Source organism: Bhargavaea cecembensis (genome assembly GCF_000826125.2).
GTDB classification, from domain to species: Bacteria; Bacillota; Bacilli; order Bacillales_A; family Planococcaceae; genus Bhargavaea; species Bhargavaea cecembensis_B.
Genome location: NZ_LN651373.1, coordinates 1,223,790 through 1,273,086 on the forward strand (window position 1 = coordinate 1,223,790; position 49,297 = coordinate 1,273,086).

The following is a 49,297-nucleotide window of genomic DNA, read 5'->3' on the forward strand; positions in this document are numbered from 1 at the left end:
CAAGTCGGGCAAAGCGGACGTCCACGGCGCGCCGCTCGGCGAAGATGAGATGAAGCTCGTCAAAGAGTACTACAACTGGACCTTCGAAGAAGACTTCCATGTGCCCGATGAAGTGTATGACACATTCCGCGAAGCGGCGAAACGCCAGGGCGAAGATCCGGAAAAGGCATGGAACGAGCGGTTTGATTCCTACCGTGAGGCCTATCCGGAAGAGGCGGCGCAGCTTGAGGCGGCCATCGAAGGCCGGCTCCCCGAAGGATTCGAAAGCGGGCTTCCGGTCTATGAGGCGGGCAAATCCGTCGCCACGCGCTCGGCGTCCGGCGACATGATTAATGCCCTCGCCAAGACCGTTCCTTCGCTGTTCGGCGGCAGCGCCGACCTTGCCGGCTCGAACAAGACGGCGATCAAAGGGGCGTCCGACTTCCTTCCGGATGACTATGCCGGCCGCAACATCTGGTTCGGCGTCCGGGAATTCGCGATGGGCACGGCACTCAACGGGATGGCGCTTCACGGCGGCCTGCATGTCTTCGGCGGAACGTTCTTCGTGTTCAGCGACTATGTTCGCCCGGCGATCCGGCTTTCCGCGCTCATGGGCCTCCCGGTGACCTATGTCTTCACCCATGACAGCATCGCGGTCGGCGAAGACGGACCGACCCACGAACCCGTGGAACATCTTGCCTCGCTTCGGGCGATGCCGAATCTGTCGGTCGTCCGTCCTGCCGACGGCAACGAAACCGCGGCCGCATGGAAACTGGCCGTCACTTCGGAAAACACGCCGACGGTGCTCGTGCTGTCGCGCCAAAATCTCCCGGTGCTCGAGAAGTCTGCAGAGCTTGCCGACGATGGTGTGGCGCGCGGCGCCTACGTCGTCTCCCCGGCGGAAGGCGGAGAACCTGAAGGACTTCTGCTTGCGACTGGATCCGAAGTGGGCCTGGCCGTCGAAGCACAGAAGCTTCTTGCAGAAGACGGCATCCGGGTGAGCGTCGTGTCGATGCCATCCTGGGACCGCTTCGAAAAGCAGGACGCGGCCTACCGGGAACAAGTCCTTCCGGCGTCTGTCAAGAAGCGGCTTGCAATCGAAATGGGCGCTTCATTCGGCTGGCACAAGTATGCGGGCAGTGAAGGGGACGTACTGGCGATCGACACGTTCGGCGCGAGCGCCCCGGGCAACACCGTCATGGCCGAATACGGCTTCACTCCTGAAAATGTGGCAGCCCGTTTCAAGAAACTTCTCGGCTGATTCAACATAATACAGGAAGGCCCGGCGGGAGAGCGATTTTCCGGCCGGGTCTTTTTTGGATTCGACAAAACTAGTGGGGAACTTCTCCGCAACCTGACATGTTTTTCTGCATACCCCCTGTATGATGGTGAAAAAGAGGGGGCACGGTCATGCGGTCTTATACAATCTACGAAGTAAAAGGCAATCACCGGCCGTTTGTCATCGGCCGGGAGTCACTGCTCGAGGAATTGCTGGGAGCGAAAGCGGACGGAACGCCCGTCCACCGGGAAGACAGTCGGGAAATCCGGTTTCTTTGCAGACCGGTCTGCAGGGAAACGGTTTCCGAAGCGCTCATCAGCCGGCTGGACGGACGGTTTCCGGAAGTCGGACGGGAAGGGGCGGAGCTGCTGTTTCATCATCCCGTAAAAGGGACGATCCGGATCGGCTTCGGAACCTACAGCCTGAAGGTCGACTGCGACGGAACCCGAATGCTGGACCTGGATCTCTTCGCCGGGCTTGCGGGAATCAGCGGCCATTTCTTCGCCGTCCGTGAGGGAAGCAGGGAATGTGGATGGCTGAAACCCGTCCGCTACTGGGAAATCGGATTCGGCCCGGTCCGGGAATTATGCGGAAACAGTAGTCTCCCATAATTTTTTGTTGTATACTTTCCTTGGTGCATGACACGTGAAATCGACTGCACGAAGGAGGAACGACCATGGCGACTGCTTGGTGGATTGTCCTGATCATCGTCGCTTTGCTCGCCGGGGTGGCTCTCGGCTTTTTCATCGCTCGTAAATATATGATGAATTACCTGAAAGAGAACCCGCCGATCAATGAACAGATGATCCGGATGCTGATGATGCAGATGGGAATGAAACCGTCCCAGAAGAAGATCAATCAGATGATGTCCCAAATGAACCGGATGAACGACAAATGATCAAACGCGCTTCCCCGCATGGGAAAGCGCGTTTTGTCATTTGGAAGCAGTTTTCGGAGTCTTGGTGAGGGGATGGGCGGATTGTTGTTGAGGTTTTGGCGCATTCCTATGGGGCTTGTGGCGCCTGGGGTGTGAAAGGGGACGTCTAATTGCAATTCTAGCGGGCTAATTGCAATTTCCCTGTTCTAATTGCAAATCTGAGATTCTGATTGCAATTCTAGCGGTCTAATTGCAATTTCTCTGTTCTAATTGCAAATTGAAGATTCTCATTGCAAATTTACCGGTAAGATGGAGGGGCGGACTCAGATCATATTGGTATTTCAGCCTCCATATTGTAAATCTCCGCTCCATATTTCAATATTGTAAATCTATGCTCCATATTTCAAATCAGACGTCCATATTGTAAATCTCTGCTCCATGTTTCAAATCTGGCGTCCATATTGTAAATCCGCTCTCCATATTTCAAATCAGACGCCCATATTGTAAATCCGCTCCATACTTCAAATCAGACGCCCATATTGTAAATCTCTGCTCCATATTTCAAATCACACGCCCATATTGTAATCCCGCTCTCCATCATTCAAATCCACCCTCTCCAAACAAAAAAGCGTTCCCCGAGTACCGCCCACAAGCCGGTTCTCTGGAACGCACTGTCTGATTTCTCCGCCATAAAAGCGGTTCAGGAGGCGGGTACATTTTTGCCGGGAAGCAGTTCGTTCTCTTCCAGGAATTCCCTCACCGTTTTCTCGTACTCTGCCGGGTTTTCATTGTATGACTGGGCATGCCCGCCTTTTTCGAACAGGCGGATGGATTTCGGTTCGGGCGTCAAGGTGTAAAGTTCCCGGGTCATGTCAGGCAGGATGAAGTCATCTTCGAGGCTGTGGATAAACAGGACCGGCTTCCGGATGTCCGGGGCCGACAGCCTCGGCGAGACGAGGCTGAGCGTGTAGCCGTCGCGGACCCGCAGAAAGATGTTCGCGAGCCGGATGGCGAGCCGGGAGCGGAGCGGCGTGTCCCGCCTGAGGATGTACAGCACCTGTTCGGTGAAGTCGGAGAACGGGCAGTCCGCGATAAAGAAGTCCGCTTGCTCATCCGGCAACCCGGCGTAGAGGAGGGTGGTGGCCGCGCCCATTGACTCGCCGTGGACGCCGATGACCGCTTCCTCACCGGTGTATTTTCTCAGCTCGCCGACAACTGCCGAGAGATCGGTCTTCTCGTAGTGACCGAAACTGGTCGTCTTGCCTTCGGAATCGCCGTGGCGCCGGTGATCGTAGATGACCGAATTGAAGCCGAGCCGCTCGAACATGCGGGCATACTTCACTGAGTTGATCTTGTTCTCCGTCACCCCGTGGCTGATGACCACATAGTGATCCGTTTGGAGCGGTTCCAGCAATATGGCCTTGAGCCGGTAGCCGTTCGGCGAGTCCACCCAGCGTTCATGTTTCGCGACGGATTCGAACCAGCCTTCATCAAATCGCTTTGCGGTGATTTCGCGCTGACGGATGAAGTCATCTTCTTTTTTCTTCATGTACATGAGCCGGTTGGTCGCAATGAAGCCGGCGGCCGATCCGACGGCGGCGGACACCCCGGCCAGGATTCCGGTCGCCCAGACGAAACGATGCTTCTTTTTTGGACTCATGAGGTGTCCCTCCTTTGGCGTGGCCCTTAGTCCTGTTGTGAGTGATTTTGGTGCAAAGTATACATGCCGGACGTGATCGGCCGCGAGACGAATGCGGTCACTTCATCCACCGCCCGGCAGATTCTCTCGACCGAAATTCCTGTGCCGATCCCCATCCGCTCCAGCATGTAGACGACGTCTTCGGTTGCGACATTGCCGGTGGCGCCCGGTGCAAACGGACAGCCGCCGAGGCCTCCTGCGGACGTGTCGAACCGGTCGATGCCCGCCTGGAGCGATGCGAGGATATTGGCGAGGGCCATTTTGCGGGTGTCGTGGAAATGGGCCGTGAGCAGCACGTCCGGCAATTCCTCTTTCAGGCGGCTGAACAGCCGGTAGCTCTCCGCGGGATCTGCCATTCCGATCGTATCCGCCACGCTCAGCTCATCGACCCCGAGATCGGCAAACTGGCGGCACAGGGCCAACGTCTGGTCCGGGTCGACCGGTCCTTCGAACGGGCAGTGGAACGCAGTGGAGATGCAGGCCCGGACGAACAGGCCGTCTTCTTTCAGCTGCCGGATTTGCGGAGCGAGCCCTTCCATGCTTTCAGCGGTCGTCCGATTGATGTTCCGCTTGTTGAACGAATCGGTCACGCCGACGAAGACGGCGATGCTGTCGGCCCCGGAAGTTTTCGCGTTCTCGATTCCGCGTGCGTTCGGTGCAAGGACGAATTGCCGGCCCTCCCGCTTTACATTTTCCATGACGGACGCCGCATCCCCCATCTGCGGCACCCATTTAGGCGAGACGAATGAAGTCACTTCCATCTCCCGGACGCCGGCATCCTGAAGGGCGGCAATGAACCGCAGCTTCGCGTCCGTCGGCACTTCATTCTTTTCATTCTGAAGGCCGTCGCGCGGCCCGACCTCGATTATCGTTGCTGTTTTTGGTAAACTGAACATGGTGAATCCCCCTCCTTGATTTCATTGTAAAGAATGGGAGCGGGGCATGGCAAACTTGCAGGACACAGAAAGGGGTTTTGGGGAATGTCTAATGAAGTGGTGATTGTAAGCGCTGTCCGCACGGCAATCGGTTCTTTTCTCGGTGCGCTGAAAAATGTGCCGGCACCCGAGCTCGGCGGCATCGTCATCAAGGAAGCGCTGAAACGCGCGGGCGTCGAAGGGAAATCGGTCGATGAGGTCATCATGGGCAATGTGCTCCAGGCGGGCCTCGGGCAGAACCCGGCACGCCAGGCGGCGATGAAGGGCGGCCTGCCGGAAACCGTTCCGTCGATGACGATCAATAAAGTATGCGGCTCCGGCCTGAAAGCCGTCCACCTCGCTGCGCAGGCGATTAAAGCGGGTGACGCCGAAATCGTTGTCGCCGGCGGCATGGAGAACATGAGCCAGGCGCCTTATCTTGTCCAGGGGGCGCGGGAAGGGTTCAAGATGGGCGACCAGAAAATGGTCGACAGCATGATTTCGGACGGGCTCTGGTGCGCGTTCAACGACTATCACATGGGCATCACAGCCGAAAATCTGTGCGACCGCTACGGCATCAGCCGCGAGGAGCAGGATGAGTTCTCCGCACGGTCGCAGTCCCGCGCGGCGGCGGCCATCGAGGCGGGCAAGTTCACGGACGAGATCGTCCCTGTTGAAATCCCGCAGCGAAAAGGCGACCCGGTCGTCTTTGATACGGACGAGTACGTGAAAGCCGGAACGACGGCCGACAAGCTGGCCAAGCTCCGGCCGGCATTCAAGAAAGAGGGCAGCGTCACGGCGGGCAACGCCTCCGGCATCAACGACGGGGCGGCGGCATTCGTCGTCATGTCGAAGGACAAGGCCGAGGAACTCGGAATCCGCCCGCTGGCCGTCATCAATGCGAATGCTAATGCGGGGGTCGACCCGGCGGTCATGGGCATCGGACCGGTCCAGGCCGTCCGGAACGTCCTGGACAAAGCGGGGATGGAACTGGCGGACATGGACCTGGTCGAAGCGAATGAGGCGTTTGCGGCACAGTCGATCGCCGTCGACCGCGAACTCGGATTCGACCATGACAAGCTCAACGTCAACGGCGGGGCGATCGCACTCGGCCACCCGATCGGCGCAAGCGGGGCGAGGATCCTCGTTACGCTCCTACACGAGATGGAGCGCCGGGACGCCAAAACCGGCCTTGCGACCCTCTGCATCGGAGGCGGCCAGGGCGTGGCGACGATCGTCAGCAGGCCGTAAAACCGGAAAAAGAGAAGGTGAACGAAAATGGCAAAGCAGAAACGTGCGCGCCAGCCTGCCAAAAAGGCGGAAACCGATTCCCGCCCGACACTGGCGGACGGGCTCGGAGATGATACGCTGCAGAAACTGATGCAGGCCAAGAAAGATCTGGTCAGCACCGAACAAGCCGAAGAAGCGCGCAAAAAAGAGCAGGCGGCGAAAGCCCGCCGCGACCGCGAGAAGAACATGTCGTTCGCGGAACTGCTCGACAAATACGGGGACGGGGGAACCAAGTATTGACAGATCTTTCCCGTCCGAAGGAAAAAGCACCGGAACTGAAGCTCAGTCCCGGTGCTTTTCATATCGGCTGCTTTTCGTGAGGGCGGCGTAAGCCCGGATCGTCTCTTCATCCGGCATATCCCGGTAGGCGCGGATCGTTTCTTCGAGCTGGCGGTCGCTGCTGGCACCCGCCACTGCGGAAGAGACTTCCCCGTGGCCGAGGATGAAACCGAGGGCCGCGGCATGGAGGCTTCCCGGCAGCCGGGTGAACGCATCGGTGATTTCTTTCAGCTCAGCCTGCGAGTAAAATTCGAATCCGTCAGACTGCGCTGCCCGTTCGGCCGATTCTTCCGTCAGCAGTCCTTTGGCGAGCGGTCCTCTTGCCACGACAGAAGCCCCGTTCTCGCGGATCGCCCGGAACCATTCCTCGGGACGGCGGTCAAGCAGGCTGTACTGCATCATGACCGAGACGGCGCCGCTTTGGCCGAGGAACGGGTTGAATACGTTCGGCCGGATCGACGAGATGCCGTACTCGCGGATCAGGCCTTCGTTTTTTAGTTCATCGAACACATCAATCACGGCATCGAGGTCGTCATCGGACGTGCCGCCGTGCAGCTGATACAGATCGATGTAGTCGGTGCCAAGCCGGCGGAGGCTGCCGTGGACTGATTTTCGGATATGTTCTGGCGAAGGGTCCCATGTCCAGCCGTCTTCGCCGTCCTGCCAGCGGTTTCCGACTTTCGTCGCAAGCACGACGTCTTTCCGTTTCTTGCCGAGTGCCTTTCCGGTCAGTTCTTCATTCCGGCCCTTCCCGTAAAGATCGGCCGTATCAAAATAGGTGATCCCGGCATCGAGCGCCGCATCGATGATCCGGGAAGCGGCCGCCATGTCGTCAGGAAGCGACATGCAGCCGAGCCCGATTTCCGACACTTCGGGACCGGCGTTTCCGAGTTTCCGTTTCTTCAACACTATCCCCTCCCAAAACAATAGTATAATGATTCACTGGGACAACCAACAGAAAGGGATGGACTGCATGGAGAAATTCGAGGAAAAGACCGTCAGCACGGAAACGATCTACAAAGGGAAGATCATCACGGTCGAACTGGACGACGTGATCCTCCCGGACGGGAAACCGGCGAAGCGCGAACTGGTCCGCCATCCGGGTGCCGTCGCCGTCATCCCGATCACGGAAGACGGAAAGCTCGTCCTCGTGGAACAGTACCGCAAGGCGCTCGGCAGGGCGATGGTCGAAGTGCCGGCGGGGAAACTTGAACCCGGAGAAGCCCCGGAAATCACCGCGCGCCGCGAACTGGAAGAGGAGACCGGCTATGCATGCGGGGAACTCGTCCATGTCACGACTTTCGCCACCTCGCCCGGATTCGCCGATGAAACCATCCATGTGTTCGCGGCGAGGGAGCTCCGGAAAGTCGACAACCCCGCGGCGGGCGATGAAGATGAGTTCGTGGAAATCCATGAAGTTCCGCTCGGCGAAGCCGAAGAGATGCTGAGGGACGGCCGGATCTTTGATGCGAAGACCGCCTTTTCCATCCTTTGGGCAAAAGGGGAGTCGGCCGGCTGCTGACATGAGACCGGCAGCAAAGGCATAGCATGTACAAAACCACAGGAGGTGCATGCCGTGCCACGTACGCTCCCATTTTTGTATTTGCTTACGCTTCTCATCATCGGCTATACGGGCGGAACGGTGCTGTACAGGCTGTCCGGCCCCGGCATGGCGGAGGCGGCCGCCGTTTTTGCGGATGGCCGGACAAGCCTCGGGGGGACAGGCCTTCCATGGCGCGCCGCCGCCGCGTTCGCCGCACTGCATGTGCTGGCCCTCTTTTTCGCCTCCCATTCAGCGCTCCGGCATGCCGTGATGTTCCTGGCCGGAATCCGGTCGGTCTATTTCGGCCTGGCTTCGGCCGTCCTCATCAGCCAGGAAGGGGCGCTGAAGCTGTATGCGCTCTGGTGGTTCCCAGGGCAGCTGCTCCTGACCGTGCTTTATATCCTGTTCTGCATGAACCTCGCTCCTCCGTTCATGCTGAAGCGGCATTTCGGCAGAGACCGGAAAGCCGCCGCCGTCCGGATCGCCGTCATTTCCGCTTTTATCGCGGCAGGGGAAATGGGTCTCTTCTATTTCCTTGCCAATTGAAAATGATTATCATATAATAATCATTATAGGGAATTGCGCCGGACATCTTGTAACCGGCTGGCCGGATTTGGTATAATGGGAGCAGTCTGAGGAGGGCGTCTCATGGAGAGCAGGATTGATCGAATCAAAAAGCAGCTGCACAATGCGAACTATAAGTTGACGCCCCAGCGTGAGGCGACCGTCAGGGTCCTCCTCGAGCACGAAGAGGCCCATCTGAGTGCGGAGGACGTCTATCTTCTCGTGAAGGAGAAAGCGCCGGAAATCGGTTTGGCGACTGTCTACCGGACACTCGAGCTCTTGACGGAGCTCAAGGTCGTCGACAAGATCAATTTCGGGGACGGGGTATCGCGGTTCGACCTCAGGCAGGAAGGCGCGGCCCATTTCCATCACCACCTCGTCTGCATTGAATGCGGGGCGGTCGATGAGATCCAGGAAGATCTGCTCGGGGACGTGGAGCAGATCGTTGAAGACCGGTGGAACTTCAAGATCAAGGACCACCGGCTGACGTTCCACGGCATCTGCTGGCGTTGCAGCGATGAAGGCCAGGAAGAGGCGGAACGTACATAACGAATGTGGACAGGGATGGCGAAAGCTGTCTCTTTTTTCATCTTCGGGAAAACATCCGGACGGAAAAAGATTGCCGCAGGGACGGCGCCGTCCTTCCGTCCGGCAAAGGAGGCGGCCAGATTGAGAGAAGCGGATGACGCATTGATGGATTATCTCNTCGCCGCACTGCATGTGCTGGCCCTCTTTTTCGCCTCCCATTCAGCGCTCCGGCATGCCGTGATGTTCCTGGCCGGAATCCGGTCGGTCTATTTCGGCCTGGCTTCGGCCGTCCTCATCAGCCAGGAAGGGGCGCTGAAGCTGTATGCGCTCTGGTGGTTCCCAGGGCAGCTGCTCCTGACCGTGCTTTATATCCTGTTCTGCATGAACCTCGCTCCTCCGTTCATGCTGAAGCGGCATTTCGGCAGAGACCGGAAAGCCGCCGCCGTCCGGATCGCCGTCATTTCCGCTTTTATCGCGGCAGGGGAAATGGGTCTCTTCTATTTCCTTGCCAATTGAAAATGATTATCATATAATAATCATTATAGGGAATTGCGCCGGACATCTTGTAACCGGCTGGCCGGATTTGGTATAATGGGAGCAGTCTGAGGAGGGCGTCTCATGGAGAGCAGGATTGATCGAATCAAAAAGCAGCTGCACAATGCGAACTATAAGTTGACGCCCCAGCGTGAGGCGACCGTCAGGGTCCTCCTCGAGCACGAAGAGGCCCATCTGAGTGCGGAGGACGTCTATCTTCTCGTGAAGGAGAAAGCGCCGGAAATCGGTTTGGCGACTGTCTACCGGACACTCGAGCTCTTGACGGAGCTCAAGGTCGTCGACAAGATCAATTTCGGGGACGGGGTATCGCGGTTCGACCTCAGGCAGGAAGGCGCGGCCCATTTCCATCACCACCTCGTCTGCATTGAATGCGGGGCGGTCGATGAGATCCAGGAAGATCTGCTCGGGGACGTGGAGCAGATCGTTGAAGACCGGTGGAACTTCAAGATCAAGGACCACCGGCTGACGTTCCACGGCATCTGCTGGCGTTGCAGCGATGAAGGCCAGGAAGAGGCGGAACGTACATAACGAATGTGGACAGGGATGGCGAAAGCTGTCTCTTTTTTCATCTTCGGGAAAACATCCGGACGGAAAAAGATTGCCGCAGGGACGGCGCCGTCCTTCCGTCCGGCAAAGGAGGCGGCCAGATTGAGAGAAGCGGATGACGCATTGATGGATTATCTCCATTTTCTGAAAGTGGAACGGCAGCTTGCGGACAACACGATCGAATCATACAAGCGCGACCTGAAAGGATATCTCGGATATCTGGCGGAAGGCACGGAACTCCGGTCGCTCGATGAAGTGACGCGGCCTGACATCACCGACTATCTGAAAGTGCTGGAGTCGGAGGGGAAATCATCGAGGACAATCTCCCGGCATATTTCCTCCATCCGCTCGTTCCATCAGTTTCTCGTCAGGGAACAGATCACGACGGGGGATCCGACGGTTCAGCTGGATCTGCCGAAGCTCGAGATGAAACTGCCGCGCGTGCTGTCCGTCGCGGAAATCGATGCGCTGATCTCGGCGCCCGACCGCTCCAAGCCGACGGGTGTCCGGGACAGGGCGATGCTGGAGATTCTTTACGGAACGGGAATGCGCGTGAGCGAGTGCATCGGCATGAATACCGGGGATGTGCAGCTGACGATGGGGTTTGCCCGCGTGTTCGGCAAAGGGGGCAAGGAGCGGATCGTGCCGCTCGGCCGTTCTGCGCTCGATTCGGTGTCGGTTTATATCCGGGATGCCCGTCCGTCCCTCCTGAAAGGGGACCGGGCGCAGGATGCCCTGTTCGTGAATGCGAGGGGCGGCCGGCTTTCCCGCCAGGGGGTCTGGAAGCTGTTGAATGAACACGCGCGGACAGCCGCGATTTCAAAGGAACTCACCCCCCATATCCTCCGACACTCGTTCGCGACGCATCTCGTTGAGAACGGGGCGGACCTCCGGGCGATCCAGGAAATGCTCGGCCATGCCGACATTTCCACGACCCAGATCTACACCCACGTGAGCAAGAAACGCCTGAAGGATGTGTACAGCAAATACCATCCGCGCGCGTGATAGTAAAATCATGACAACAGACCTCATAGTTGTGGTACGATGGTTCAGTAAAAGGGTATAGACGAGCAAGGAGGTTTTCTGAAAATGACAGCGCAACCATTCAATCGAATTCATCTGATCGTGCTTGACTCGGTCGGGATCGGAGAGGCTCCGGACGCCGCGGACTTTGGTGATCTGGGTGCCGATACGCTCGGTCACATCGCCGAATCGACGGGCGGCCTCAAGATGCCGAACATGGCCGGGCTCGGCCTCGCCAACATCCGGCCGCTGGATGGCCTGGAGACGGCTTCGGAACCCGCCGGCTTCTACGGCAAGATGCAGGAGGCCTCCGTCGGCAAAGACACGATGACCGGCCACTGGGAAATGATGGGCCTGAATATCGACAAGCCGTTCAAGGTCTATCCGGAAGGCTTTCCGGAAGAACTCATCCGGGAGCTTGAAGAGAAGACGGGCCGGAAAGTGATCGGCAACAAGCCGGCGAGCGGGACGGTCATCATCGACGAGCTGGGACGGCTCCACATGGACACCGGCGACCTGATCGTCTACACGTCGGCGGATCCGGTCCTCCAGATCGCCGCGCATGAAGAAATCATTCCGCTTGATGAGCTGTACCGGATCTGCGAGATTGCGAGAGAAATCACGCTGCGTGAGGAGTTCCTCGTCGGACGCGTGATCGCCCGTCCGTTCGTCGGCAAGCCGGGCGACTTCACCCGCACGGTGAACCGCCACGACTACGCGCTGAAGCCGTTTGGACGCACGGTCATGAATGAGCTGAAAGACGCGGGCACCGACGTGATCGCCGTCGGGAAAATATCCGACATCTTCAACGGGGAAGGAATTACGGAAGCGGTGCGGACAACCGGCAACATGGACGGCGTGGACAAGCTGCTCGATGTCATGAACAAGGACTTCCGCGGGCTTTCGTTTACGAACCTCGTCGACTTTGACGCCCTCTACGGCCACCGGCGCGACCCGGAAGGCTACGGGCGGGCCTTGGCCGAGTTCGATGCGCGCCTTCCCGAATTGATGGGTGCCATGAAAGAGGACGATCTTCTCTTCATCACGGCCGACCACGGGAACGACCCGACCGCGCCGGGGACGGACCACACGAGGGAATACGTTCCGCTCATCGCCTGGTCTCCAAGGTTTTCCGGCGGCACGGAACTCCCCCTCCAGAAGACATTCGCTTCGGTCGGGGCGACCATCGCGGATAATTTCGGCGTCAAGCTTCCTGAATTCGGGGAGAGCTTCCTCGGACGACTCTCTTAAACCCGCTTCCGGACGGCAGGTCTGTCAGTTAATCAAAGAAAGCAGGCTGATTGGAAATGAGAATGGTGGATATCATAGCGAAAAAACGGGACGGCTTGAGCCTGTCTGATGAAGAGATCCGGTTCTTCATCGAAGGCATCACCGACGGCTCGGTCCCGGATTACCAGGCAAGTGCGCTCCTCATGTCCATTTTCTTCAAGGACATGGATGAACGGGAGCGGGCGATGCTCACGATGGCGATGGTGGATTCGGGCGACCGGATCGACCTCGCGGGCATCGACGGCACCCTTGTGGACAAGCATTCGACGGGTGGAGTCGGCGATACGACGACCCTTATCCTCGGTCCGCTTGTCGCCGCATGCGGCGTGCCGGTCGCCAAGATGAGCGGACGCGGCCTCGGGCATACCGGCGGCACGCTCGACAAGCTCGAGTCGATCGAAGGCTTCCATATCGAATTGACCGAAGCGCAGTTCAAAGACCAGGTGAACCGGCTGAAGCTGGCCGTCATCGGACAGAGCGGCAACCTGACCCCGGCGGACAAGAAACTGTATGCCCTCCGCGATGTGACGGCAACGGTCGACAGCATCCCGCTCATCGCCAGCTCCATCATGAGCANTTGGACGCACGGTCATGAATGAGCTGAAAGACGCGGGCACCGACGTGATCGCCGTCGGGAAAATATCCGACATCTTCAACGGGGAAGGAATTACGGAAGCGGTGCGGACAACCGGCAACATGGACGGCGTGGACAAGCTGCTCGATGTCATGAACAAGGACTTCCGCGGGCTTTCGTTTACGAACCTCGTCGACTTTGACGCCCTCTACGGCCACCGGCGCGACCCGGAAGGCTACGGGCGGGCCTTGGCCGAGTTCGATGCGCGCCTTCCCGAATTGATGGGTGCCATGAAAGAGGACGATCTTCTCTTCATCACGGCCGACCACGGGAACGACCCGACCGCGCCGGGGACGGACCACACGAGGGAATACGTTCCGCTCATCGCCTGGTCTCCAAGGTTTTCCGGCGGCACGGAACTCCCCCTCCAGAAGACATTCGCTTCGGTCGGGGCGACCATCGCGGATAATTTCGGCGTCAAGCTTCCTGAATTCGGGGAGAGCTTCCTCGGACGACTCTCTTAAACCCGCTTCCGGACGGCAGGTCTGTCAGTTAATCAAAGAAAGCAGGCTGATTGGAAATGAGAATGGTGGATATCATAGCGAAAAAACGGGACGGCTTGAGCCTGTCTGATGAAGAGATCCGGTTCTTCATCGAAGGCATCACCGACGGCTCGGTCCCGGATTACCAGGCAAGTGCGCTCCTCATGTCCATTTTCTTCAAGGACATGGATGAACGGGAGCGGGCGATGCTCACGATGGCGATGGTGGATTCGGGCGACCGGATCGACCTCGCGGGCATCGACGGCACCCTTGTGGACAAGCATTCGACGGGTGGAGTCGGCGATACGACGACCCTTATCCTCGGTCCGCTTGTCGCCGCATGCGGCGTGCCGGTCGCCAAGATGAGCGGACGCGGCCTCGGGCATACCGGCGGCACGCTCGACAAGCTCGAGTCGATCGAAGGCTTCCATATCGAATTGACCGAAGCGCAGTTCAAAGACCAGGTGAACCGGCTGAAGCTGGCCGTCATCGGACAGAGCGGCAACCTGACCCCGGCGGACAAGAAACTGTATGCCCTCCGCGATGTGACGGCAACGGTCGACAGCATCCCGCTCATCGCCAGCTCCATCATGAGCAAGAAAATCGCTGCGGGCGCGGATGCGATCGTCCTCGATGTCAAGACCGGCGAAGGCGCCTTCATGAAAACGGATGAAGATGCCCGCCTCCTCGCCGAAGCGATGGTCGGCATCGGCAATTCCGTCGGGCGCCGGACACTCGCCGTCATCTCCGACATGAGCCAGCCGCTCGGATTTGCGGTCGGGAACGCGCTTGAAGTGAAAGAAGCGATCGACACCCTGAAAGGGGAAGGACCCGAAGACCTCACCCGTCTCTGCATCGAACTCGGCAGCCGGATGATCGTTGCCGGAGGCAAGGCGGAAACGCAGGAACAGGCCGCGGACATGGTGAAAGGCGTCCTGTCCGACGGTTCCGCCCTCGGGCTGTTCAAAGCGTTCATCGAGGCACAGGGCGGCGATCCGGACATCGTCGATCATCCCGGCAAACTGCCCTCTGCAAAAACGGTCCTCAATGTGGACGCACCGGAGGACGGCTTTGTCCAAGCGATCGGGGCGGACGACATCGGCCTGGCCGCCATGCATCTTGGCGCCGGCCGTGCGACCAAAGACGAAGAAATCGACCTCGGCGTCGGCATCGTGCTGAAAAAGAAAGTCGGGGACGAAGTCCGAAAAGGCGAGCCATTGGCGGAAGTCCATACGAACGGACGCGGCACGGAGACCGCCATCGCCATGATCCGTGAACACATCAAAATCGGGCCGCAGCGCATCGCACCGCCGCCCCTCATCCACGCAGACATCCAATAAGTGCTGTGCGGAAGCCAAACCTGGCTCCCGCACAGTTTTTTTGTGGGGCGGTTTCAGGCGAGTGTTATCGGAGCGGGGCCGAGTGTAATCGGAGGACAGCCGAGTGTCATCGCAGAGGGAGCGAGTGTCATCGGAGCGACGCCGAGTGCTATCACATGCACAAGGGACAAAAAAACCCGCACATTCCCATGTATAAATCCCCCTTCCTCTGGACAGTCTCGAGAGACGGGCCGTCCGTCTATATTTGCCGGTTCTGCACTAGTTTTGTCGGGGGGCAAGGAGTCCGCCGACGAGGCGTGGAATAGACGGCTGAAAGGGGGCAGATCGAATGGAACAGATCATTGAAATATTGGAAGGCGGCATGGTGTCGGTGCGGCCGGAAGGGGAACTGGATCACCATGCGGCGGATGAAATCCGGCGGACGGTCAGCCAGCTGCTCTACGGCGGATCGATCAGCGGCATCATCTGGGACCTCAGCAATCTGCAGTTTATGGACAGTGCGGGCATCGGGCTGATACTCGGAAGGATGAGGGACCTGAGGGCGGTCGACGGGGAGACGGTCATCCTGAACCCGTCCGCGACGATGAGGAAAATGTTTGAAATGTCGGGGCTCGGCCCCCATCTTCTTGATGGAACGACGCAAGAGGCAAAGGACAGGCTGGGAGGGATCCTGCATGGAAAATGAAATGACGCTGACATTTTCGGCAATCAGTGAAAACGAGGCGCTTGCCCGGATGACGCTGACATTCTTTATCGCGCCGCTCGACCCGACGCTGGAGGAAATCTCCGAATACAAGACCATCATCTCCGAAGCGGCGACGAATGCGATCATCCACGGCTATTCGGAAGATCCGGCGGGCCAGGTGGAGATCCGCGCCCGGCTGGACGGACGGGAAGTGACGGTATCGATCACCGACCGCGGTGGCGGCATCGCCGACGTGGAGGAGGCCATGCAGCCGATGTTCACGACGAAGCCGGAGACCGAGCGTTCGGGGATGGGCTTTACGATCATGGAAAGTTTCGCCGACAGCCTAGAGGTCAAATCCGAGCCGGGTGAAGGAACGACCGTGACGTTCCGAAAAACGTTCGCCCCCGTGCCGGAAGCCTGCCGGACGACGGGGTGAATGATGGAAGAGCATGGGACTCAGCGAAAGCCGCCACTTCTGACACAGGAAAAGATGCGGGAGCTGATCAGCGCCGCACAGGCGGGAGACACGGAATCAAGGCGTGAGATGGTCGAAGGCAACACACGGCTTGTCTGGTCGATCGTCCAGCGCTTCTCCTCAAGGGGAGTCGAACTGGATGATCTGTACCAGATCGGGTGCATCGGCCTCTTAAAGGCGGTCGATAAATTCGACCTCAGCTTTGACGTGAAGTTCTCCACTTACGCCGTCCCGATGATCATCGGGGAGATCCAGCGGTTCCTCCGGGACGACGGCATGGTCAAGGTCAGCCGCTCCATCCGCGAACTCAACTTCAAGATCCGGCATGCCACCGACGACTTCATGAAACAGCATGAACGGTCGCCCACCGTATCGGAAATCTCAGAGATCATCGGGGTCCCGGCGGGCGAGGTGATCGTGGCGATGGATGCCATGCGCGACCCCGCCTCCCTGCAGGAGCAGCTGTATGAAGGGGAGGGAGATTCGGTCACGCTGATGGATCAGGTCCGCGACGAGCGGTCCGAGCGGGGCTTTGATCATATCCCACTGAAAGACATCATTTCCAGACTTGATCCGAGGGACCGGACGATCATCATCATGCGTTTCTATATGGACTGCACGCAGAGTGACATTGCGGAACGTCTCGGCATTTCCCAGGTTCAGGTGTCGAGGCTGGAAAAGAAGATCCTGGCCAGAATGAAAGCCTGGATGCGTCCGGATCTTGCACGGGAACCAGTGAAGATGAAAGGGGAAGGATGACGATCAACCGTCTATACGACAGCAGAGACCAGGCAAAAGAACAACTTGGTGCTCTTTTCGGCGATGGCGAAACGTATGACTTCGTCATGGCGGATCTCCATCTGAGGGAAGAGCCCGCCACGATGGTGTATATGAACGGGCTCGTGAGCGGCCAGGTCGTGACCGAACTTCTGACATCCATGCAGGCCGCGGACGACTGGGATACGCTCCACGACCTGATGGACCGCTCGAATTTCATTACCTTCTTCCCTTACCATGCGGCCGGCCCGGCAAAGGACGTCGATGACTTGATCGACTCGGTCCTGAGCGGGCAGGCCGCTTTTATCATGGATGACGGATCGGTGTTCCTCGCGGATGTCCGTGAATATCCGGGCCGCCAGCCGGAGGAGCCGGACAATGAAAAGGTCATCCGGGGGTCGAGGGACGGATTCACGGAAAACATTCTCCAGAATACGGCACTCATCAGAAGACGCCTCCGGGACCCGGCGCTCCGCTTCCAGATCCACCGGGTGTCCGAGCGAAGCCGCCTGGATGTGGCGATCGGCTATATCGAAGGCGTGGCGAACAGCGACCACGTCGACATGATCAAGGACCGTCTGGCCCAGATCAAGCATGACGGAATGACGATGACGGACAAGCAGCTTGAGGAGATGCTGTTCAAGCAGAAGTTCCACCCTGTGCCGTTCGTCCGGTTCACCGAACGGCCGGACATCTGTGCCGCCCATCTGCTGGAAGGGCATATCGCCATCGTCGTGGACACATCGCCGTCGGTTCTTCTCGTTCCGATTTCGATCTTCCATCATCTCCAGCATGCGGAAGAGTACCGGCAGGCCCCGCTCATCGGAAGCATGGTGAGACTGCTGCGGTTCACCGGCTTCCTGATCAGCATTTTCCTCCTGCCGCTCTGGTACATGCTCGTCAAGCACAGCGATCATCTGCCCGCAGCGCTTGATTTTCTCGGACCGAAAGAGCACGGATCGGTGCCTCTCCTCTTCCAGATCATCACGGCGGATGCCGGCATCGAGATCATGAGGCTTGCGGCCATTCATACGCCGACGCCCCTGACGACGGCCATGGGGCTGATCGCGGCCGTCATCATCGGCCAGATTGCGATCGACGTCGGGCTGTTCACCGCAGAGGTCGTCCTTTACGTTGCGCTGACAGCAGTGGTCACATTTGCGATCCCGTCCTATGAACTCAGCATCGCGGCGAAGATATTCCGTGCGCTGCTGCTCATCACGACTGCCCTCATGGGACCGTCCGGCTTCTTTGTCGGGACCGCCGTCCTGTTCTGGTATCTCTGTTCGGTGAAGCCGATGGGGGTTCCGTACCTCTGGCCGCTCGTCCCGTTCTTCCCGAATGCGCTCCGCCGGGTGGTCATCCGCTACCCGATGACGGAAAATGCAATCCGGCCGTTCATCACCGGTTCCCCTGAACGAAAGCGGTCCTGAAGGCACATTGCACGTTCCCACCCTTCATGGTAAAGTTTGTAGTAGACCAAGCCGGGGGGATGAGCAGGGTGCATCTATACGGAACTCAGAAGATCAACAGCAAGGGCCGCCTGGAGATCGGCGGGACCGATACCGTCGCGCTCGCCGGCATTTACGGGACACCGCTCATCGTGTATGACACGGAACTCATCCGGTCCCGGGCGCGCGCTTTCAAAGAGGCATTTGCGGAAGAAGGAGTGCCTGCACAGGTGGCATACGCCAGCAAGGCCTTCTCCTGTCTCGCAATCTACCGGCTCGCCGAAGAGGAGGGGCTGTCGCTCGATGTCGTTTCGGGCGGAGAGCTGTTCACGGCGATCCGTGCGGGCTTCCCCGCGGAGCGGATCCATTTCCACGGCAACAATAAAAGCCGGGAAGAGCTCCGGATGGCATTCGACGAAGGAGTCGGCTGCATCGTCGCAGACAACTTCCTCGAAATCGGCCTGATCGGGGAACTGGCGCGCAATCATTCGGAGCCGATGGATGTCCTCATCCGGGTGACTCCGGGGATCGAGGCGCACACCCACGACTACATCACGACAGGCCAGGAAGATTCGAAATTCGGGTTTGACCTGAACAACGGACAGGCGGACGAGGCGCTCCGGCTGCTGACCGGCATGCCGGGCGTCCGTGTGCTCGGGCTCCATTGCCATATCGGCTCCCAGATCTTCGACACCGAAGCGTTCGGGCTGGCGGCGGAGAGCCTGATCCGGAAAATGGATGCCTGGAAGAAGGAGAGCGGCTTTGTCTGCACCGTGCTCAATCTCGGCGGCGGCTTCGGAATCCGCTACACGGAGGACGACCATCCGCTTGAGCCCCAGGAATACGTCCGCAGCATGATCCGCACGGTCAAGCGGATGACGGAGGAAGCGGGGTATCCGCTTCCCGAGATCTGGATCGAGCCCGGGCGCTCGCTCGTCGGGGACGCGGGAACGACGCTTTATACGGCAGGCTCGACGAAGACGGTTCCGGACGTGCGCACTTATCTTGCCGTCGACGGCGGAATGAGCGATAATATCCGGCCCGCTCTGTACGGGGCCGAATATTCCGCCGCGCTCGCCAGCCGCATGGATGCGGCTCATGACGTCCGGTATACGATCGCCGGAAAGTGCTGCGAATCCGGGGACAAGCTCATCGAGGAAGCCTGCCTGCCCGAAACGGAAGAAGGCGACCTGATCGCCGTGTTCTGCACGGGGGCCTACGGCTACGCCATGGCCAGCAATTATAACCGCCTTCCGCGCCCTGCCGTCGTCTTTGCGGAAAATGGGGAGCATCGCCCGGTGATCCGCCGGGAGACGTATGAAGACCTCATCCGGCTGGACGCCGAACCTGCAAACGTGGGAAAGGAAGGAATCCGTTGAGGAAACAGAACATCATCCTGTTCCTTCTCCTTGTCATCATGGCGATCATCTGGGGAGCGATCTACTGGATTTTCATCGTGCCTGACGGGGGGGCGCCGGTTAACTGAGACCGGGAGAGAACACGAAAAAGAGGGATCGCATCATGTTATTGCGCTATAAGAAATCACTCGAAAAAATCGCGATGGGCCTTCTCTCCTTCATGCCGGAGGAAAAGGACCTGAAGAAGCTGAAGGAAACGATCCACAGATATGAGACGGATGACCGCTTCCAGCTTTTCCTCTGGAAACAGGGCGAGGATTTCATCGGCCTGATCGGTGTGGAGACGGAGGAAGACACCGTCACGGTCCATCACGTTTCCGTCAACCCGTCCCACAGGGGCGAAGGAGTCGGAAAAGCGATGGTCGGGAAACTTGCAGCGCTCCTGCCCGGGAAGACATTCAGACCGACCGAGGCAACACGTGCGTTTCTGGATAAATGCCTGGATCACACAGAAGGAGGGACAGACCGTCAATGACGGCTGTCCCTTCCTTTTTTCGGTCCGGCGGACATACCCGGCCGGCCCCTGAGCATATGTTTGTGAATGAGAGACGGGCTGTCCTTGCCTTCCAGTCCGCGGGCCGCCAGTTTCACCGACTTTTCCAGCAGCGGATCGGTCACCGCGATTTCAAACGGGACGAACGAGCGGCCGGCTTCAATCCGGCACGCGGCCTCGTCCAGAGAGCGGAGAAGCCGGTCCGCGTCGATCCCGTCGAAGAACGGGGAGTTGCCGGCAAGTGCTCCGGCAAGGTTCCTCCTTGCCTTCCCGACAGACTTCCCGGCACCCGCAAAATTCCCGCGGCGCCAATGATAAAGGCCGACCGCCGCCAGGATGTATCCGACAAGCGGATGGGACTTGTCTCTTGGAGCCACTTCGTTCCAGTAGTCTTCCAGAACTTCGTGACACTCAAAATAATCTTGATTCCCGTTGAAATACGCCATAAACTTTATAAAAAGCGGATGATGGAGTGCATGCATCCAAATCGCCCTCCCCGTAACTTTGACAGCAGGTGAACCGATTGTCCTATCTAGTGAAACTGGAGGCGTTCGAGGGGCCTCTCGATCTATTATTGCATTTAATCAACCGGCTGGAAATCGATATCTATGATATCCCGATGGCCGAGCTCACGCAGCAGTACATGGACCACATCCATACGATGAAGGTCCTCGAGCTGAATGAAATGAGCGAATATCTCGTCATGGCCGCCACGCTCCTCGCCATCAAAAGCAAAATGCTCCTGCCGGTCCATGAAGAAGAACTGCCGGACCCCGAGGACTTCCCGGAAGACGGACCCGATCCGCGGGATGAACTGGTCGAGCGGCTCGTCGAGTACCGGAAGTACAAGGAAGCGGCAGGCGTCCTGAAAGAGTACGAGGAAGCGCGCGGACGCTCCTATTCCCGGCCGCCGATGGAACCTCAGGGAGATGCGCCGGCACCGCTTCCCGACGAAGGCCTCAATGTCCATGACATGATCGCCGCCTTCCGGAAAATGATGGACCGGAAAAAACTGAGGGCTCCTCTCCGGACGAGAGTGGCCAGACAGGAGATTTCCATTTCCGAAACGATGGAGAAAGTGGTCGGCCGCCTCGGGCGCAGCGGCGGCAGGGCAAGCTTTGAATCTCTTTTTGAGACAGGCAGCCGCTCCGAGCTGGTCGTGACTTTCCTGTCGATCCTGGAGCTGATGAAACGAAACGAAGTGACCGTCGAGCAAGAGTCGAACTTTGATGAACTGATGGTCATCCTCAAGAAAGAAGTGGAGTAAATGAACAATGAAACCCGAATCACCGGATTGGTCGAGAGCCTGCTTTTCGTGGCGGGCGAAGACGGACTGACCGCCCGCCAGCTTGCAGAAGCAACGGAGACCGACCTGGAGGCGGTCCAGCGGGGGCTTGTCCTATTGGAGAAGGAGTACGGATCGGGCGGCCGCGGAATCATGCTGGCCGAACTCGCGGGGACATTCCGGCTCGTGACGAAGCCGGAACATTCCGATGCGATCAGGCGCCTTCTGGAAAACCCGACCGCCCAGTCGCTCACCCAGGCGTCGCTCGAAGTGCTCGCCATCATCGCCTACCGCCAGCCCATCACGCGGGTGGAAGTCGAAGAGATCCGCGGGGTGAAATCCGAGCGGCCCGTCCAGACGCTCGTATCCAGGGGCCTGGTCCGGGAAACCGGACGCGCCGAAGGCACCGGGCGCGCCATCCTCTACGGAACGACCGACGCCTTCCTCGACCATTTTGGGCTTGCCGCGCTGGAGGACCTCCCGAAACTGTCGGAAAGCGACACGGAAGAAGGCGAAGAGGAACTCGATCTGTTCATGACCTCCTTCACCGAAACGTTCGGCACCGACGAAGCGGGCGAGTGACAACTTCCATTTAAACCCTAAACAACTATCGACTAAAGGCGGTGGACCGTGCGCAAAGCACTGCTCACAGGTTTCATGCTGGTTGCCCTTGTCCTGAGCATGCCGGCTGCCACGGCGTCGGCGGCGAGGGCATATGCGGTGATTGACGCAGACAGCGGCCGTCTCCTAGAGGGGAGCCGCGAACAGGAACCGCTTCCGATTGCGAGCCTCACGAAGATCTGGACCGCCCTCACGTTCCTCGACGCGGAAGGGATGGAGGGGGAGGTCCCCGTGACACGGCGTGCGGCGGAGGCGGAGGGCTCTTCCATCTATGTGGAGGCCGGAGAGGAAGTGCCGGCGAAGGATCTCCTCTACGGACTCATGCTCCGCTCCGGCAACGATGCAGCCACGGCGCTGGCGGAATATGCGGGCGGGTCCGTCGAAGGATTCGTCGGGATGATGAACGAGAAAGCCGAAATTGCCGGACTCAAGAAAACGGAATTCACCAATCCGTCGGGCCTTCACGAAGACAGGCATTTATCAACCGCCTATGAAACGGCCTTGATGCTGAAGTACGCCATGGATAACCGGACATTCAGGGAGATTGCCTCCACTTCACATTACCGGTACGGGGAGAACGGCGTATGGGAGAACAAGCACCGGCTCGTGCGCGCGGAAGGGACGGCAGTGGCCGGCAAGACCGGTTTCACGAAACGGGCCGGCCGGACACTTGCCACCCAGTTCGAGAAAGAGGGGAAATCGGTCATCGTCGTGACGCTCGACGACGGAGACGACTGGAACACCCACCGGACCTTGTCCGAGCGTGCGTTCCGGAAGTACGAACAGGTGACTGCCGCCAGGCCCGGAACCTACGCACTGCTGCCCGGCCTGCGCGGAGAGCTCGGTGAGCCGATCAACGTCCTCGTCAGCGAGGAAGAGCAGGAGCGGCTCTCCCACGCGGCGGTCGTCCCGAGGAATGGGAAAGATGGGATCTGGCAAGTGCGCCTTGACGGAAAAGTCATTGCGACAGGCAAACTGAAGATCAAGAGAAAGTGACCGCATGGGGATGCGGTCTTCTTTTCATTTGTCTTCAACTGTGCAATAATTTTGGGCAGTAAACAGCGACTTGATGAGGTGAAGGAATGGAAAGACTACAAAAAGTGATCGCGGCGGCAGGCATCGCTTCCCGGCGGAAAGCGGAGGAGCTGATCTCGGCGGGGAAAGTGACCGTCAACGGCGAAACCGTGACAGAGCTCGGAACGAAAGTGGGCCGTTCAGATAAGATCGAAGTGGAAGGAATCCGGGTGGAACAAGAGGAGAAAGTGTACTACCTCCTCTATAAGCCACGGGCGGTCTTGTCCGCTTCTTCAGATGACAGGGGGAGAAAGACGGTCACCGACCTGTTTCCGGAAGTGAAGGAGCGGCTGTACCCGGTCGGCCGCCTCGATTATGACACGACGGGGATCCTCCTTCTCACGAATGACGGAGAGTTCGCTTACCAGATGACCCACCCGAAATTCAATATCGACAAGACGTACGTGGCTCGGGTGAAGGGAATCCCGACGAAAGAACAGCTCAAGCAGCTCGAAAAGGGGATTGTCCTGGAGGACGGCAAGACGGCACCGGCCCGCGCCAAGCTCATCAGCATGGACAAGAAAACCGGCAGATCCATCGTCTCCCTGACGATCCATGAAGGGAAAAACCGGCAAGTGAAGCGGATGTTCGAGGCAATCGGATGCCCCGTCCAGAAACTGAAGAGGGAATCATTCGGTTTCCTCGGCCTCCACGGCATGAACGCCGGCGACCGTCGTGAGCTGACCGCCCACGAAGTCAAGCAGCTCCGGGTCCTGGCCGAAACCGGAAAAATCGGCTGACAAACGGCTCCTGAACGTTCATAAACTCTTCATATGTCAAAGTTTTGACCCGTCATCGCTTTGTTATAATTAACTGTGGACTGAAGCCTGACTGATGAACATTGGAAGGTGGGTGACCTGCGAATGCCGCAACACAAGGAAAACAAGAAAAAAAAGCGGATGATCGTCCGGACAGCCATCCTCGTAGTGCTCGCAGCTGCAATCATATATACAATCGTTGCGAACGTGACGGCGACTGGCGATCTCGTGGAAGAAGGGGACAAGGCCCCTGATTTCACCCTCACCGATCTGGATGGGAATCCGCACAAGCTGTCCGATTACAAGGGGGAAGGGGTCTTCCTCAATTTCTGGGGGACCTGGTGCGGTCCGTGCAAGAGTGAAATGCCCCACATGGAAGAGCTTTACAAGGAATTCGAGGAAAAGGGCGTCCACGTCCTCGCGGTGAACATCGCGGAATCCGATTTCAAGGTTAAGGCTTTTGCGGATACGTACGGGCTGTCTTTCCCGATCGTCATCGACAAGACGAACAGCGTCCGGGACGCCTATAACATCCGGCCGCTTCCGACGACGTTCCTGGTGGGACCCGACGGCAAGGTGAAGAAAATCATCAAGCAGGAAATGACCGGGGACCAGATCAGAGAGTATATGGAAAGCATCATGCCAAGCTAAGGAGATCTGGTACTTATGAGTTCTATCAAATGCGAATGCGGCCATGTGAACCCCGAAGGAACGGATATATGCCAAAACTGCGGGCGGCCGCTATCAAAGGAAGAGAAAGGGAAAAAGCTTGCGGATATGCGCTACGACGGAGCGGCAATCCGGTCGATGACCCACAAACGCTCGATCGTTGATAAGATCTGGAACTTCTTCTCCAGCGTCAAGATCGGCGTCAGCATCATCATCGCCATCCTGGTCGCCGCTGCAATCGGAACGTTCCTTCCGCAGGTCTTCTATGTTCCGGCGGCCAACGAAGCACAGGCCGCCCAGTACTATGAGGAGCATTACGGCTGGTTCGGAAAGATCTACAATGCGCTCGGCCTGAGTGACCTGTACGGTTCCTGGTGGTTCATGGCGCTTGTCGGGCTGCTGGGCATTTCGCTCGTCGTCGTCAGCCTCGACCGGGGGATTCCGCTCTACAAGTCACTGAAGAACCAGCGCACAGCCCGGCACCCGAGCTTCATGAAGCGCCAGCGCCTGTTCGGCGAAGGCGACGGGTCCAATGCCGATGAAGTGATGGCCAAGGCGAAGGAAAAGCTGAAGGAACATCGCTATCACATCCGGGAAGAGGACGGGGCCCTGCTGGCCGAAAAAGGGCGCTGGTCTCGTTGGGGTCCGTACGTCAACCACGTCGGACTGATCATTTTCCTCCTCGGGGTCATGCTCCGAGCCATCCCGGGTTTCTATGTCGATGAGTCGATGTGGATCCGGGAAGGCGAGACGCTTGCCGTCAAAGGTGCGCCGGGACTGTTCCTGGAGAACAAAGGATTCTCCTATGAGGTTTACACGAAAGACAACACGAAAGAAGTATTCGGCGAGGCGATTGACCGTGTCGGCACGGTTGCCTCCAACTATCAGACGGATGTCGCCCTGTATGAGCGGCCCGAGGATGCACTTCCCGGTTCAACGGAAAAGGAATTCGTCGGGGATTACTCCATCGTCGTCAACAAACCGCTCAAATATGAGGGGTACAGCGTCTTCCAGATGGACTTCAAACTCGATGAGCTGAAAGCGATGACGTTCTCGCTGGAAAACAAGGCGACCGAGCAACCGTCCGGCGAGTTCACTATCGACTTGTCCAACCCTCAGAACGAATACGATCTCGGCAACGGATCGAGGGTCCAGGTCATTGACTACTATCCGGACTTCAGCGGATTCCAGGACGGCGAGCCGCAGTCGGCAACGCCGATTCCAAACAATCCCGCATTCCTGTTCCGGATGTTCACGCCTGAAACACCGGACGGCGAAACGAGCTTTGTCGCCATCCGGCAGACTTTGGAGCCGCTCGGCGAAAACCAGTACAAAGTCGCCTTCCGTGACGCAGAAACACGCAATGTATCGGGGCTGACGATCCGCAAAGACAAAACGATCCCGATCATCTTCCTCGGCGGCATCATCTTCATGCTCGGCGTGGCGCAGGGCTCTTACTTCAACCACCGCCGGTTCTGGATCAGAAAGACGGACGACGGCCGGCTGCTCGTCGCCGGCCACACGAACAAAAACTGGGTTGCCCTGAAGCGGGAGCTTGACGATGTGACCCGGTATTCGGGACTTCCGCAATATGCCGACCAAAGAGATCCCGAAGATCAACCTGATGTAAAAACGGAAGGAGATTCCAAAGCATGACACTCGTATCACTCAGCGGCTATCTCCTGTTCATTGCCTTTATCGCCTATCTCGTCGGCACGCTGTTGTTCGGCGGTGCGGTGAAAGGATCGAAGAATGAGGCGTCCGCTTCCAACAAACGATGGGGCAAAGCCGGCATTACGGTAACCATCATCGGCTTCATTGCCCATCTCGGCTACTTCATCACCCGGTGGATGGCTTCCGGCCATGCCCCGGTCAGCAACATGTTTGAATTCACGACTGCCTTCGGCATGATGCTCGTCGGCGCATCGATCCTGTTCTACTTCCTTTACAAATCGCCCGCAATCGGCCTATTCGCCCTGCCGATTGCCGTCATCATCCTCGGCTATGCGGCGATGTTCCCGAAAGACATCCAGCCGCTCATCCCTGCACTGCAAAGCTACTGGCTGACGATCCATGTCATTACAGCAGCCATCGGTGAGTCAATCCTCGCCATCAGTGCCGTCGCCGGCTTGATCTATCTGCTGAAAAACGTGGATTTGACCAAACGGTCGAAGGGACGCACGTGGCTGGAAGTCGTCATGTATACGCTTATCCTCGTCGTCGGATTCATTGTCGTGTCTGCCGGATTCGGCGCTTCGGGCTATGAAGCGAAGTTCACTTATGTGGACAAGAACGACAAGCCTGCGGAGGTCGTCTACCACAACCCGCCGCTCTTCGGGATGAACCAATACGAACTGCAGACGGAAGGCGCCATGGAGCCGATCGCCGAAATGCCGCCGATCATCAACGCCAAGACGCTTACGACGTTCGTTTGGTCGATCATTGCCGGATCCATCATCTATGTGCTTATCCGGCTCATTACGAGAAAGCGAGTCGCGGAACTGCTTCAGCCGCTGGCAAAGAAGGCCAACTCCCAGCTCATGGACGAGATCGGCTACCGATCGGTCCTGATTGGGTTCCCGGTCTTCTCGCTCGGTGCCCTCATCTTTGCGATGATCTGGGCGCATGAGGCCTGGTCGCGGTTCTGGGGCTGGGATCCGAAAGAGGTATGGGCGCTCATCACCTGGCTGTTCTACGCCGCCTACCTCCACCTCCGGCTTTCCCGCGGCTGGGAAGGACGGAAGTCGGCATGGCTTGCGGTCATCGGATTTGCGATCATCATGTTCAACCTGATCGCCGTCAACCTCGTCATCGCCGGCCTCCACTCGTATGCCTGATTTGAAAAGGGGATGTCCAATGAAGCCTCCGGGCTTCGTGACATCCCCTTTTCTTTCATTTTGAGGGGGCTGACGGTACAATATAAACGTAGAAGAAGGTAGACGTGAAAGGGGAAATGGTCTGTGAGCGAACAAGTATCCATCCTCGTCGTCGACGACGAAGAACGCATCCGCCGCCTGCTGAAAATGTATCTTGAGCGGGAGGGCTATGAGGTCGAAGAAGCGGTGGACGGCGACGACGCGCTTGAGAAGGCGCTCGCCAACGATTTCGACTGCATCCTGCTCGACATCATGATGCCGGGCAAGGACGGGGTGGAGGTGTGCACGCAGCTCCGCGAAGAGAAAATGACGCCGGTCATCATGCTCACCGCGAAAGGAGAAGAAGCCAACCGCGTGCAGGGCTTTGAAGCCGGTGCGGATGACTATATCGTCAAGCCGTTCAGTCCGAGGGAGGTCGTCCTCCGGGTGAAGGCGATCCTGAGAAGGTCCGCCGCCTATGCATCGGTCGATCCGGGCGCGCCGAAAGACCTGGTCGTCTACCCGCACCTCATGATCGATCATGACGCACACCGCGTCACCGCCGAGGGCAAGGAAGTGAACCTCACGCCGAAAGAGTATGAACTGCTCTACTTCCTCGCGAAGACCCCGGACAAAGTGTTCGACCGGGAACAGCTTCTGAAGGAAGTCTGGCACTATGAATTCTTCGGTGATCTCCGGACGGTGGACACCCACGTCAAGCGGCTCCGCGAGAAGCTGACGCGCGTGTCGCCGAAAGCCGCGAAGATGATCGTCACCGTCTGGGGCGTCGGCTATAAATTCGAGGCGGGAAATGAATAGGATATGGCACAGCGTCGTCGGGAAGCTATGGGCAACCATATTGCTTCTCGTTTCATTTGTGCTGTTCATCGTCACCGTGCTGCTCCTGGAGTTCCTCGGCAATTTCCAGGCCGGGCAGGCAGAGAACGCGCTCAGGCAGCAGGCGGTCACGATCTCGAAGATCATCGATCAGCATGATACGCCCGCGATGTCGCGGCTCGTCATCGATGACATGCTGGATGAAGACACGAATGCCCTCATCGTAGATGCCGGAGGCCGGGTGACCGAAACGTTCCATGAGGGAAAGCACCGTAAAGAAATCCGGAACCTCCTATTGTCCGACCAGAATCTGGCGAAGGTGTTCGAGGTGGACGAGCCGGTCATGAAAGAGATGAATCTGCCTTCAAGAACCGGAGAAGACAGGCTCGAGCCGTTCTCGATCCTCGCGGCGCCGCTTCATTCGGGCACCGAACTGAACGGCGCCGTATTTATCTATCAGAGCATGGAGGCCATCCACGACACGACGAAAAAGACGACTTACATCGTGCTTTTGTCCGCGTTCATTGCATTCGTGCTGACGACGGTGTTCGCGTTCTTCCTGTCTTCCCGGATCACCTCTCCGCTGCGGAAGCTGAAGCAGGCTGCGCTGAACCTTGCAGAAGGGCGCTATGACAAGCAGGTGCCGACGATGCAGCATGATGAAATCGGAGAACTTGCGTCCGCATTCAATAAAATGGGCCATGAGGTCAAGCGGAATCTCGAAGTGATCAGCCAGGAAAAGGAACAGCTCCGGAACATCCTCAGCTCCATGACCGACGCGGTCATCACGTTCAACCAGGATAAGTCGATTTTGCTGACGAATCCGCCGGCAGAACGACTGCTTCAGAAATGGCACTACAGCCATGGACAGGAAAATCCGATTCCTGATGAAGTGAACGGAATGCTGAACCACGCCATCACCTTTTCGGAGGAAGTGGAGGATGAACTTTCTCTTGACGGCCAGTTTTTCGACATCACGATCAGCCCGCTCTATAGCGGAAGCAAGATCCGCGGGGCCGTCGCTGTTTTCCGGGACATGACCGAGCAGCACCGGCTTGAGAAGCTCAGGACCGATTTCCTGGCGAATATCTCCCACGAGCTCCGCACGCCGATTTCCATGCTCGTCGGTTATTCCGAGGCGTTGAGCGACGGGATCGTCGACTCCGAGGAAGAGCGGGAAGAGATGATGAAGATCATCCGGGACGAGGCGATGCGGATGGGCCGCCTCGTCAACGATACTCTTGACCTGACCCGCCTGGAATCGGGGCATATGAGGCTGTACAAAGAATCGGTGGACATCCTCCCGATGATCGGCAGGATCGCATCGAAATTCCACCAGAAGGCAAGAGACGCGGACGTGGATCTCACCGTCCACTCCGTGCCGGAAGCGGATGTCGAGGCCTATCTGGACGAAGACCGGATCGAGCAGGTGCTGACCAACCTCATCGACAATGCGATCCGGCATACCCCCGCCGGCGGCCAGGTCGACATCAGCGTCGGTCGGACCGGCAGCTGGATGGAGTTCTCTGTCGCGGACACGGGATCCGGCATACCGGAGGAAGACCTGCAATATGTGTTCGAGCGCTTCTACAAGGCCGACAAAGCAAGAACACGCGGCAAAGGCGGCACCGGCCTGGGACTGGCGATCGCCAAGAACATCGTCGAATCCCATGGCGGGATGATCACGGCCGACAGCAAGGTGGGAGAAGGGACGAGAATGTCCTTCCGGCTCCCGCTCGGGGAATCCTGAAACTTTTCCGGAGCCTTGAACGACCAATCCCATGAACGGGGGGAGACCGATGGAGGACTCCGTTTTTCACCGGATCTATGATGACTATCACCAGGACGTGTTCCGCTTCCTGATCTATATGACGAAGGACCGGTCGCTGTCGGAAGATCTGATGCACGAAGTGTACGTGAGGGTGCTGAAGTCGTACGGCGGGTTCGAAGGGAAAAGCAGTGAAAAAACGTGGCTGTTTTCGATCGCGCGGAACGTGGCCATCGATCATTTCCGGAAAACTGCGGTCAGACGCGGGCGGATCGCCGATCATTACGATTGGGACTCCGCCGAGCCGGCTGCCGCCGGCCCGACACCGGAAGAGGAAACGGTCCGGGGAGATGAACTGGCGAGGCTCCACAAGATGCTGGACCGTTGCACCGGGGACCAGCGGCTCGTCATCATCTCAAGATATTTACAGGAGCTGTCGATTGCAGAAACCGCGGAAGTCCTCGGTTGGACCGAAGCGAAGGTGAAGACGACACAGCACCGGGCAGTGAAAGCGCTCCGCAGCCTGCTTGAAGCCGCGGACGGGAAGGAGGCGGCCGACCATGGACAATGACAAACGCGATGACCCTGGCGAACGGGAAGTCACCGACTGGCTCGAATCGTTCCAGAAGCCCGAAGACCGGCGTTCCCGGGACGAAGTGCTCTCCCGGCTGAAAGAGGACCCGAGGCTGAACAGCCGTAAAAAAAGGCCTCCCCGCCGCTGGATTCCCGTCGCGGTGGCTGCGGCTGCGCTTATTACATTCGTTGCGCTGTTCGCCTCCATGCAGGGCAGCTGGAACAATTCTGCAAGCGATGACTCGGCAAAGGAGTCGTCCGTAGAGATGACCCGGGAGAGTTCGTACGATGCAGCCGACGCTGAATTGTACAGCAGCCCGGGCGTCGAAGAGTCCGGGCCAGGCGATGCCATGACTGCCATGGAAGACCGTGCCGGAACCGGTTCATGGGGAGCCGTTTATCCGGCGCAGGTGGAAGGATCCGTTCCGTTCATAATCGGGCTCACCGATCAGGCGGCCGCGGTTCCCGTGACCTTCCTTCTCTCCGAAGAACAAGTGAAGGAAGATTTCGGCGGCACAGTTCCTGACATCGTTGCCCTGTATAACCGCTATGCCTGGGAGATCGATGAAGCGACGCTCGGCTTCGACGACTATCATCCGTATGAAGGGGAAATCCGGCTGGAGGGCGATGAAGTCATCCACATCCTCCCGCCGGGGCACCCATACGATGCGGCAAGCAGTCCCGTGACGGTCTACACCGACACCGTCCGGGAGACGTTCGCGGGGTTCTCCCGCTTTCTCGCCGTCGGTCCGGACGGCCGGCCGGCAGAATTCAGCCAGATCGGCCCGATGGAACCGATCGCCCTTGGAGAAGAGCTCCGGTCAGGCTATTTTGCTTTTACAAAGACGGACGGAACGACCGTGCTCGCTCCTGATCTGTCCGCACAGCCGGAAGACGTTGCCGAAGCGATGTATTTGATCCAGAAGACGGAAAACGACCTGTACCGCGCAACAATCCCGGGAAACGCGACGTTTACGGTCCATGTGGACGAACGGCAGGGCGTCGCGGCCGTCCGGTTCGACGAGCCGCTTGATCTCGGATCGATGGACAGGGAAGAGGCAGCACGCATGATCGACTCGATTGCACTCACGGCCGCCTCGTTCGGCATGCGGGCCCAGCTTGAAAACACAGCCGGCGGCGTGCAGGGATACGACCTGTCCGCACCGCTGGAGATGCCGGTCGGAGCGAACGGCATGTTGTATGAGAGTGAGTGAATGAACAGGGAGGAACCCCGGGAGCGGGATTCCTCCTCTTTTTTTGTGCCATGCGATGAAACAATCGGCGGGGGAGCCGCGTAAACCTAGAAGGACTTTGGCAGGGGATGGTGTATTCATGCAAGAAGGCGAAAATAAAAGATGGAGAGCCCCTTCAAAAGGAAAGATCTTTGCATTCCTGGCGTTCATTTTTCTCTTGTTCGTGAACTACTCGAACGTGGAGGATTTCCTCGAAGAGAGGGAGGACCGGGAGCCGGTGCCGCAAGAGAAGGTGGTTCTCGGAAAAAGCGTCACGAAGGATCTGATCGGCAGCACCCGCTATTCGCTGAAGATTGATGATCCGGGACTCGGCAAGCCGGATGAAGGGCCGGCGAAGAGTGTCAGCGTCGGAAGGGAACAGTTTGAAACAACCGGCAGGGGCGACAAAATTGAAGTTTATAAGATTAACGGCGACTACATGACGGAAAGTTCGATGAATGAAGAGGATCTGATCTTCTTTATCCTACTGGCGGTGTTCAGCCTCTATCCGGCAGGCTATATCCTCTGGCTCCTGTCCCGCATCCCTGCGGTCAGGCGGTTCCTGAGAAAAATAGAAAAAAAGCTGGACCGCCTGGCGGGCGGCGTGATGTATATCCTGCTGTTCGGGATTGTCGCGGCGGTGCTGATGTTCGGTTTCGGAGAGATGAAGTCGGCAATCGGCACGGGTGCAGATAAGCTGTTCGGCCAAGGTTATTTGACGGATGAGGCGCTCGTCTCCGACAAGGAGATCGATTATAATCCGGGCAGGTACGCGACCCATGACTTTTATCTGCAGCTGGTTTATCAAGCCGATCCGGGGCAATCGCTCGAGCTTCTCAAAGGCGTCACCTATCATACATACAAGCAGTACCAGCCGGGGGATCAAATCAAAATCAGCTATGATCCCGGTGAGCCGTATAATGCGTTCATACCGGGGATGGAGTTTATGGATTATATCGAGGTTCTCCTGCGTGAAGAAGTCACCATTTCGGTTGTGACAGTCTTATTGGCCGTCCTGGTCGGATCTTTGCCGTTTCTCTGGCCGAAACGCCGCAGGAAGCGGAAGAACCGGGGCCGGGGATTCAGCGGGCAGAATTCGGTCCGGCGCTAGGAACCCTCCTGGTACGGAAGTGTTTACAATCCGCTGACTTTTTCGTATGATAGAGATGCACACACAATAAGATCTGATTCATCTTCGGGGCCGGGTGAAATTCCCGACCGGCGGTGATGGGGCGGCTGCCCCTAAGCCCGCGAGCCGCAAGGCAGGATTTGGTGAGATTCCAAAGCCGACAGTACAGTCTGGATGGGAGAAGGTGAAGGCACGGCTGTTTCCGCAGTATTGTGGAGACGCCTGTTTGGGCTTGCCTTTCTCCCCTGAGCATTTTTGCTCGGGGGTTTTATATTGGCGCGGCCCGGCAGCCGTCCTTCCTTCGTTGAAGTGGATCAACTGAAGGAGAGAGGAACATGAAGAAAAACCGTTTGCGCACCATGATCGCCATTGCGATGCTGAGCAGCATCTCGTTTGTCCTGATGCTGTTCAATTTCCCGCTTCCGCCGTTCCCGGCATTTTTGAAAGTCGATTTCAGTGAAGTGCCGGCGATCATCGCGGCCATCACGATGGGACCGGCTGCCGGCATTCTCGTGGAACTGTTCAAAAACGTGCTCGACTGGCTGTTCGCGGGCAGCCCGACCGGCGTTCCGGTCGGGCATATCGCCAACTTCACGACCGGCGTCCTGTTCATCATGCCGGTTTGGTGGGCCTATCACCGGCTCTCCAACGCCAAAGGAATGACGACGGGACTGATCCTCGGCACGCTTTCAATGGCGGTCGGCATGAGCCTGCTCAATTACGTCCTGTTCCTGCCGCTCTACACGAAGTTCATGAACTTCCCGGTTATGAACGGGAATGAACTGTACTCCATGGTCGTCCTCGGCATCCTGCCGTTCAATATTCTAAAAGGCATCATCCTGGCGGGCATCGTCCTGCTTCTCTTCCGGAGCATGAAGACATGGATCGAGAAACAGCGCGCCGTCCACCAGTCATGACGTCCAATCCAAACAGACCGCCCGGCGGCACCTGCAGAAGGTGCCCCGGGCGGTTTTTTGGCATGGGTATTCTCGTCGGGAAGAGTGTGGAAGAATAGACCGTGACGCTCCGTGCCGGGCACTGCCGCTTCGTTTGGACTCTTCCGGGACCAAAGGGTGTGCATCCGGTGGAAGATACGCTCAGAGAGCCTCGAAATGAATCAGTTGACTCGGGAAGCTGACACGTTGTGTATCTAGGGCAAAACGTTGTGTATCTCGAGCAAAACGTTGTGTATCTAAGGCGAAACGTTGTTTATCTTGGCCAAAACGTTAATTAGCTAAGCCGAAACGTTAATTAGCTGTACTGAAACGCGACAACTTGACGGGAATAGAACGTCTCTTCTGCGAGAGAGGCCTTAAATAAATAAAAGCCGGCCGCCCCCGTGATGGGAGCGGCCGGTTTCGCGAGCGCGGCTCAGCCTTCGTATTTCAGCGGATCCCCGTCGAACGGGGCGTCCGCGGCTTTGATCGAATCGGTCGGGCAGCCGTTGAATGCGTCTTCCATATCCTCGACGAGCTCTTCTGGAACTTCGGCAGTCCCCGTGTTATCATCAAGGATAACAAAGGCCAGCCCTTCATCGTCGTAGTCATATATATCAGGGGCGGCTGCACCGCAGGCCCCGCATGCTATGCAAGTATCCTGGTCAACAATCGTGAACTTCGGCATCGTGGTCTCTCCTTCTCTCTTCTATCCGAACATTCCTCTCTCATTCTAATGCTGTTTTTGGCACTTATCAACCGGAAGAAACTATGGAACTGGAGGCCCGGGATGCGCTTTGACGAGATTTTACTCGCCATCATCAGCCGGCTGGACGGCGAACGGTACAAACACGCCGCATTTCACCTTATGAAGGGGAAACGCTCCGGCCAGACGCTGCAAGATACGGAATATTACGGGCTGCATCCGTTTTTTGGGATGCTGCCCTCTTTGAGCAACGCGGAATTTGATCTTGCGTACGGACGGCTCCTAGGGGAAGACGCGATCCGGGAGTCGGACGGCGGCCTCGTCAGCCTGACGGCAAGCGGGAAGGAACGGGCCGACCGCCTTCCCCAAAGCCGTCTGAACGGGTGGGTCTACCGGGGAAGGGAGCGGATCTTCTTCGCACGGCTGGCACTCGCCGTCCAGACGATTTCCCATCTCAAGACAGGCGACCGCAGCTTTGTGCCGGTGACGAATGATCCGGCGATCCAGCAGGACGTGAGGAAGGTTCTCCTCCCCGCCCTCCGGAACGCGTCGCCCGCCGCCGTCCGGGATGAGGTCGTCTCGAGCCTGCGGGACACCGGGATGGATGACGGCCGCCTCGGCCGGCTCGCAGGGCGGCTGAGCGGAAAAGGATTGACCGGTCTCACCTGGATGCAGCTGTCCGAAGCTTCCGGCATGGACGTCATCGACCTGAAAGTGGAATGGGTGGAGTCGCTGCACATCTGGCTCGGCGGGATCGAGAGCGGGAAGTTCCCGTTCCTGACGGCGCTGGCCGAGGGCATCAGGCCGGACAGCCCCCTCACCGGATCGGCCAGGAAGACGGACGAGCTGTACCGGAACGGACTCGGCATGGAGGAGATCGCTGCGAGGCGCAGACTGAAAATGAGCACCATCGAGGACCACTTCGTTGAAATCGCCATCAACGATCCGCTGTTCCCCCTCGGCCGGTTTGTGCCGGATGAAGAAGCGGCGGCTGTGGCGGAAGAGATGAAGCGGCTCGGGACGAGGAAGCTGAGCCTCCTGAAAGAGAAGTTCCCGGGCCTCTCTTATTTCCAGCTCCGGCTCACGCTCGCCCGCATGGGAAAGGAGGACGGGAATGGAAACGATCAGTCAAGAACAGCTCACCCAATTGCTGAAACGCATCACCGGATATAATTCGTTCCGTCCGGGGCAGGAAGAGGTTATCCGGTCGGTCCTGGCCGGCCGCGACACGATCGCCGTGCTTCCGACCGGAGCCGGGAAGTCGCTCTGCTACCAATTGCCCGTGCATCTGACGGGCGGGACCGTCCTGATCGTGTCTCCGCTCCTGTCCCTGATGGAAGACCAGGTCGCCCAGCTCAAGCGCGAAGGGGAGAAAAGCGTGGCCGCGCTCAATTCTTTCCTGACGCCCGGCGAGAAATCGGCCGTGCTCCGCAATCTTCATCAATACCGGTTCATCTTCACTTCGCCTGAAATGCTCATGCAGCGCCATGTCTCCGAACGCCTGAGGAGTCTCCGCCTCGCCTATATCGTCGCGGACGAAGCCCATTGCATCTCCCAGTGGGGATTTGATTTCAGGCCCGATTATCTGCGTCTCCGCGAATGGCTTGCAGGGTTCAGTGAAAGACCGCCCGTCCTCGCGCTCACCGCGACCGCTTCCGACAAGGCGATCGGGGATATCGAAAATTATCTCATGATGCACTCGCCGGCCAAATATATCCATCCGCCGGACCGGCCCAATGTGGCCCTCCAGATCATCCCGCTCAAAGACCGGGAGGAAAAAACAGAATGGATCCGGAGGGAGATTTCCCGGGCTTCCGGGCCGGGGATCCTGTATGTCCAGTCCAGGAAGCGGGCGGAGATGCTGGCAGGACTCCTCCGGGCGGACGGGGTTCCGGCGGCCGCGTTCCACGCCGGCATGGAGAAAGATGACCGGATGCTCGTCCAGCAGCAGTTCCTGAACGGCGAACTGGAATGGATTTGCGCGACGAACGCATTCGGCATGGGCATCAACAAACCGGACGTCCGCCGCATCATCCACGATCAGTTCCCGCCGTCCGCCGCCCAGTATATCCAGGAGATCGGCAGGGCCGGACGGGACGGTAAACAGTCGCTGGCCACCCTGCTTTATTCCCCGTCGGATGCGGACGCGGCGGTGTTCATCTCGCTTGATGAATTGCCCGATCCGGCCGCTGTGCGGTTTCTGGCGGAGTGCATGAACAACGGGGAACCGCCCGAACAGGCAGGGGAACGGGCAGGCTTGTCCGAAACGGCGGTCCGGGTCGCCGCCTACTGGATCGCGGAAGAAGGGGCGGACGGCGCCGCCGGAAGAATGGAAGAATTGGCAGCCGGAAAGTCCCGTGAAATCGGGGAGATGATCCGGTTCGCGGAAGGGGACGGCTGCATCCGGGAAAGACTGCTGAACCTGTTCGGCGCAAGGCCGGTGGGAACGGACGTTGTCTGCTGCTCGGCTTGCGGTCTTCCGGCTGATCTTCTGGCGAATGCCGTGCCGGCGGCCAGGAACCGCCCGGCGCTGCTCGACTGGCAGGAGAGGATCGACCGGTTGTTCGGCGTCGCGTCCTCCTAATGGCGTTTACATTTCCGACATCATTCGGCATAATATGAGTACGACCAAATGATGGAGGGAGACGGCCATGGCGACAGACGACTACAGGCAGAAGTTCGAAGAGCACCGTCAGGAAATTTCGGTTGGCGACAATGCCGGTGAGCCGGACAAGCCGTTGACGCGGGCGGAACTGCACGGCAGGAAAGCACCGTCTTCCGAAAAACGGAAAGACAAGCAACCGAAACCGAAGAAGCAGAAGAGAAACCGCGGCGGATGGCTGATCAATACACTGCTCATTCTGTTCATGCTTATTCCGACTTCGCTATTTATTTATGTATATTACTTCTATGATCCGATCGACAGCGGAAACGCCGCGTCCATTGAAAACGATGTAGGCATCGAAACATCCGTATCCGGAGAAGGATCGGGCCCTGATGGAGAGGAAGCTGCAGGCGCAGCCGCCGATTCCGATAAAGACAAGGAAGACGCAGAAGAGAAAAAACGCGCCGAACAGCAGCGCCTCGAAGAGCAGAAGCGCCTGGAAGAACAGCAGAAAGCAGAGGAAGAAAAACAGAAACAGGAAGAGCAGAAGCAGCTCGAAGAACAAAAAAAGCAGGAAGAGCAACAGCGCATCGAACAGCAGAAGAAACAGGAACAACAGCGCCTCGCCGAACAGAAAAAACAGGAGCAGCAGCTGGCCGAGCAGAAGAAACGCGAAGAACAGCAGCGTGCCGCTGAGCAGAAAAAGCGCGAGGAGCAAGAGAAAGCCAATCAAGCCGCCAGATCCCACACGGTCAAAGCCGGGGAGACTCTGTACCGCATTTCGGTCAACTACTACGGTTCGGGTGACGGCGTAGACAAGATCAAGCGGGCGAACGGCCTGCCTTCAAACGAGATCTCTGTCGGGCAAACATTGACCATTCCGTGATTAGGAAGCCGAAAAAAGGGAATTTGCATAAGTGCATCGAAACTTTTAATCAGGCAGGAAAATATCACGGGATGAGGTGCTGGCATGTTTGTGAGAAGCGTCATGATACCGAAAAAGAAATGCGTGACGGTCCAGATCGGTGAACCGCTGTCGAAAGTGCTCGAGCTTCTGAGAAGAGAAGACATCGACGCACTGCCGGTGTTGGACGGAAACCGGTATTGCGGAATCGTCAACCAGTACTTGACTTATGAAGCCTATTTCCATTCCGGCAAGGACAAGCAGGCCTACCTGGAAGAAACGCCGCTTTCCGATATCATCATCCGAAAAGACATCACGCTGTCCCTTGACGACGTTTTCGAGAAGTCCTTCCTGGAGATCAGTGACTTTCCGATCATCGCGGTGACTGAAGGGGACGAGTTCCTCGGCATCATCACCCGGCCGGATATCGTGAAGACCATCAAAAGCGCGTTCGGCATGGAACGGAGCGGTGTCCGCATCACGTTCACTTCCGTGGAGACGGAAGGCCGGATCGCCCGCCTCGGAGAACTGCTGAACAAACATCACGAGTCGGTCATTTCGCTCGTGACTTTCGACGAGACGGACAAGCTCCTCAGACGGATTGTCCTGAAGATTGAAAAAAGCGGCAATCTGGATCAATTCCTGAACCATCTGGAAAAGACCGGATTCCGAGTGCTTCATATCAATGAGGATTGATTGGTCCGGAATATCCGATGGGCAAGGGCACTGACCTTTGCCTTTTTTTGTTGCCCGGAAACTTATATACTAATGTTCAGGGCGTTCAATGTGCGCCCTGTTTTGATTTGCAAAGTTGAAGCCGTCTATAACCATCAGGCGGTTCGGCAATTGTGCCGGCCGTGCCGCGGAAGCCATCGATCGAAACGGGGCGCAGCGGCATAGACTGGAAGCATGGATTTCGTTTATTGCCCGGCAACCGGGCAAAGGCCAGACTGGGAGTGATTCAGACGATCAAGCAACTAATAACAGGCACGGCAGCGGCAACGGCCGTCCTGCTCGGCTATATGGCCGCTAATGCCAAACACGCAACCATCCGGCGCCATGACGCCGTCGTTTCGGCCTGCCGGGAAGGCAGCGGGCCGACGCTCTTTTTTATTTCTGACATTCATAGGCGACGTGTGACGAAAACACTCATCCGGGAAGCCGGAGGGCCGTTCGATGCCGTCATCATCGGAGGGGACCTTGCGGAAGGCGGGGTTCCGGCGGAGCGGATCCGAGAGAATGTCAGGCGGCTGTCCGGCCTCGGGCCGGTTTATTACGTATGGGGGAACAATGACCGGGAGGCCGGGGAAGAGCTGATCCGTGACAGCATCGCCTCTGTCGGCGGGTCGGTCCTTGACAACAGCTCGGCTCGGCTGCCGGGCACGGGGCCGAGGTGGATGCTCGTCGGCACGGACGATACATCTTCTTATAATGTCGACATTGCAAAGGCGTTTGACGGGATTTCGGGAGAAGACGCCGTCGTCTTCGTGAGCCATTCTCCGACCGTTTTCCGCATGCTCGGCGTCGACCGGGAGCCCGCAGTCCGCATTGCCGGGCATACCCACGGCGGACAGATCCGGCTCGGCAAGTTCGGCATGCTTGAAAAAGGGGCATACGAGGCCGATAATGGAAAAGTGAAGCTCATTAGCAACGGATACGGCACCACGCTTCTGCCGCTCAGGCTGGGGGCGCCTGCAGAGTGCCATATCATCAGGCTGCGGGCAGAAAAGGAACGGAAATAGGTGAAGGAACATGATATCTGAAGAAGCCATCATCATCGGCGGCGGGCCGTGCGGGATCGCGGCGGCCATCGCCCTGCAAGACGCGGGCATCCGTCCGCTGATCATCGAAAAAGGAAATGTCGTCAACGCCATCTACAATTATCCGACCCATCAGACGTTCTTCAGCTCCAGCGACAAACTGTCGGTCGGCGACGTGCCGTTCATCACGGAGCATCTGAAGCCGAAGCGCAATGAAGCGCTCGTCTACTACCGGGAAGTCGTCAGGCGCAAGTCCCTCCGCGTCAACCGGTTCGAGAAGGTCACCGGCGTTGAAAAAGAAGGCGGCTCTTTCCTGGTCAACACCGACAAGGGAGAATACGAGGCGCCCGTCGTCGTGGTCGCGACCGGCTACTATGACCATCCGAACTTCATGGGGATTCCGGGCGAGGACCTGCCGAAAGTCTTTCATTACTTCAAGGAAGCCCACCCGTACTTCGGGATGGACGTGCTCGTCATCGGAGGGAAGAACTCCGCCGTGGACGCAGCCATTGAACTTCACAAGGCGGGGGCCCGGGTGACGGTCGCTTATCGCGGCAGCGAGTATTCCCCGAGCGTGAAGCCCTGGGTGCTGCCGGAATTCGACGCGCTCGTGAGGAACGGCGAAGTCGAAATGAAGTTCAACACGCATCCGGTGGAAATCACCGCGTCAGAAGTGATCCTCGAGGACGAGGCCGGCCGCCACGCCATTCCGAATGACTTCGTGCTGGCCATGACGGGCTACCATCCGGACCACTCTTTCCTGAAAGCCATGGGCATCGGGATCGACGAGGAATCCGGGCGGCCGCTGTTCAATCCGGAGACGATGGAGACGGCGGTCCCCGGCCTGTTCATCGCCGGCGTCATCGCGGCCGGAAACAATGCCAACGAGATCTTCATCGAAAACGGGCGCTTCCACGGCGCGATGATCGCGAAAAAAGCCGTGGACTACACCGGCAATTAAAAGACGGACAGCTGCAGGAATTGCAGGCTGTCCGTCTTTTTTTGCTGGTTTAATGCCCTCTGAATGACTCGGCGATCCCGTCCATGCCGAGCCCCGCGGAAATGGCGATCAGAAGCTGGAGCCTGGCTTTCTGGCCGCTCAGACCGTGGGCGAAGATGACGCCTTCCTCTTCGAGCATCCGTCCGCCGCCTTCATAGCCATAGACCGGCTGGGCAATGCCGTTGAAGCAGCGAGATACAAGGACGACGGGTATTCTTTCTGCGACCAGCTTCCGGATGCCGGGCAGGACGGACGGCGGAACGTTCCCTTGGCCGAGCCCTTCCAGCACGACGCCGGCATATCCGGCATTCGCCGAGTGAATAAGGAATTCCGAGTCCATTCCGGCATACACTTTCAGGAGAGCGACGGACCGGCCGATCTCATCGATTCGGAAATGCGTCCGGTAAAGCGGCGCATGATGAAAATGGACATGGCCTTTCGTCACGAGTCCGATCGGGCCGTACTGGGGACTTTGGAAGGTATTCACATTTGACGTGTGGGTCTTCGTCACATTTTGCGCCGTATGGATCTCATCGTTCAAGACAACCAGTACGCCCTTGTCCCGGGATTCATCGGATGAAGCGACCCGGATCGCCGTCAGTACATTATGCACCCCGTCCGAACCGATCTCATCCGCGCTCCGCATCGCACCGGTGAGCACCACGGGCATATCAGTGCTGAGCGTCAGATCCAGGAAAAAGGCGGTCTCCTCAAGCGTATCGGTCCCGTGGGTGATGACGACTCCGTCAATCGTCTGCTCCAGCGCGGTTTTCTCGATGAGTTTCTTCAGCTCAAGCATATGTTCCGGGGTGATATGCGGCGACGGAAGATTGAACGCCTCGATTTCGATGATGTCGTCGAGCACGCCGAGCTTTGCAATCTCGCCCATGAGCGGATTGTTGAGTGCCGGCGAGACCGCGCCCGCTTCATCGGTCGTCATGGAAATGGTGCCGCCTGTATGGATCAGCAACAATGTCTTTTTCAATAAATCGTACCTCCTGGACGGCGGGGCCGTGTTATACTTGGCATGATGCCTGAAGAAAGGGGGGCGAACCATGTTCATGCTGCTGACGGTGGCCATCGCCCCCGGCCTGGCATTGTTCAGCTATTTTTATCTAAGGAAGCAAATTCAGAAAGAACCTTCCCGAAGTCTTTTCCATTCTTACATATACGGCATGCTTCTGACGTTCCCGATCCTGTTCATCCAGTACGTCTTCGAAGAGGAGGGGGTCTTCCACTCGGTCTTTTTCCGGGACGCCATCTTCACGAGCGCGCTCGAGGAATTCTTCAAATGGTTTGTCCTCCTCATCGTCGTCTACCGGCACGTCGATTTCCGGGATCCATACGACGGGATCCTGTTCGGCGCTTCCGTCTCGCTCGGTTTTGCGACGGTCGAGAATGTCCTTTACCTGTTGACGTTCGGCCTCGATGAAGCGCTGCTCCGGGCGCTGCTTCCCGTTTCAAGCCACGCCCTGTTCGGCGTCGTCATGGGCTATTATCTGGGCCAGGCCAAATTCGTTCCGGCGGCCTCGACACGGCCGATGCTGTTCCTGTCTCTTCTCAGCTCGTTCGGCCTCCATTTTATCTACAATGCCATCCTGCAGGCCGGCGGCTCCTACAATCTCTATCTTCTCATCCCGTTCATGCTGTTCCTCTGGTGGTTTGCCCTGACGAAAGTGAAGCGGGCGCACCTCCTCGCGATCGACCAGTATATCGAGGACCGGCGGCAGAGCCGGTGAAAATTCCATGCATCCAGCGAAAATCCGACTCCGGTCGGATTTTTTTGTTCATATTCGGGCAGATTGAGCACAACCTACCGGAGAAAGGAGGAAATGCCGTGTATCGCAAACGACCGGGCAGAAAGCCGGCATTGCTTCTCGCACTGCTGCTGGCCCTCATGATCGCCGTGCCTGCCGGCAAGCAGGCGTTCAGCGAACAGGACATCGCCCGCGGCGCATTCGGTGATGATGTCATTGAACTGCAGGCGAGGCTGCAGTGGATCGGCCAGTACGACGGGAAAATCGACGGGAAGTTCGGCTACGGGACATACTGGGCAGTCCGCAGGTTCCAGGAAGCGTACGGGCTCCCGATTGACGGGGTGGCAGGAAGCGCGACGAAAGCCAAACTGTCATCTGTATCAAAATATCATAAACAATTTGTGATGGACAACATTGCGGCCGGCAACCAATTCACCCATTTTGGCGGAACGCCTCTGGAGAACCAAGTGAAAAAAGGTGGCGGGGGCCAGTCGGCAAACCTTCCAGCCGGCTACAGCGAGCGGGACGTGCAGCTTTTGGCCAACGCAGTCTACGGCGAAGCCCGCGGAGAGCCGTATGAAGGCCAAGTGGCGGTGGCGGCCGTCATCTTGAACCGGGTGGAACATGCCGATTTTCCGAACACGGTGAGCGGCGTTGTCTTCCAGCCGCTTGCCTTTACGGCAGTGGCGGACGGGCAGATCTGGCTGACGCCGAATGAACGGGCGAAGGAAGCCGTCATCGACGCGATCAACGGATGGGACCCGACTGAAAACGCGATTTATTACTTTAACCCGGCCACTGCGACGAGCAAGTGGATCTGGTCGAGGCCGCAGATCAAAAAAATCGGGCAGCACATTTTCTGCTTGTGAGGGGTCAACATGAAAAAACTATTGTTCATTTTAAGTTATGCGACTGTCGCCCTTGCGGTATTCTCCTGGAGTGCCCACGCGGAAAATGAAAGACTGACGCTTCTTCTCAACGGGCAATACACCGATAAGCTGTCCGAATCGTCCGAGCAGCTGACCGAACTCGAACGGGAAGTCCGGAAAGTGATCCTGTACCGCGACCCGTCATCTGCAGAAGAGCCGCTCGGGAATATCTGGCGGCTGTCTTCGGAAATGAAGAACAACCTATCGTCGTTGCCGCTCGACCGGCATTTCTCCAGCGAATGGATGAACTACCTGACGCGTCTGGGCGACTATGCGGACCTGGCTTCACGCGGGGCGATCCCCCAGGAGAAATGGGAGAAGGCACTCGGCAATGCGGCGTCGAACCTCGCGGAGTTTTCCGGCGAATGGTCTGCCGCCACGCAGGACATGTTCATCGGCGGGACGGGGCCGGATGAGTGGTTCGCGCGGATGGAAGGCGACGTTCCGGACAAGCGGTGGACGGATCTCGGACATGCCGTCAAGACGTATGCAGAGTCAGATTTCCCGCTGACTGCGAGCGAACACGATGAGCAGAAGAAAAAAGACCTTAAGCACCTGAAAGACGAGCCGGTGGACCGGCAGGAGGCGATCCGTCTTTTCCGTGAATTGTTCCCCGCCTACAACAAGGCTTCCGTGCATGTGAGCGAAAGTGGGAAAGACGCAGCCTACCCGTTCTTCCATATCCGATTCCAGGATGGCGTCCGGATCGGCTATGCGGACCTGACCGAGAAAGGCGGCCATCTGCTTTCGCTGCTCGTCGAGCGCCCGGCCGGCGAAGAAAGAATGACCGAAGCGGAAGTCCGCGAAAAGGCCGGCGAATTCCTCCGTTCGGCCGGCTATGAAGATCTCGTATTCGAGGAATCCCGCGAAAACACGAACGTCTGGCACCTCTCCTTCGTCCGGGTCGATCCGAAGAACGGCGCCAAAGTGTTCGCCGACGGCATCCAGCTGAAGCTCGCGAAAGACGACGGGGAAGTGCTCGGCGTGAACGCCATGGAGTACATCCAGAAAGAAGACATCAGCGAACAGCCCGTCAAACCGTTCGACCCGGACAACTTCTTCACCGACGGCACACAGGTCCACTCAAGCGAACTGGCCTACACGGCAAACCGGCAACTCGTCCAGCGGCTCTGCCACCTCCTCATCGTCACGAAGGAAATCGGAGGCAGAACAGACACCTACCGCATCATGGTGGACACCGAAACAGGAGAAATCCTCAAAAGCGAACTCCTCCACTGACGCACGGGCGGGAAACGTTTCGTATCTCAAGCGAAGCGTTGTTTATCTCAGGTGAAACGTTGTGTATCTGTGCTGAGACTTTAATTAGTCAAGCCGAAACGTTCATAAGCCCGACCGAGGCGTGCCGCATCGCAGAATCCCTCTGCTTTGCGGCACGTCTCATTGCAGTCGAACTGGCCGTCGGCGTTATGTTACAATGGATTCGAATTGACCTGAGGAGAGTTGACGATGGAACAGAAGATTCGGATTGCGATTGACGGCCCGGCCGCCGCAGGAAAAAGCACGATTGCGAAGCTTGTCGCCGGCAGGCTTGGGTATACATATATTGATACCGGAGCCATGTACCGGGCCATGACGTATAAGGCTCTCCGGGCGGGCATAGATTTGGACAAGGCCTCGGAAGTGGAGGCGCTTCTGCCCGGAACGGAGATCCTGCTGAAGCCCGGCCCGGATGGACAGACGGTCATCCTGGACGGGGAGGATGTATCCGGCGTAATCAGGACGGCGCCCGTCACGAACGGAGTGTCGGCCGTATCCGCCCACGCGGGGGTCCGGTCTTACATGGTTGCGGAACAACGCCGGATGGCACGGGAAGGGGGGGTCGTCATGGACGGCCGCGACATCGGAACGGCTGTCCTGCCCGATGCGGAGCTGAAGGTGTTCATGACGGCGAGCGTGGACGAGCGTGCCCGGCGCCGGCATCTTGAGAACCTGGCCCGCGGATTCGAATCGGATCTCGGCCTGTTGGCGGAGGAGATCGCGGTCCGCGACAAGAAAGACAGCGAGCGCGCCGTGTCGCCGCTCGTCCGTGCGGAAGATGCGACCCTCCTGGATACGACCGACATGACGATCGCGGAGGCCGCGGAAGCGATCATCCGCCTGGCGCAGGGGAGGGCGGACTGATGGATTTTTATCAATTCGCCAAGTCTGTCGTCTACGGCGTCTTGAAGCCCCTTTACAGGCTGGACGTGAAAGGAACGGAGAACTTCCCGAAAACGGGGGGCGTGCTGCTCTGCGCCAATCACATCAGCCTCCTCGATCCGCCGACCGTCGGTATTTGCGCGCCGAGGCCCGTCAATTTCATGGCGAAGGCCGAGCTGTTCGAAGCCCCGGTCCTCAAGAACCTGCTTCCGGGGCTGCACGTTTTCCCGGTGAAGCGGGGACTGAGCGACAGGAACGCCATCCGGACGGGCATCAATCTCTTGAGGGACGGACAGGTGGTCGGCATGTTTCCCGAAGGGACGCGGAGCAAGGACGGGCGCCTCGGCAAACCGATGTCGGGCGCCGGGTTTTTCGCGCTCAAGGGCGGCGACGCAGTCGTCGTCCCGTGTGCCGTCATCGGGGAGTACAAGCCGTTCCGGAAAGTGAAAATCCGCTTCGGCGAGCCGATCGACATGGCCCCTTACCGCGAACGCCGGGCATCGGCCGATGAAGCGGCAGAGCTCATCATGGAACGCATCGCCGAGCTCATCGAAAGAGAAAAAAGGGCGGAATAAGCATAATTTTTTGTTTTTATAACCGGTTTCGCATAAAATGGTGTAAGGAACCTTTATGGAGGAGGACTAGGCATGAGTGAAGAGATGAACAACATGGAACAAAATATGGAAAACCAAGAGATTCTTGAATTCAAACAAGGAGACCGGGTCAACGGCACGGTCGACAAAATTGAAGACAAATCCGTTACGGTGACAATCCCGGGGGCGCCGTTCGACGGAGTCATCCCGATCAGCGAATTGTCGAGCCTCCACATTGAAAAGGCGTCCGATGCCGTCCAGGTCGGAGACGAGCTGGAACTCATCATCATCAAAGTAGAAAACGATAATGAAAACTTCGTGCTCTCCAAGCGCAAGGTGGACGCGGAAGCGGCATGGGACGACCTGAAGGCCCAGTTTGATTCAGGCGAGACGATCACCGCCGAAGTGAAGGACGTCGTGAAGGGCGGCCTCGTCGTGGATCTCGGCGTGCGCGGCTTCGTTCCGGCCTCCCTCGTCGAAGACCACTACGTGGAATCATTCGACGATTACAAGGGACGCGAAATGACATTCAAGATCGTCGAGATGGACAAGGAGAAGAACCGGCTCATCCTGTCCCACCGCGCGGTTATCGAAGAAGAGAAGGAAGCGATGAAAGGCGAAGTCCTCGACCGCATCCAGGAAGGCGATGTGCTTGACGGGACGGTCCAGCGGATTGCTTCATTCGGCGCATTCGTCGACATCGGCGGCGTCGATGGCCTCGTCCACATTTCTCAGGTCGCCCACGGACACGTGGACCAAGTGAGCGATGTCCTGAAGGAAGGCGACAAAGTGCAGGTCAAGGTCCTTTCGGTGGACCGCGACAACGAGCGCATTTCCCTCTCCATCAAAGACACGCTGCCCGGACCTTGGGAAGACATCGAAGAGAAAGCCCCGAAAGGCTCGACCCACACCGGCACGGTGAAGCGGATCGTTTCCTACGGCGCATTCGTGGAGGTGTTCCCGGGCGTCGAAGGGCTCGTCCACATTTCCCAGATGGCCCACCACCACATCGGCACGCCTCATGAAGTGATCGAGGAAGGCCAGGAGGTCCAGGTGAAGGTCCTCGACGTGAACAAGCAGGACAAGCGCCTCTCCCTCTCCATCAAAGAGATGCTGCCGAGGGAAGACGGCGGCCGCAGGGAAGTCCGCGAAGATGAATACGAGCTTCCTGAGGAGAACAAAGGATTCTCGATCAGCGACGTCATCGGCGACAAGCTGAAAGGATTCTCCGAGTGACAAAAAGGTGAACACACATACGGTGATGGCGCTGATAGATGCGCCGTCACCGTTTTGTTGTATAATGACATGAGATGAAACGGATCCATCACGCGGCAGGCGGCAACTGCCGGAGCAGGCGGTGCGGAAACTCAGCCGCGTGTCCGCCTCCCGCGGACGGATGGACTCAACTGATAAGTTTCCGGAAGGGTGGAACCAATGACCAAACCGACAGTAGCGATCGTCGGACGGCCGAATGTCGGCAAATCGACAATTTTTAACCGAATCGTCGGCGAACGGATTTCGATCGTCGAAGATATCCCAGGCGTCACGAGAGACCGGATTTACAGTTCGGCGGACTGGCTGAACCATGATTTCAACCTCATTGACACAGGAGGCATCGATATCGGGGACGAGCCGTTCCTTGAACAGATCCGGCAGCAGGCGGAAATCGCCATCGACGAAGCGGATGTCATCATCTTCCTCGTGAACGGACGTGAAGGGATGACGGGGGCGGACGAGCAGGTCGCAAAGATCCTCTACAAGACGAAAAAGCCGGTCGTCCTCGCAGTGAACAAGATCGACAACCCGGATATGCGGGATATGATCTATGACTTCTACGCACTCGGATTCGGCGAACCGTACCCGATCTCCGGCTCGCACGGCCTCGGCCTCGGAGACCTGCTCGACGAAGTCGCGAAGCATTTCCCGGATCCGTCCGAAGAAGAGCTGGAAGACGACGTCATCCGGTTCTCGCTCATCGGCCGGCCAAACGTCGGGAAATCATCGCTTGTCAACGTGTTCCTCAATGAGGAGCGGGTGATCGTGAGCGACGTCGCAGGCACGACCCGTGATGCAATCGACAGCGACTTCATCCATGACGGCCAGAAGTACAAAGTGATCGACACGGCCGGCATGAGAAAGAAAGGCAAAGTGTACGAAACGACCGAGAAGTACAGCGTGCTCCGGGCACTCCGTGCGATCGAGCGCTCCGACGTCGTCCTCGTCGTCCTGAACGGGGAGGAAGGCATCCGCGAGCAGGACAAGCGCATTGCCGGATATGCCCATGAGGCGGGCAAGGGCGTCATCATCGTCGTGAACAAATGGGATGCCGTCGAGAAAGACGAGAAGACGATGAACAAGATGACCGAAAACATCCGGGACAATTTCCAGTTCCTCGACTACGCGCCGATCGTCTACGTTTCCGCGAAGACCCGGCAGCGGGTTTTCCAGATTCTCGGGATCATCCAGACGGTCAGCGAAAACCATGCGCTCCGGATCCAGTCGAGCATCCTCAACGAAGTGATCGAAGATGCGGTGGCCATGAACCCGGCTCCGTCGGACAAGGGCCGCAAGCTCCGCATCTATTATATGACGCAAGTCCAGGTGAAGCCGCCGACGTTTGTCGTCTTCGTCAACGACCCGGAGATCATGCACTTCTCCTACGAGCGTTTCCTGCAGAACAAGCTGCGGGATGCCTTCGGGTTCGAAGGGACGCCGATCCGGCTCATCACCCGAAAACGCAGCTGATGACTGAAAGGATTTGAATGCAATGACGAAGGTGACGGTACTCGGAGCCGGCAGCTGGGGAACCGCCCTGGCGACGGTTCTGGCCGACAATGGACACGACTGCACGATCTGGGCACGCCGTCCGGAACAGGCGGAAGAGATCGCCGGCCGGCACACGAACGAGCGGTATCTTCCGGGTGCCGCACTCCCGCCGGCGCTCAAGGCGGAGAGCGGCCTGCCGGAGGCGGTGGCCGGATCGGAAATCATCGTCGTGGCGGTTCCGACCGCCGGCATCCGGG

Annotated in this window: 51 protein-coding genes, 2 pseudogenes and 1 riboswitch (1 of these 54 running past the window's edge); of the genes and pseudogenes, 47 read left to right on the forward strand and 6 right to left on the reverse strand. The window is 58.1% G+C overall.

Annotated elements, in window-relative coordinates; translation table 11 throughout:
* The 3 genes from tkt to BN1189_RS11550 all read left to right on the forward strand — a co-directional run.
* Positions 1–1,240: the 3' portion of a transketolase gene (gene tkt, locus BN1189_RS11540; RefSeq protein WP_040228235.1), read on the forward strand. It extends 764 nt beyond the left edge of the window; the window shows 1,240 of its 2,004 coding nt (coding positions 765–2,004); its start codon lies beyond the left edge, outside the window; its stop codon occupies positions 1,238–1,240.
* Between the two features lie 149 nt (positions 1,241–1,389).
* Positions 1,390–1,869: a sporulation inhibitor of replication protein SirA gene (gene sirA, locus BN1189_RS11545; protein WP_040228236.1), complete on the forward strand. Its 480-nt coding sequence runs from the start codon at positions 1,390–1,392 to the stop codon at positions 1,867–1,869.
* Between the two features lie 65 nt (positions 1,870–1,934).
* Complete coding sequence (locus tag BN1189_RS11550; protein WP_040228237.1) at positions 1,935–2,156, forward strand: YneF family protein; 222 nt, start codon at positions 1,935–1,937, stop codon at positions 2,154–2,156.
* Between the two features lie 679 nt (positions 2,157–2,835).
* On the opposite strand, the gene BN1189_RS11555 is transcribed toward BN1189_RS11550, so the two are convergent.
* A complete protein-coding gene (locus tag BN1189_RS11555; RefSeq protein WP_052455827.1) occupies positions 2,836–3,795 on the reverse strand; it encodes an alpha/beta hydrolase in 960 nt (319 codons plus the stop codon).
* A 26-nt stretch (positions 3,796–3,821) separates the two neighbouring features.
* Positions 3,822–4,730 (reverse strand): hydroxymethylglutaryl-CoA lyase, encoded by a 909-nt coding sequence (locus BN1189_RS11560; protein WP_040228238.1) that lies wholly within the window; start codon positions 4,728–4,730, stop codon positions 3,822–3,824.
* Positions 4,731–4,814: 84 nt separating this feature from the next.
* On the opposite strand from BN1189_RS11560, the gene BN1189_RS11565 reads away from it, so the two are divergent.
* Entirely contained in the window at positions 4,815–5,999 is a 1,185-nt protein-coding gene (locus BN1189_RS11565; RefSeq protein WP_040228240.1) for an acetyl-CoA C-acetyltransferase, read from the forward strand.
* Positions 6,000–6,026: 27 nt separating this feature from the next.
* Positions 6,027–6,278, forward strand: coding sequence for a YqkE family protein (locus BN1189_RS11570; protein WP_040228242.1), 252 nt, complete (start codon positions 6,027–6,029; stop codon positions 6,276–6,278).
* 42 nt (positions 6,279–6,320) lie between these two features.
* On the opposite strand, the gene BN1189_RS11575 is transcribed toward BN1189_RS11570, so the two are convergent.
* On the reverse strand, positions 6,321–7,223 hold the full coding sequence (locus BN1189_RS11575; RefSeq protein WP_040228244.1) for an aldo/keto reductase: 903 nt from the start codon (positions 7,221–7,223) through the stop codon (positions 6,321–6,323).
* A 67-nt stretch (positions 7,224–7,290) separates the two neighbouring features.
* Between BN1189_RS11575 and BN1189_RS11580 the strand changes: the two genes are divergently transcribed.
* From BN1189_RS11580 to BN1189_RS11655, 15 genes and pseudogenes are all read left to right on the forward strand, one after another.
* Positions 7,291–7,839 (forward strand): NUDIX domain-containing protein, encoded by a 549-nt coding sequence (locus BN1189_RS11580; RefSeq protein WP_040228247.1) that lies wholly within the window; start codon positions 7,291–7,293, stop codon positions 7,837–7,839.
* 54 nt (positions 7,840–7,893) lie between these two features.
* Entirely contained in the window at positions 7,894–8,406 is a 513-nt protein-coding gene (locus BN1189_RS11585) for a hypothetical protein (protein WP_143242302.1), read from the forward strand.
* A gap of 102 nt (positions 8,407–8,508) precedes the next feature.
* On the forward strand, positions 8,509–8,973 hold the full coding sequence (fur, locus tag BN1189_RS11590) for a ferric iron uptake transcriptional regulator (protein WP_040228251.1): 465 nt from the start codon (positions 8,509–8,511) through the stop codon (positions 8,971–8,973).
* Between the two features lie 597 nt (positions 8,974–9,570).
* On the forward strand, positions 9,571–10,035 hold the full coding sequence (gene fur / locus BN1189_RS11600; RefSeq protein WP_040228251.1) for a ferric iron uptake transcriptional regulator: 465 nt from the start codon (positions 9,571–9,573) through the stop codon (positions 10,033–10,035).
* A 120-nt stretch (positions 10,036–10,155) separates the two neighbouring features.
* Complete coding sequence (xerD, locus tag BN1189_RS11605; protein ID WP_040228322.1) at positions 10,156–11,058, forward strand: site-specific tyrosine recombinase XerD; 903 nt, start codon at positions 10,156–10,158, stop codon at positions 11,056–11,058.
* A gap of 84 nt (positions 11,059–11,142) precedes the next feature.
* Positions 11,143–12,327, forward strand: coding sequence for a phosphopentomutase (deoB, locus tag BN1189_RS11610; protein ID WP_040228254.1), 1,185 nt, complete (start codon positions 11,143–11,145; stop codon positions 12,325–12,327).
* A 56-nt stretch (positions 12,328–12,383) separates the two neighbouring features.
* Positions 12,384–12,941 (forward strand): annotated as a pseudogene (locus BN1189_RS11615) (thymidine phosphorylase); the annotation flags it as partial.
* A gap of 4 nt (positions 12,942–12,945) precedes the next feature.
* Positions 12,946–13,464, forward strand: a pseudogene (locus BN1189_RS11620) (phosphopentomutase); the annotation flags it as partial.
* A 56-nt stretch (positions 13,465–13,520) separates the two neighbouring features.
* Positions 13,521–14,822 (forward strand): pyrimidine-nucleoside phosphorylase, encoded by a 1,302-nt coding sequence (locus BN1189_RS11625; RefSeq protein ID WP_040228327.1) that lies wholly within the window; start codon positions 13,521–13,523, stop codon positions 14,820–14,822.
* Between the two features lie 328 nt (positions 14,823–15,150).
* A complete protein-coding gene (locus tag BN1189_RS11630; protein WP_040228255.1) occupies positions 15,151–15,507 on the forward strand; it encodes an STAS domain-containing protein in 357 nt (118 codons plus the stop codon).
* Positions 15,497–15,946 carry an anti-sigma F factor gene (gene spoIIAB, locus BN1189_RS11635; RefSeq protein WP_040228257.1) on the forward strand — a complete coding sequence of 150 codons (450 nt, stop codon included), beginning with the start codon at positions 15,497–15,499 and terminating at the stop codon, positions 15,944–15,946. Before BN1189_RS11630 ends, spoIIAB begins: the two co-directional genes overlap by 11 nt.
* A gap of 3 nt (positions 15,947–15,949) precedes the next feature.
* Entirely contained in the window at positions 15,950–16,744 is a 795-nt protein-coding gene (locus BN1189_RS11640) for a SigF/SigG family RNA polymerase sporulation sigma factor (protein ID WP_040228329.1), read from the forward strand.
* Positions 16,741–18,195: a spore germination protein gene (locus tag BN1189_RS11645; RefSeq protein ID WP_040228259.1), complete on the forward strand. Its 1,455-nt coding sequence runs from the start codon at positions 16,741–16,743 to the stop codon at positions 18,193–18,195. Before BN1189_RS11640 ends, BN1189_RS11645 begins: the two co-directional genes overlap by 4 nt.
* Before the next feature lie 68 nt (positions 18,196–18,263).
* Positions 18,264–19,592 carry a diaminopimelate decarboxylase gene (gene lysA / locus BN1189_RS11650; RefSeq protein ID WP_040228260.1) on the forward strand — a complete coding sequence of 443 codons (1,329 nt, stop codon included), beginning with the start codon at positions 18,264–18,266 and terminating at the stop codon, positions 19,590–19,592.
* A gap of 142 nt (positions 19,593–19,734) precedes the next feature.
* Positions 19,735–20,106 carry a GNAT family N-acetyltransferase gene (locus BN1189_RS11655; RefSeq protein ID WP_040228262.1) on the forward strand — a complete coding sequence of 124 codons (372 nt, stop codon included), beginning with the start codon at positions 19,735–19,737 and terminating at the stop codon, positions 20,104–20,106.
* Here the strand turns inward: BN1189_RS11655 and BN1189_RS11660 are convergent.
* Positions 20,100–20,606 carry a DUF309 domain-containing protein gene (locus tag BN1189_RS11660; protein ID WP_040228264.1) on the reverse strand — a complete coding sequence of 169 codons (507 nt, stop codon included), beginning with the start codon at positions 20,604–20,606 and terminating at the stop codon, positions 20,100–20,102. The two genes, BN1189_RS11655 and BN1189_RS11660, sit on opposite strands and share 7 nt — an antisense overlap.
* 41 nt (positions 20,607–20,647) lie before the next feature.
* Here BN1189_RS11660 and BN1189_RS11665 point away from each other — a divergent pair, with 41 nt between their 5' ends.
* The 13 genes from BN1189_RS11665 to BN1189_RS11725 all read left to right on the forward strand — a co-directional run bounded on the left by BN1189_RS11665 (position 20,648) and on the right by BN1189_RS11725 (position 33,842).
* Positions 20,648–21,391 (forward strand): segregation/condensation protein A, encoded by a 744-nt coding sequence (locus BN1189_RS11665; protein ID WP_040228265.1) that lies wholly within the window; start codon positions 20,648–20,650, stop codon positions 21,389–21,391.
* Complete coding sequence (gene scpB / locus BN1189_RS11670) at positions 21,392–21,991, forward strand: SMC-Scp complex subunit ScpB (protein WP_040228266.1); 600 nt, start codon at positions 21,392–21,394, stop codon at positions 21,989–21,991.
* A gap of 48 nt (positions 21,992–22,039) precedes the next feature.
* The gene (locus BN1189_RS11675) at positions 22,040–23,026 is read left to right on the forward strand and encodes a D-alanyl-D-alanine carboxypeptidase family protein (protein WP_052455829.1); all 987 of its coding nucleotides are present in this window, start codon (positions 22,040–22,042) and stop codon (positions 23,024–23,026) included.
* Between the two features lie 86 nt (positions 23,027–23,112).
* The gene (locus tag BN1189_RS11680; protein ID WP_040228267.1) at positions 23,113–23,844 is read left to right on the forward strand and encodes a pseudouridine synthase; all 732 of its coding nucleotides are present in this window, start codon (positions 23,113–23,115) and stop codon (positions 23,842–23,844) included.
* A gap of 123 nt (positions 23,845–23,967) precedes the next feature.
* Positions 23,968–24,513 carry a thiol-disulfide oxidoreductase ResA gene (resA, locus tag BN1189_RS11685; RefSeq protein ID WP_040228269.1) on the forward strand — a complete coding sequence of 182 codons (546 nt, stop codon included), beginning with the start codon at positions 23,968–23,970 and terminating at the stop codon, positions 24,511–24,513.
* Between the two features lie 15 nt (positions 24,514–24,528).
* On the forward strand, positions 24,529–26,187 hold the full coding sequence (resB, locus tag BN1189_RS11690; RefSeq protein WP_040228271.1) for a cytochrome c biogenesis protein ResB: 1,659 nt from the start codon (positions 24,529–24,531) through the stop codon (positions 26,185–26,187).
* A complete protein-coding gene (gene ccsB / locus BN1189_RS11695; RefSeq protein WP_040228273.1) occupies positions 26,184–27,368 on the forward strand; it encodes a c-type cytochrome biogenesis protein CcsB in 1,185 nt (394 codons plus the stop codon). The genes resB and ccsB overlap by 4 nt, the downstream gene beginning before the upstream one ends.
* A gap of 123 nt (positions 27,369–27,491) precedes the next feature.
* A complete protein-coding gene (locus BN1189_RS11700) occupies positions 27,492–28,205 on the forward strand; it encodes a response regulator transcription factor (RefSeq protein ID WP_040228274.1) in 714 nt (237 codons plus the stop codon).
* Entirely contained in the window at positions 28,198–29,973 is a 1,776-nt protein-coding gene (locus BN1189_RS11705) for an ATP-binding protein (RefSeq protein ID WP_040228275.1), read from the forward strand. Before BN1189_RS11700 ends, BN1189_RS11705 begins: the two co-directional genes overlap by 8 nt.
* Positions 29,974–30,022: 49 nt before the next feature.
* Positions 30,023–30,562, forward strand: a complete 540-nt coding sequence (locus tag BN1189_RS11710) for an RNA polymerase sigma factor SigX (RefSeq protein ID WP_040228276.1) — start codon at positions 30,023–30,025, stop codon at positions 30,560–30,562.
* Complete coding sequence (locus BN1189_RS11715; protein ID WP_040228279.1) at positions 30,552–31,778, forward strand: hypothetical protein; 1,227 nt, start codon at positions 30,552–30,554, stop codon at positions 31,776–31,778. The genes BN1189_RS11710 and BN1189_RS11715 overlap by 11 nt, the downstream gene beginning before the upstream one ends.
* A 118-nt stretch (positions 31,779–31,896) precedes the next feature.
* The gene (locus BN1189_RS11720; protein ID WP_040228281.1) at positions 31,897–32,907 is read left to right on the forward strand and encodes a hypothetical protein; all 1,011 of its coding nucleotides are present in this window, start codon (positions 31,897–31,899) and stop codon (positions 32,905–32,907) included.
* Positions 32,908–32,983: 76 nt separating this feature from the next.
* A riboswitch (FMN riboswitch) is annotated at positions 32,984–33,115 on the forward strand.
* A 145-nt stretch (positions 33,116–33,260) separates the two neighbouring features.
* Positions 33,261–33,842, forward strand: coding sequence for an ECF transporter S component (locus BN1189_RS11725; protein WP_040228282.1), 582 nt, complete (start codon positions 33,261–33,263; stop codon positions 33,840–33,842).
* Between the two features lie 454 nt (positions 33,843–34,296).
* Here BN1189_RS11725 and BN1189_RS11730 read toward each other — a convergent pair whose 3' ends face one another.
* Positions 34,297–34,548 (reverse strand): ferredoxin, encoded by a 252-nt coding sequence (locus tag BN1189_RS11730; RefSeq protein WP_040228284.1) that lies wholly within the window; start codon positions 34,546–34,548, stop codon positions 34,297–34,299.
* Between the two features lie 102 nt (positions 34,549–34,650).
* Here BN1189_RS11730 and BN1189_RS11735 point away from each other — a divergent pair, with 102 nt between their 5' ends.
* The 6 genes from BN1189_RS11735 (at position 34,651) to BN1189_RS11760 (ending at position 40,796) form a co-directional block, all read left to right on the forward strand.
* Positions 34,651–35,739 (forward strand): helix-turn-helix domain-containing protein, encoded by a 1,089-nt coding sequence (locus BN1189_RS11735; protein WP_052455830.1) that lies wholly within the window; start codon positions 34,651–34,653, stop codon positions 35,737–35,739.
* On the forward strand, positions 35,681–37,150 hold the full coding sequence (locus tag BN1189_RS11740; RefSeq protein ID WP_040228285.1) for a RecQ family ATP-dependent DNA helicase: 1,470 nt from the start codon (positions 35,681–35,683) through the stop codon (positions 37,148–37,150). The genes BN1189_RS11735 and BN1189_RS11740 overlap by 59 nt, the downstream gene beginning before the upstream one ends.
* Positions 37,151–37,217: 67 nt before the next feature.
* A complete protein-coding gene (locus BN1189_RS11745) occupies positions 37,218–38,057 on the forward strand; it encodes a LysM peptidoglycan-binding domain-containing protein (RefSeq protein ID WP_040228286.1) in 840 nt (279 codons plus the stop codon).
* A gap of 84 nt (positions 38,058–38,141) precedes the next feature.
* Positions 38,142–38,771: a CBS domain-containing protein gene (locus BN1189_RS11750; RefSeq protein ID WP_040228288.1), complete on the forward strand. Its 630-nt coding sequence runs from the start codon at positions 38,142–38,144 to the stop codon at positions 38,769–38,771.
* A 260-nt stretch (positions 38,772–39,031) separates the two neighbouring features.
* On the forward strand, positions 39,032–39,817 hold the full coding sequence (locus BN1189_RS11755) for a metallophosphoesterase (protein ID WP_052455831.1): 786 nt from the start codon (positions 39,032–39,034) through the stop codon (positions 39,815–39,817).
* Between the two features lie 10 nt (positions 39,818–39,827).
* A complete protein-coding gene (locus tag BN1189_RS11760; RefSeq protein WP_040228289.1) occupies positions 39,828–40,796 on the forward strand; it encodes a YpdA family putative bacillithiol disulfide reductase in 969 nt (322 codons plus the stop codon).
* 49 nt (positions 40,797–40,845) lie between these two features.
* Here BN1189_RS11760 and BN1189_RS11765 read toward each other — a convergent pair whose 3' ends face one another.
* Positions 40,846–41,820 (reverse strand): asparaginase, encoded by a 975-nt coding sequence (locus tag BN1189_RS11765; protein ID WP_040228292.1) that lies wholly within the window; start codon positions 41,818–41,820, stop codon positions 40,846–40,848.
* Positions 41,821–41,890: 70 nt separating this feature from the next.
* Here BN1189_RS11765 and prsW point away from each other — a divergent pair, with 70 nt between their 5' ends.
* From prsW to BN1189_RS11805, 8 genes are all read left to right on the forward strand, one after another.
* Complete coding sequence (gene prsW / locus BN1189_RS11770; RefSeq protein ID WP_040228293.1) at positions 41,891–42,574, forward strand: glutamic-type intramembrane protease PrsW; 684 nt, start codon at positions 41,891–41,893, stop codon at positions 42,572–42,574.
* A 158-nt stretch (positions 42,575–42,732) separates the two neighbouring features.
* Positions 42,733–43,461, forward strand: a complete 729-nt coding sequence (gene sleB, locus BN1189_RS11775) for a spore cortex-lytic enzyme (RefSeq protein ID WP_052455834.1) — start codon at positions 42,733–42,735, stop codon at positions 43,459–43,461.
* Positions 43,462–43,470: 9 nt separating this feature from the next.
* Entirely contained in the window at positions 43,471–44,760 is a 1,290-nt protein-coding gene (locus BN1189_RS11780; RefSeq protein ID WP_040228296.1) for a PepSY1/2 domain-containing protein, read from the forward strand.
* Between the two features lie 228 nt (positions 44,761–44,988).
* Positions 44,989–45,663: a (d)CMP kinase gene (gene cmk, locus BN1189_RS11785; protein ID WP_040228297.1), complete on the forward strand. Its 675-nt coding sequence runs from the start codon at positions 44,989–44,991 to the stop codon at positions 45,661–45,663.
* Positions 45,663–46,256, forward strand: a complete 594-nt coding sequence (locus BN1189_RS11790; RefSeq protein WP_040228300.1) for a lysophospholipid acyltransferase family protein — start codon at positions 45,663–45,665, stop codon at positions 46,254–46,256. The genes cmk and BN1189_RS11790 overlap by 1 nt, the downstream gene beginning before the upstream one ends.
* A 72-nt stretch (positions 46,257–46,328) precedes the next feature.
* On the forward strand, positions 46,329–47,510 hold the full coding sequence (rpsA, locus tag BN1189_RS11795) for a 30S ribosomal protein S1 (protein ID WP_040228301.1): 1,182 nt from the start codon (positions 46,329–46,331) through the stop codon (positions 47,508–47,510).
* Between the two features lie 198 nt (positions 47,511–47,708).
* Entirely contained in the window at positions 47,709–49,019 is a 1,311-nt protein-coding gene (gene der, locus BN1189_RS11800; RefSeq protein WP_040228302.1) for a ribosome biogenesis GTPase Der, read from the forward strand.
* A 22-nt stretch (positions 49,020–49,041) separates the two neighbouring features.
* Positions 49,042–49,297 (forward strand): NAD(P)-binding domain-containing protein (locus BN1189_RS11805; protein ID WP_040228305.1); only part of this gene is annotated, 256 nt, incomplete at its 3' end.

Coding starts and splice junctions, on each gene's coding strand:
- BN1189_RS11550 (WP_040228237.1), top strand. CDS start 1,935: ATGGCGACTGCTTGGTGGATTGTCCTGATCATCGTCGCTTTGCTCGCC.
- BN1189_RS11720 (WP_040228281.1), top strand. CDS start 31,897: ATGCAAGAAGGCGAAAATAAAAGATGGAGAGCCCCTTCAAAAGGAAAG.
- sleB (WP_052455834.1), top strand. CDS start 42,733: ATGATCGCCGTGCCTGCCGGCAAGCAGGCGTTCAGCGAACAGGACATC.
- BN1189_RS11730 (WP_040228284.1), bottom strand. CDS start 34,548: ATGCCGAAGTTCACGATTGTTGACCAGGATACTTGCATAGCATGCGGG.
- BN1189_RS11645 (WP_040228259.1), top strand. CDS start 16,741: ATGACGATCAACCGTCTATACGACAGCAGAGACCAGGCAAAAGAACAA.
- BN1189_RS11555 (WP_052455827.1), bottom strand. CDS start 3,795: ATGAGTCCAAAAAAGAAGCATCGTTTCGTCTGGGCGACCGGAATCCTG.
- BN1189_RS11570 (WP_040228242.1), top strand. CDS start 6,027: ATGGCAAAGCAGAAACGTGCGCGCCAGCCTGCCAAAAAGGCGGAAACC.
- der (WP_040228302.1), top strand. CDS start 47,709: ATGACCAAACCGACAGTAGCGATCGTCGGACGGCCGAATGTCGGCAAA.
- BN1189_RS11780 (WP_040228296.1), top strand. CDS start 43,471: ATGAAAAAACTATTGTTCATTTTAAGTTATGCGACTGTCGCCCTTGCG.
- BN1189_RS11725 (WP_040228282.1), top strand. CDS start 33,261: ATGAAGAAAAACCGTTTGCGCACCATGATCGCCATTGCGATGCTGAGC.
- BN1189_RS11715 (WP_040228279.1), top strand. CDS start 30,552: ATGGACAATGACAAACGCGATGACCCTGGCGAACGGGAAGTCACCGAC.
- rpsA (WP_040228301.1), top strand. CDS start 46,329: ATGAGTGAAGAGATGAACAACATGGAACAAAATATGGAAAACCAAGAG.
- BN1189_RS11710 (WP_040228276.1), top strand. CDS start 30,023: ATGGAGGACTCCGTTTTTCACCGGATCTATGATGACTATCACCAGGAC.
- BN1189_RS11790 (WP_040228300.1), top strand. CDS start 45,663: ATGGATTTTTATCAATTCGCCAAGTCTGTCGTCTACGGCGTCTTGAAG.
- fur (WP_040228251.1), top strand. CDS start 8,509: ATGGAGAGCAGGATTGATCGAATCAAAAAGCAGCTGCACAATGCGAAC.
- ccsB (WP_040228273.1), top strand. CDS start 26,184: ATGACACTCGTATCACTCAGCGGCTATCTCCTGTTCATTGCCTTTATC.
- BN1189_RS11745 (WP_040228286.1), top strand. CDS start 37,218: ATGGCGACAGACGACTACAGGCAGAAGTTCGAAGAGCACCGTCAGGAA.
- BN1189_RS11640 (WP_040228329.1), top strand. CDS start 15,950: ATGGAAGAGCATGGGACTCAGCGAAAGCCGCCACTTCTGACACAGGAA.
- BN1189_RS11655 (WP_040228262.1), top strand. CDS start 19,735: ATGTTATTGCGCTATAAGAAATCACTCGAAAAAATCGCGATGGGCCTT.
- BN1189_RS11680 (WP_040228267.1), top strand. CDS start 23,113: ATGGAAAGACTACAAAAAGTGATCGCGGCGGCAGGCATCGCTTCCCGG.
- BN1189_RS11760 (WP_040228289.1), top strand. CDS start 39,828: ATGATATCTGAAGAAGCCATCATCATCGGCGGCGGGCCGTGCGGGATC.
- spoIIAB (WP_040228257.1), top strand. CDS start 15,497: ATGGAAAATGAAATGACGCTGACATTTTCGGCAATCAGTGAAAACGAG.
- resA (WP_040228269.1), top strand. CDS start 23,968: ATGCCGCAACACAAGGAAAACAAGAAAAAAAAGCGGATGATCGTCCGG.
- cmk (WP_040228297.1), top strand. CDS start 44,989: ATGGAACAGAAGATTCGGATTGCGATTGACGGCCCGGCCGCCGCAGGA.
- resB (WP_040228271.1), top strand. CDS start 24,529: ATGAGTTCTATCAAATGCGAATGCGGCCATGTGAACCCCGAAGGAACG.
- prsW (WP_040228293.1), top strand. CDS start 41,891: ATGTTCATGCTGCTGACGGTGGCCATCGCCCCCGGCCTGGCATTGTTC.
- fur (WP_040228251.1), top strand. CDS start 9,571: ATGGAGAGCAGGATTGATCGAATCAAAAAGCAGCTGCACAATGCGAAC.
- scpB (WP_040228266.1), top strand. CDS start 21,392: ATGAACAATGAAACCCGAATCACCGGATTGGTCGAGAGCCTGCTTTTC.
- BN1189_RS11660 (WP_040228264.1), bottom strand. CDS start 20,606: ATGCATGCACTCCATCATCCGCTTTTTATAAAGTTTATGGCGTATTTC.
- BN1189_RS11625 (WP_040228327.1), top strand. CDS start 13,521: ATGAGAATGGTGGATATCATAGCGAAAAAACGGGACGGCTTGAGCCTG.
- BN1189_RS11750 (WP_040228288.1), top strand. CDS start 38,142: ATGTTTGTGAGAAGCGTCATGATACCGAAAAAGAAATGCGTGACGGTC.
- BN1189_RS11740 (WP_040228285.1), top strand. CDS start 35,681: ATGGAAACGATCAGTCAAGAACAGCTCACCCAATTGCTGAAACGCATC.
- BN1189_RS11560 (WP_040228238.1), bottom strand. CDS start 4,730: ATGTTCAGTTTACCAAAAACAGCAACGATAATCGAGGTCGGGCCGCGC.
- deoB (WP_040228254.1), top strand. CDS start 11,143: ATGACAGCGCAACCATTCAATCGAATTCATCTGATCGTGCTTGACTCG.
- BN1189_RS11705 (WP_040228275.1), top strand. CDS start 28,198: ATGAATAGGATATGGCACAGCGTCGTCGGGAAGCTATGGGCAACCATA.
- BN1189_RS11630 (WP_040228255.1), top strand. CDS start 15,151: ATGGAACAGATCATTGAAATATTGGAAGGCGGCATGGTGTCGGTGCGG.
- BN1189_RS11735 (WP_052455830.1), top strand. CDS start 34,651: ATGCGCTTTGACGAGATTTTACTCGCCATCATCAGCCGGCTGGACGGC.
- sirA (WP_040228236.1), top strand. CDS start 1,390: ATGCGGTCTTATACAATCTACGAAGTAAAAGGCAATCACCGGCCGTTT.
- BN1189_RS11580 (WP_040228247.1), top strand. CDS start 7,291: ATGGAGAAATTCGAGGAAAAGACCGTCAGCACGGAAACGATCTACAAA.
- BN1189_RS11565 (WP_040228240.1), top strand. CDS start 4,815: ATGTCTAATGAAGTGGTGATTGTAAGCGCTGTCCGCACGGCAATCGGT.